General features: G+C 51.8%; 67 protein-coding genes and 2 tRNA genes. 61 read left to right on the forward strand and 8 right to left on the reverse strand.

Annotated features, from left to right (window positions below; genetic code table 11):
• Positions 1-163 precede the first annotated feature (163 nt).
• Positions 164-970 (forward strand): DUF1559 family PulG-like putative transporter, encoded by an 807-nt coding sequence (locus tag KOR42_RS02655; RefSeq protein WP_197440798.1) that lies wholly within the window; start codon positions 164-166, stop codon positions 968-970.
• A gap of 253 nt (positions 971-1,223) precedes the next feature.
• Positions 1,224-1,673, forward strand: a complete 450-nt coding sequence (locus tag KOR42_RS02660; protein ID WP_146507066.1) for a hypothetical protein — start codon at positions 1,224-1,226, stop codon at positions 1,671-1,673.
• A 285-nt stretch (positions 1,674-1,958) separates the two neighbouring features.
• Here the strand turns inward: KOR42_RS02660 and KOR42_RS26395 are convergent.
• Positions 1,959-2,035, reverse strand: a tRNA-Ser gene (locus KOR42_RS26395).
• 316 nt (positions 2,036-2,351) lie between these two features.
• Here KOR42_RS26395 and KOR42_RS02665 point away from each other — a divergent pair.
• The 52 genes from KOR42_RS02665 to KOR42_RS02920 all read left to right on the forward strand — a co-directional run bounded on the left by KOR42_RS02665 (position 2,352) and on the right by KOR42_RS02920 (position 42,409).
• Complete coding sequence (locus KOR42_RS02665; RefSeq protein WP_146509968.1) at positions 2,352-2,555, forward strand: excisionase family DNA-binding protein; 204 nt, start codon at positions 2,352-2,354, stop codon at positions 2,553-2,555.
• 315 nt (positions 2,556-2,870) lie between these two features.
• Entirely contained in the window at positions 2,871-3,203 is a 333-nt protein-coding gene (locus tag KOR42_RS02670; protein ID WP_146507067.1) for a hypothetical protein, read from the forward strand.
• Between the two features lie 662 nt (positions 3,204-3,865).
• A complete protein-coding gene (locus KOR42_RS28135; protein ID WP_231740605.1) occupies positions 3,866-4,930 on the forward strand; it encodes a DUF6745 domain-containing protein in 1,065 nt (354 codons plus the stop codon).
• A gap of 35 nt (positions 4,931-4,965) precedes the next feature.
• Entirely contained in the window at positions 4,966-5,424 is a 459-nt protein-coding gene (locus tag KOR42_RS02685) for a hypothetical protein (RefSeq protein ID WP_146507070.1), read from the forward strand.
• 470 nt (positions 5,425-5,894) lie between these two features.
• Complete coding sequence (locus tag KOR42_RS02690) at positions 5,895-6,452, forward strand: hypothetical protein (RefSeq protein ID WP_146507071.1); 558 nt, start codon at positions 5,895-5,897, stop codon at positions 6,450-6,452.
• A 107-nt stretch (positions 6,453-6,559) separates the two neighbouring features.
• Positions 6,560-7,198, forward strand: a complete 639-nt coding sequence (locus tag KOR42_RS02695; RefSeq protein ID WP_146507072.1) for a hypothetical protein — start codon at positions 6,560-6,562, stop codon at positions 7,196-7,198.
• Between the two features lie 188 nt (positions 7,199-7,386).
• Entirely contained in the window at positions 7,387-8,529 is a 1,143-nt protein-coding gene (locus KOR42_RS02700) for a DNA polymerase III subunit beta (protein ID WP_146507073.1), read from the forward strand.
• Between the two features lie 66 nt (positions 8,530-8,595).
• Complete coding sequence (locus KOR42_RS02705) at positions 8,596-9,513, forward strand: hypothetical protein (RefSeq protein ID WP_146507074.1); 918 nt, start codon at positions 8,596-8,598, stop codon at positions 9,511-9,513.
• Between the two features lie 62 nt (positions 9,514-9,575).
• Entirely contained in the window at positions 9,576-10,004 is a 429-nt protein-coding gene (locus KOR42_RS02710; protein WP_146507075.1) for a hypothetical protein, read from the forward strand.
• Positions 10,001-10,252, forward strand: coding sequence for a hypothetical protein (locus KOR42_RS02715; protein ID WP_146507076.1), 252 nt, complete (start codon positions 10,001-10,003; stop codon positions 10,250-10,252). The genes KOR42_RS02710 and KOR42_RS02715 overlap by 4 nt, the downstream gene beginning before the upstream one ends.
• A gap of 131 nt (positions 10,253-10,383) precedes the next feature.
• A complete protein-coding gene (locus KOR42_RS02720) occupies positions 10,384-10,653 on the forward strand; it encodes a hypothetical protein (protein WP_146507077.1) in 270 nt (89 codons plus the stop codon).
• Entirely contained in the window at positions 10,650-11,468 is an 819-nt protein-coding gene (locus KOR42_RS02725; RefSeq protein WP_146507078.1) for a DNA adenine methylase, read from the forward strand. The genes KOR42_RS02720 and KOR42_RS02725 overlap by 4 nt, the downstream gene beginning before the upstream one ends.
• A 184-nt stretch (positions 11,469-11,652) precedes the next feature.
• The gene (locus tag KOR42_RS26405) at positions 11,653-11,826 is read left to right on the forward strand and encodes a hypothetical protein (RefSeq protein WP_197440803.1); all 174 of its coding nucleotides are present in this window, start codon (positions 11,653-11,655) and stop codon (positions 11,824-11,826) included.
• Complete coding sequence (locus KOR42_RS02730) at positions 11,823-12,149, forward strand: hypothetical protein (protein ID WP_146507079.1); 327 nt, start codon at positions 11,823-11,825, stop codon at positions 12,147-12,149. Before KOR42_RS26405 ends, KOR42_RS02730 begins: the two co-directional genes overlap by 4 nt.
• Complete coding sequence (locus KOR42_RS02735) at positions 12,146-12,994, forward strand: PD-(D/E)XK nuclease-like domain-containing protein (protein ID WP_146507080.1); 849 nt, start codon at positions 12,146-12,148, stop codon at positions 12,992-12,994. The genes KOR42_RS02730 and KOR42_RS02735 overlap by 4 nt, the downstream gene beginning before the upstream one ends.
• The gene (locus KOR42_RS02740; RefSeq protein ID WP_146507081.1) at positions 12,991-13,317 is read left to right on the forward strand and encodes a hypothetical protein; all 327 of its coding nucleotides are present in this window, start codon (positions 12,991-12,993) and stop codon (positions 13,315-13,317) included. The genes KOR42_RS02735 and KOR42_RS02740 overlap by 4 nt, the downstream gene beginning before the upstream one ends.
• A complete protein-coding gene (locus KOR42_RS02745; protein ID WP_146507082.1) occupies positions 13,314-13,610 on the forward strand; it encodes a hypothetical protein in 297 nt (98 codons plus the stop codon). Before KOR42_RS02740 ends, KOR42_RS02745 begins: the two co-directional genes overlap by 4 nt.
• A 20-nt stretch (positions 13,611-13,630) precedes the next feature.
• Positions 13,631-14,422, forward strand: coding sequence for a hypothetical protein (locus KOR42_RS02750; RefSeq protein ID WP_146507083.1), 792 nt, complete (start codon positions 13,631-13,633; stop codon positions 14,420-14,422).
• An 11-nt stretch (positions 14,423-14,433) separates the two neighbouring features.
• The gene (locus KOR42_RS02755) at positions 14,434-16,242 is read left to right on the forward strand and encodes a DEAD/DEAH box helicase (RefSeq protein WP_231740872.1); all 1,809 of its coding nucleotides are present in this window, start codon (positions 14,434-14,436) and stop codon (positions 16,240-16,242) included.
• Positions 16,242-16,478, forward strand: a complete 237-nt coding sequence (locus KOR42_RS02760; protein ID WP_146507085.1) for a hypothetical protein — start codon at positions 16,242-16,244, stop codon at positions 16,476-16,478. Before KOR42_RS02755 ends, KOR42_RS02760 begins: the two co-directional genes overlap by 1 nt.
• 46 nt (positions 16,479-16,524) lie before the next feature.
• Complete coding sequence (locus KOR42_RS02765; RefSeq protein WP_146507086.1) at positions 16,525-17,661, forward strand: Spo0J and IME4 domain-containing protein; 1,137 nt, start codon at positions 16,525-16,527, stop codon at positions 17,659-17,661.
• Positions 17,662-18,186: 525 nt separating this feature from the next.
• Positions 18,187-18,606, forward strand: a complete 420-nt coding sequence (gene ssb / locus KOR42_RS02770; protein ID WP_146507087.1) for a single-stranded DNA-binding protein — start codon at positions 18,187-18,189, stop codon at positions 18,604-18,606.
• Positions 18,607-18,929: 323 nt separating this feature from the next.
• The gene (locus KOR42_RS02775; RefSeq protein WP_146507088.1) at positions 18,930-19,358 is read left to right on the forward strand and encodes a hypothetical protein; all 429 of its coding nucleotides are present in this window, start codon (positions 18,930-18,932) and stop codon (positions 19,356-19,358) included.
• A gap of 93 nt (positions 19,359-19,451) precedes the next feature.
• Positions 19,452-19,658, forward strand: a complete 207-nt coding sequence (locus KOR42_RS02780; protein WP_146507089.1) for a hypothetical protein — start codon at positions 19,452-19,454, stop codon at positions 19,656-19,658.
• Positions 19,658-19,876, forward strand: coding sequence for a hypothetical protein (locus KOR42_RS02785; protein WP_146507090.1), 219 nt, complete (start codon positions 19,658-19,660; stop codon positions 19,874-19,876). The genes KOR42_RS02780 and KOR42_RS02785 overlap by 1 nt, the downstream gene beginning before the upstream one ends.
• Positions 19,877-20,517: 641 nt before the next feature.
• Positions 20,518-20,841, forward strand: a complete 324-nt coding sequence (locus KOR42_RS02790) for a hypothetical protein (RefSeq protein WP_146507091.1) — start codon at positions 20,518-20,520, stop codon at positions 20,839-20,841.
• Positions 20,838-21,155 (forward strand): hypothetical protein, encoded by a 318-nt coding sequence (locus KOR42_RS02795; protein WP_146507092.1) that lies wholly within the window; start codon positions 20,838-20,840, stop codon positions 21,153-21,155. Before KOR42_RS02790 ends, KOR42_RS02795 begins: the two co-directional genes overlap by 4 nt.
• The gene (locus tag KOR42_RS02800; protein WP_146507093.1) at positions 21,152-22,006 is read left to right on the forward strand and encodes a C1 family peptidase; all 855 of its coding nucleotides are present in this window, start codon (positions 21,152-21,154) and stop codon (positions 22,004-22,006) included. Before KOR42_RS02795 ends, KOR42_RS02800 begins: the two co-directional genes overlap by 4 nt.
• A complete protein-coding gene (locus KOR42_RS02805; RefSeq protein ID WP_197440804.1) occupies positions 22,003-22,533 on the forward strand; it encodes a thioredoxin family protein in 531 nt (176 codons plus the stop codon). Before KOR42_RS02800 ends, KOR42_RS02805 begins: the two co-directional genes overlap by 4 nt.
• 253 nt (positions 22,534-22,786) lie before the next feature.
• Positions 22,787-23,086 carry a hypothetical protein gene (locus tag KOR42_RS02810; RefSeq protein ID WP_146507095.1) on the forward strand — a complete coding sequence of 100 codons (300 nt, stop codon included), beginning with the start codon at positions 22,787-22,789 and terminating at the stop codon, positions 23,084-23,086.
• Positions 23,087-23,235: 149 nt separating this feature from the next.
• Positions 23,236-23,580, forward strand: coding sequence for a hypothetical protein (locus KOR42_RS02815; RefSeq protein WP_146507096.1), 345 nt, complete (start codon positions 23,236-23,238; stop codon positions 23,578-23,580).
• Between the two features lies 1 nt (position 23,581).
• A complete protein-coding gene (locus tag KOR42_RS02820) occupies positions 23,582-26,704 on the forward strand; it encodes a hypothetical protein (RefSeq protein ID WP_146507097.1) in 3,123 nt (1,040 codons plus the stop codon).
• On the forward strand, positions 26,701-27,123 hold the full coding sequence (locus KOR42_RS02825) for a hypothetical protein (protein WP_146507098.1): 423 nt from the start codon (positions 26,701-26,703) through the stop codon (positions 27,121-27,123). Before KOR42_RS02820 ends, KOR42_RS02825 begins: the two co-directional genes overlap by 4 nt.
• 230 nt (positions 27,124-27,353) lie before the next feature.
• On the forward strand, positions 27,354-27,677 hold the full coding sequence (locus tag KOR42_RS02830) for a hypothetical protein (RefSeq protein ID WP_146507099.1): 324 nt from the start codon (positions 27,354-27,356) through the stop codon (positions 27,675-27,677).
• The gene (locus KOR42_RS02835) at positions 27,652-29,688 is read left to right on the forward strand and encodes a terminase gpA endonuclease subunit (protein WP_146507100.1); all 2,037 of its coding nucleotides are present in this window, start codon (positions 27,652-27,654) and stop codon (positions 29,686-29,688) included. The genes KOR42_RS02830 and KOR42_RS02835 overlap by 26 nt, the downstream gene beginning before the upstream one ends.
• 264 nt (positions 29,689-29,952) lie before the next feature.
• Complete coding sequence (locus KOR42_RS02840; protein ID WP_146507101.1) at positions 29,953-30,198, forward strand: hypothetical protein; 246 nt, start codon at positions 29,953-29,955, stop codon at positions 30,196-30,198.
• Positions 30,195-31,805, forward strand: coding sequence for a phage portal protein (locus tag KOR42_RS02845; protein WP_146507102.1), 1,611 nt, complete (start codon positions 30,195-30,197; stop codon positions 31,803-31,805). The genes KOR42_RS02840 and KOR42_RS02845 overlap by 4 nt, the downstream gene beginning before the upstream one ends.
• Positions 31,798-32,952 carry a head maturation protease, ClpP-related gene (locus KOR42_RS02850; protein ID WP_146507103.1) on the forward strand — a complete coding sequence of 385 codons (1,155 nt, stop codon included), beginning with the start codon at positions 31,798-31,800 and terminating at the stop codon, positions 32,950-32,952. Before KOR42_RS02845 ends, KOR42_RS02850 begins: the two co-directional genes overlap by 8 nt.
• Before the next feature lie 53 nt (positions 32,953-33,005).
• Positions 33,006-33,425, forward strand: coding sequence for a hypothetical protein (locus KOR42_RS02855; RefSeq protein ID WP_146507104.1), 420 nt, complete (start codon positions 33,006-33,008; stop codon positions 33,423-33,425).
• 62 nt (positions 33,426-33,487) lie between these two features.
• On the forward strand, positions 33,488-34,411 hold the full coding sequence (locus KOR42_RS02860) for a Mu-like prophage major head subunit gpT family protein (protein ID WP_146507105.1): 924 nt from the start codon (positions 33,488-33,490) through the stop codon (positions 34,409-34,411).
• Between the two features lie 76 nt (positions 34,412-34,487).
• On the forward strand, positions 34,488-34,718 hold the full coding sequence (locus KOR42_RS02865; RefSeq protein ID WP_146507106.1) for a hypothetical protein: 231 nt from the start codon (positions 34,488-34,490) through the stop codon (positions 34,716-34,718).
• Complete coding sequence (locus KOR42_RS02870; RefSeq protein WP_146507107.1) at positions 34,715-35,098, forward strand: hypothetical protein; 384 nt, start codon at positions 34,715-34,717, stop codon at positions 35,096-35,098. The genes KOR42_RS02865 and KOR42_RS02870 overlap by 4 nt, the downstream gene beginning before the upstream one ends.
• Positions 35,091-35,426, forward strand: coding sequence for a hypothetical protein (locus KOR42_RS02875; RefSeq protein ID WP_146507108.1), 336 nt, complete (start codon positions 35,091-35,093; stop codon positions 35,424-35,426). Before KOR42_RS02870 ends, KOR42_RS02875 begins: the two co-directional genes overlap by 8 nt.
• Positions 35,423-35,833 (forward strand): phage tail protein, encoded by a 411-nt coding sequence (locus KOR42_RS02880; protein ID WP_146507109.1) that lies wholly within the window; start codon positions 35,423-35,425, stop codon positions 35,831-35,833. Before KOR42_RS02875 ends, KOR42_RS02880 begins: the two co-directional genes overlap by 4 nt.
• A gap of 53 nt (positions 35,834-35,886) precedes the next feature.
• The gene (locus tag KOR42_RS02885; protein ID WP_146507110.1) at positions 35,887-36,318 is read left to right on the forward strand and encodes a hypothetical protein; all 432 of its coding nucleotides are present in this window, start codon (positions 35,887-35,889) and stop codon (positions 36,316-36,318) included.
• Between the two features lie 58 nt (positions 36,319-36,376).
• Entirely contained in the window at positions 36,377-36,742 is a 366-nt protein-coding gene (locus KOR42_RS02890) for a hypothetical protein (RefSeq protein ID WP_146507111.1), read from the forward strand.
• A 56-nt stretch (positions 36,743-36,798) separates the two neighbouring features.
• Positions 36,799-37,056: a phage tail assembly protein T gene (locus KOR42_RS02895; RefSeq protein WP_146507112.1), complete on the forward strand. Its 258-nt coding sequence runs from the start codon at positions 36,799-36,801 to the stop codon at positions 37,054-37,056.
• Entirely contained in the window at positions 37,050-39,521 is a 2,472-nt protein-coding gene (locus KOR42_RS02900) for a tape measure protein (RefSeq protein WP_146507113.1), read from the forward strand. Before KOR42_RS02895 ends, KOR42_RS02900 begins: the two co-directional genes overlap by 7 nt.
• Position 39,522: 1 nt before the next feature.
• A complete protein-coding gene (locus tag KOR42_RS02905) occupies positions 39,523-40,362 on the forward strand; it encodes a hypothetical protein (protein ID WP_146507114.1) in 840 nt (279 codons plus the stop codon).
• Entirely contained in the window at positions 40,359-40,811 is a 453-nt protein-coding gene (locus KOR42_RS02910) for a hypothetical protein (RefSeq protein WP_146507115.1), read from the forward strand. Before KOR42_RS02905 ends, KOR42_RS02910 begins: the two co-directional genes overlap by 4 nt.
• Positions 40,812-42,008 carry a hypothetical protein gene (locus KOR42_RS02915; protein WP_146507116.1) on the forward strand — a complete coding sequence of 399 codons (1,197 nt, stop codon included), beginning with the start codon at positions 40,812-40,814 and terminating at the stop codon, positions 42,006-42,008.
• 23 nt (positions 42,009-42,031) lie between these two features.
• On the forward strand, positions 42,032-42,409 hold the full coding sequence (locus KOR42_RS02920) for a hypothetical protein (protein WP_146507117.1): 378 nt from the start codon (positions 42,032-42,034) through the stop codon (positions 42,407-42,409).
• Positions 42,410-42,450: 41 nt separating this feature from the next.
• On the opposite strand, the gene KOR42_RS02925 is transcribed toward KOR42_RS02920, so the two are convergent.
• The 4 genes from KOR42_RS02925 to KOR42_RS02940 form a co-directional block, all read right to left on the reverse strand.
• Positions 42,451-42,741 (reverse strand): helix-turn-helix domain-containing protein, encoded by a 291-nt coding sequence (locus KOR42_RS02925; protein ID WP_146507118.1) that lies wholly within the window; start codon positions 42,739-42,741, stop codon positions 42,451-42,453.
• Between the two features lie 225 nt (positions 42,742-42,966).
• On the reverse strand, positions 42,967-43,692 hold the full coding sequence (locus KOR42_RS02930; protein ID WP_146507119.1) for a PEP-CTERM sorting domain-containing protein: 726 nt from the start codon (positions 43,690-43,692) through the stop codon (positions 42,967-42,969).
• A 378-nt stretch (positions 43,693-44,070) separates the two neighbouring features.
• Complete coding sequence (locus KOR42_RS02935) at positions 44,071-44,607, reverse strand: hypothetical protein (RefSeq protein WP_146507120.1); 537 nt, start codon at positions 44,605-44,607, stop codon at positions 44,071-44,073.
• A gap of 10 nt (positions 44,608-44,617) precedes the next feature.
• The gene (locus KOR42_RS02940) at positions 44,618-44,833 is read right to left on the reverse strand and encodes a hypothetical protein (RefSeq protein WP_146507121.1); all 216 of its coding nucleotides are present in this window, start codon (positions 44,831-44,833) and stop codon (positions 44,618-44,620) included.
• 465 nt (positions 44,834-45,298) lie between these two features.
• Between KOR42_RS02940 and KOR42_RS02945 the strand changes: the two genes are divergently transcribed.
• Together KOR42_RS02945 and KOR42_RS02950 are read left to right on the forward strand one after the other, a co-directional pair.
• A complete protein-coding gene (locus KOR42_RS02945; protein WP_146507122.1) occupies positions 45,299-45,583 on the forward strand; it encodes a hypothetical protein in 285 nt (94 codons plus the stop codon).
• Positions 45,580-46,749, forward strand: coding sequence for a tyrosine-type recombinase/integrase (locus KOR42_RS02950; RefSeq protein ID WP_146507123.1), 1,170 nt, complete (start codon positions 45,580-45,582; stop codon positions 46,747-46,749). The genes KOR42_RS02945 and KOR42_RS02950 overlap by 4 nt, the downstream gene beginning before the upstream one ends.
• Before the next feature lie 36 nt (positions 46,750-46,785).
• Here the strand turns inward: KOR42_RS02950 and KOR42_RS02955 are convergent.
• Positions 46,786-46,859 (reverse strand) — tRNA-Arg (locus KOR42_RS02955).
• 335 nt (positions 46,860-47,194) lie between these two features.
• Here KOR42_RS02955 and KOR42_RS02960 point away from each other — a divergent pair.
• On the forward strand, positions 47,195-48,745 hold the full coding sequence (locus tag KOR42_RS02960; RefSeq protein ID WP_197440805.1) for a sulfatase family protein: 1,551 nt from the start codon (positions 47,195-47,197) through the stop codon (positions 48,743-48,745).
• A 273-nt stretch (positions 48,746-49,018) separates the two neighbouring features.
• On the forward strand, positions 49,019-52,009 hold the full coding sequence (locus tag KOR42_RS02965) for an exo-alpha-sialidase (RefSeq protein ID WP_231740606.1): 2,991 nt from the start codon (positions 49,019-49,021) through the stop codon (positions 52,007-52,009).
• 374 nt (positions 52,010-52,383) lie between these two features.
• Here the strand turns inward: KOR42_RS02965 and KOR42_RS02970 are convergent, their stop codons facing one another.
• Together KOR42_RS02970 and KOR42_RS02975 are read right to left on the reverse strand one after the other, a co-directional pair.
• The gene (locus KOR42_RS02970) at positions 52,384-52,911 is read right to left on the reverse strand and encodes a hypothetical protein (RefSeq protein WP_146507125.1); all 528 of its coding nucleotides are present in this window, start codon (positions 52,909-52,911) and stop codon (positions 52,384-52,386) included.
• Between the two features lie 297 nt (positions 52,912-53,208).
• Positions 53,209-53,637 (reverse strand): RrF2 family transcriptional regulator, encoded by a 429-nt coding sequence (locus KOR42_RS02975; protein WP_146507126.1) that lies wholly within the window; start codon positions 53,635-53,637, stop codon positions 53,209-53,211.
• A gap of 503 nt (positions 53,638-54,140) precedes the next feature.
• On the opposite strand from KOR42_RS02975, the gene KOR42_RS02980 reads away from it, so the two are divergent.
• From KOR42_RS02980 to KOR42_RS02990, 3 genes are all read left to right on the forward strand, one after another.
• The gene (locus KOR42_RS02980) at positions 54,141-54,719 is read left to right on the forward strand and encodes a c-type heme family protein (RefSeq protein WP_146507127.1); all 579 of its coding nucleotides are present in this window, start codon (positions 54,141-54,143) and stop codon (positions 54,717-54,719) included.
• Between the two features lie 106 nt (positions 54,720-54,825).
• A complete protein-coding gene (locus KOR42_RS02985) occupies positions 54,826-55,437 on the forward strand; it encodes a c-type heme family protein (RefSeq protein WP_146507128.1) in 612 nt (203 codons plus the stop codon).
• The gene (locus KOR42_RS02990; RefSeq protein WP_261342039.1) at positions 55,434-55,847 is read left to right on the forward strand and encodes a DinB family protein; all 414 of its coding nucleotides are present in this window, start codon (positions 55,434-55,436) and stop codon (positions 55,845-55,847) included. The genes KOR42_RS02985 and KOR42_RS02990 overlap by 4 nt, the downstream gene beginning before the upstream one ends.
• Positions 55,848-55,880 lie beyond the last annotated feature (33 nt).

Genomic DNA, 55,880 nt, shown 5'->3' on the forward strand with positions numbered 1-55,880 from the left:
CAAATCGAGGGAAGCCATGATCTATGTGGCTTCCATTGGTCGCATGCTCCGCCGCTTAGCTCCTTCACCCAACCAAGCTCCGTTCAAATACCGACTTACAGCATGAAGAGGATTCCGGATAGGCTCTCAGTGCAAGAACAACTTAAAGCAATTGGGTCTGGCGTTGCATAATTACCACGACACTTTCAATACGTTTCCGCCTGGAAACATGTTCAACCTGCAAGACCCCACAAACTGGCCTCGAGACACGAGCCCGAACAATCAGATTATGGGAAGCTTCGGCTGGTCCGCCTACATTCTGCCCTACCTGGACGCATCTCCACTTTACAATCTGATTGATTTTAGCCTGCCAGCTTATGTTGAGGAGATTGAAGACTACAACAGCACGACGATTCCACAAGCTGTTTCACTGCGTGGACAGCTCGGGAATGTTGCGAATAAGGAAGCGGCAGACAATGCACCTTCAGCGTTTCACTGTCCTTCCAATCACAGCACGACTTACCCCATTACCCGCTTTAAGGATTACTCAATGAACGGCGGCACGGCGAGTGGGTGTTGTACTGAGAGGAATCAGCGGAGTTCAGATGGGATTGGCTATATTAACAGCAAAGTCGGGATTCGGGACATTACCGACGGGGCGTCCAACACGTTTATGCTTCTGGAAAAACCTCACTGGGCTCCTCAGTCCTGGTGTAATATCGAACATGGATGTAATCCGTTCTTCTTCGTGCATCATCAGTCGCAAGGTTATGTCTGTCCACAGGTTCCCGGAAGTCCTCCGCGACCCACTCCTCCGAACGACGCGTTTATCTTTAATACGCGGGGAGCTTACAGCGAACATCCAGGTGGTGTTCAAGCTGCGATGGCTGACGGGTCCGTCAGGTTTATTTCCGAAAATGTCGACTTTGAATCTTACAAAGCAACCTTCAGTCGCGCAGGTGGTGAAGTCGACACGGTGATTAGAGACTAGCTCTCTCAGAATTCTGCGAAAATGCGTACTGAAGTGGTTCAACACTCAATGGACGTTTCGATTTCTCATCGAACCCTCTGAGTTGAGTCAATTCAGGCGTGTCCTCGTTAAGAGGAGGAGTTCGGTGAGTGATGAATTGATGTTTCCAGAATTCGTTCGAATTCAGCAATGAGCACGTTCGCCAGTCGCTTCTTTCAGCAATTTTTTCGGCGGCGAACTTTATGGCAAAGATGGGAGTTGTGAAGGAATGGTCATGCAAGAGGCTCAGAGACAACGTGGTTTGTGGCAATGGTGTCTGGTCGGTTGTTTGTTCGCCGTCGGTTGTGGTGGACAAAGTGATCGCCCGGAAATGGCGACAGTGAGCGGCAAATTAACACTCGATGGGAAACCGCTGCCTGGGTATATCGTGACATTTCAACCGTCGACAGGGCGTCCAAGTGTCAGCAACATGCCGACCAACGCCGAAGGCCAGTTTGAATTGTGGTACACCTACAAGGACAAAGGCGCGAAAGTCGACAAGCATAAAGTGACTTTGGCCTACTCTCCCACAAGTGACGACGAAGCCATGGCAGCCCAGTCGGGAAATGTGACCGGAAATCCGAAGGCGATTGCCGAGAAATACGGAACAGTCGCAGTGACCCCGCTGGAGTTCGAGGTCAGTGACAATACGACCGAAGCGAACATCGATATTTCACTCAACTAAAGCATGTTGTTCTTTTCGGTGCACTCGCTTGAACTTTTTCATCAGGTAATAGGCTGAGTCTGCTCGTGCAAGTGAGTGAAAACCAGAACAGAAAATGCTCTAACACTTCGCATTGTTCTTCTGAACGCGTTTCGTTCGGCGATCGTGGCGTTCGCGTGCGCGGATCGTTCATCCGATCAGAATCGGTGCGAACGTAGGATCGGTGTGCGGGCAGAGTCTCGGGAATTGCCTGCGCACTCGCTGCCCGGACTTCGACGTCGCGACGCGTTCAGAAGTGAAGAAAAATACCCCCGGCGGGATTCGAACCCACGACCTTTGGTTTAGGAAACCAGAGTTAGTAGACCACTCGTGTTTATGGGTGTTCACCGGTGGCAGTTTTTATGCGGTCCCCATTCTCTGAAAATTGGGTTTGACCACAACGGGCATCAAATCGGGCGGAATTTGCTAACACTTTTGCTAACACTTGGCGTTTTCGCGATCTCTCTGCGCACTCACAAGAATTATTTTCGAATGTCGCTATTCCACTCTCAGGCATTCTACTGACCACTCACAGGCAGTCAGACGTATTTCACCGCATAAACCATCATGTTAATCCGTCGTGGAACGTCTAGACACAGCCGATTCTAAAGTTATTGTCCACTCATGTTCATGGCAATTCACAAGAGGTCACGGGGAGACATGGAGACGAGAACGAAACAAACCGGACTGGCAACAGTAACAGAGGCGGGAGCGTATCTTAGCGTTTCGCGAGCAACTGTCTACACATGGATTCGCGATCGAACACTTCCGGTTGTCATGGTCGGAACCCACAAACGGATTCCCTGGACTGCCGTCTACAAGCTTGCTGGTGAAACAATCGAGAACAAAGGGGCGGAACTATGAGTAAGACAACGATCGATCGTTCGACGTGGCGATGTAGTGAGTATGCAATTTCTGAAGGCAGTTCACCGTTGAAGGTTAACTGATCATCTCATTTTGATCCCAACAACAAAGGCCGAACAGTGACACGTAAACAATACAAGCAACATCTCATTGAGTGTCAATCAAAGGTGCTCGCCTATCACGCGACGAGGGGAGACTGGCGGGCTGTTAATCGTACCAAGCGGCTGATTGCAGAGACAGCAACGGCATGGATGTATCGAACGAACTTTCGAACTTTGTAAACGAAGCTGCTCGGTCTAACGAACTGGTCAATCAGTGAGCACTAACAACACAGACTGTGACTACGAACTGACGCGAACAGAACAACTCTTCGAGCAGTACGACAACGAACCCGACATGAGAGGCCGAATTATGATCCTTGAAGCAATTAACGACATCGACGGAGAGATGGTTGTGACTCTCCCATTCAATTGGATCAAATCGACTCATGACAGACTAACAATTGACGAAAAGCGAGACCAAATTATTCATGACTTGTATCACGAAGGTATCCCGATTGATGGGATTCTTGAAACCTTTTCAATTAGTCGAGGATCGATGCACTGTGCAATCCAGCGGCACACCAATAGATGCTTTAACGAGAAGTGACACGAAATGAATTCGTGTGGCAAGACGCCAACAGCGGCATGATGCCGCACCTTTTTTGAAGTCACGGTCATAATAATCGGAGGGCAAAAAATGTGTTTCAATCACGATGAATGCGAATGGATTGCAGACGAAGCAGATGATTCCATTACCGAGGTAGATGCAAGCTGTTGTTGCTGGGATTGTGGAGTCCGAATCCCAGAAGGGTGTGATTACCGCAGAATCCACCTAACGAAGTGTTGCGTTGAGTGCGGGGAAATGGAACCAACGGAAGAATGCTTAGAGGAAGGTGGCCACGAGTCATATGAGGATACAGTTCAGATCTGTCTGATATGTAACGACCTTCGGTCAGCGGTAATCGAAGTCGAAGAGTCAGAGGGGTGCAGGGGGAACGAGGTAGAACCGTCTTATGGTGCGCTGGAAGATGCGTTTGTGAAGTATTGGAATGAGCCAATCCAATATGCCGACGCCGTTGTGAAGAAGTTTCCCCACTTAAGACATCATCCGTGGATCAATGACGATTCATTCGATCCAATCGAGCTTGGAATTTAAGAACCTTCCCACGCCACGGAGTTAGCCCACTCTGTGGTGTTCCTCCGGCGAGTTGAGTCGGCCCGCTCCTCGTCGGGGGGTTGTTTAGAACATTTAGAATAAGCGAGACGATCATGATCACCAAATTAACACCCGAGCAAGTGGCCCGGTTTCCAGAGTTCGTCGACAAGTGGACGAAGATCGGACTTTCGACGGCACCTTTGAATTTCAACGCTGCGAAAGCGGCAGCAATTAAGTGTTACAAATTGGCGAATCTCCCTACTCCGGAACACTTCGTTGTGTGTGACAGTCCGTTGAGTGGAGTAATCGTAGCAGCAATATTAAGGAACAGTGTTGGGGACAGTGTTGGGAACAGTGTTGGGAACAGTGTCTGGGACAGTGTTAGGGACAGTGTCTGGGACAGTGTTAGGGACAGTGTTAGGGACAGTGTTAGGGACAGTGTCTGGGACAGTGTCTGGGACAGTGTTGGGGGCAGTGTCTGGGATAGTGTTAGGGGCAGTGTCTGGGATAGTGTTAGGGGCAGTGTTAGGGGCAGTGTCTGGGATAGTGTTGAGGGCAGTGTTGGGGACAGTGTCTGGGGCAATCATGAAGCGGGTTGGTTGTCGTTTTATGACTTCTTTCGAACTGTGTGCGATCTCAGGAAAGAGACCGACAAACTAATAGGGCTTATCGAGTTGTCGCAACACTGTGGCTGGTGGATTCCTTACAAGCATGTGTGCATCCTCCAGCACAGACACTCGGAACTGCACCTTAACAGTGAAGGACGTCTACACAACGAATCCGGGATGGCGTTCGCCTATCCCGACGGCTGGGGGGGGTGGTTTATCGATGGCATTAGAGTGGACGAAAAGATTGTCATGCACCCAGAGACACAGACAATCGAAGAGATTGAGACAGAAGGGAACAATGACGTCAAGTCAATTAGAGTCGAGCGTTTTGGGTGGTATCAATACCTAAAGGAGTCAGGCGCCGAACTCGTTGACTCCCGATCGAATAACATCGAGAACACCAAAGAGGCTCTTTTTGAGTTAAGAGACGGGGCACGTCGGTATGTTGCGACCTGCCCAAGCGGCAAGCGTGTTTGCCTGGGAGTCCCGAAAGAGATTGCCACTTGCGAACAGTCTCAAAGCTGGATGGCTGGCGCGTTTGGCGATCGCCAATCGATTGGACGGACGTAATTTACCTTAACCACTTACGTTTTAGGAGATTGAGAATGAGTACTGCTACAAAGGATGCTGCATCTGTAATTAACGAACAAGAATCACACTTGGAGTCAATCGAACACGGGAAACCAGAACGACTCAGCGAAGCAGCAACCGAGAAGGATTACTTCCCTCAAGGTGATGTGTACTTCGGGGTTGTGAACTCAAAGCCTACTGGATACGAGCCAGGTAAACCCGTCTCGCAACTGGCAGTCGGAAACACACAAGGTCAGCGGCACTGTCTCGATTGCGTCGAAGGTGTTGAAATGTATTTCCCTGGAGGAGTTAAGAACTGGCAGCGGGGTCGTTCCGGTCTTTTAGGTCCTGTTTTTCGTTGCCCAACCCGCGATGTGACCGTCGTTCATCCCACACACGGAGACTTGACGATTCCAAAGGGGATGATGATTCAAACTGTGTATCAACGCAATTGGGACGAGCAACTCAAAGCTGAGGCTCGCGCCCGAGACTAACCGCCATTGCGCGGGCTTAAGGCAGTGAAAGAAGAACGTGTTTTTTGATGTTTTTTACAAGGAGAGTTTCGATGTAAACACTAACAAAGAAGACTAAAGGATAGGAAAAACTAACGCGATTTAGGTTTGTTGGTCCTCAACGTCAGAGGGAGCCGGATACCACGAAACTCCGGCAAACTGACACCGTGGCGGAACTGGTAGACGCTAGATTAGCGAGAAGAATCAGGTGCGGGATATCACAACGCTTGTCCGCGTAGGCATCTAACCCCCTGAATGCAGGTTCGAACCCTGCCGGTGTCTTTTAAAGCAACGATCCTTCTGCGTGAAAGGTACGCGCTAATGCAAGACCTCATCTCCAGCCCATACGCATCACAGCTCGTGATGTGCATTGTCTCGCTGTCAATCACGATCGCTCTCACGTTGTGGGCGTGTTTTGTGGGCGGCATGAGTGATGAGTAGGAGGGGTAGATATGCAACTCGAAAGATGGCTCGAACACAAGAACAAGGAACAGGAACCGATGGGCGATATTCATCCTGAAGATAGGAGCGATAAGCTTAGCGTTAAAACAATCTGTGCTTTGGACATGATTCGCAAAGTTGAGCAAGACGACATCAAGCCGTGGATCAATGAGATCCACCTCGTAGACGGTTACGCATGGTCAACTGATAAATATCAACTATTGGTCATTGAGGTTTCTGACGAGCAGCAAAGCCAGACGTCAAGTGATCACGTTTTTGATCGCAAGACAGACACTTACATCCCGTTTAATTCAAAGACGAATCCAGAGTTTCGATGGCAATCTACGCTTCCAGATGACATGGATTCGGCACCAGCGTTCCGCGTTGACCTGGAGAAGTTGTCCACTGTTGTCGACGCATTGAAGTTAATCGCCGTCGGAGATGACTGCGGGAGATTGGTATGCAAATTCACTGTCAGCAAGCACGGTCGATTAGTGATGGAGATGGACACTGTTGATGGACCAGCAACGGGCGTCTTAATGCGAATAGGAGAAGTCAAGGACTCTTAAACAAACACGTCCGCAGCGTCAGTTCTAGACGCTGTCCCCCTGGCGTCGACTGTCGGCGGATCTGTCGGCGTCGGGGTTTTTATGACAACTAACATGTGAGGTGAGTGATGAGTCGTGAGTTTAAGGTTGGGGATAAAGTGCGGGTTGTTCGGAGGGTTAATGACTATTCAGCTTGGTATGACGAGAGTGTGAACAGGTTTGGCGACGCGAGTACAGGTCGCGAAGTCATCCGAGTTTATAAATCCGGTAACGTACTTGTCGATTGCGATGGAGAACCGCATCTATTCCCCGCATCACACCTCGAACCCGTCACCGAAGAGCAGCAGCCAGAACCAGAAGAGATTGACCCTATAAACAAGGAGTACCAGACTCGGAAGCATGGGTATCGGTACGTCCATTATTCGAGCAATGGGAAGGAGCCTCGAATATACATTGGTGCGTACATCGAGGATGGAATCGAGTATCCAATTCGACACACCAGATCCGGGAACCGTTTTGATGATGATGCAACAAACATGTTCGACCTCGTCGAAGTGAAGCCGCGTGTTAAGCGTACTGTGTACTTGAATGTCCTCAAGGATGAAGTAGAGGACTATGACTCTGTGTTTTGCTATGAATCGCGAGAGGCTGCGGATTACTCGTCCAGTACTGACCGCGTCCTCTGCATCAAACTCAATATCGACCTCCCGCACGGCTACGGACTCAACGGAGACGCCAAAGAATTCACCATCACGGAACCGAATTAGCATGGTCGGTTGCGTGTTCCTTGTAGGGCGATACGAAAGGTCAGTTATTAAATGCAAAACGATAAACAAGCAAAGGTTAATCAACGGGGCGCCGCGATAGAAGAGAAGGTTGAGCACTTTGAGAGAGTGATTGAAAGGCGGGGGCTTCGAAGAACTCGCGACTGGATGCTCGATCACCTGGAAGACACATGGCACTTAGACCAGAAAGCACTCGGAAGATGAAGGTAAAGATTAACACAAATGCAATCACTAAAGCACTTGCGAAGTGCTTTTCAGTGACTCCAGCAAGGACACCGAAAGACGTCCTGAAGTACGTTCGCCTGGCAGCAACAGAGGGTTGTGTCTCTGTCCACGCGACCGACACTGAGGTGTCGCTGACAATCGACATTACACCTGATGACTGCTATCCAGTTGAATGCCCAAGTCCAGGGACAGTCCTCCTTCCTGTTAAGGTTCATCAAATCTGCCGAGAGCTGACTGGTGAGTATGTTGAAATCATCGATGGTGATGGCAACATTACCATTCTCGGTGATGGCAATAGGTGGGAAATCCAAACAGTTGACATTGCCGACTTTCCAGAAGCGCAATCGTGCGACGAAGGAGCATTAACAGTCGATGGCGGGAAACTCCTGAGTTCAATTCAGTGGGTGTCACAGGCCGTTGATAAAAAGCAGATTGAAGTTCGATTTTCATTTGGTGGGGTGCTATTCGAGTTTTCTGACAACAGGCTAACACTCGCTGGTTGCGACAGGAACCGGATGTCAGTGTCTAGTATTAACGACACATCAGGAGGCATCGAACTGCCAAGTCGAGAGTGTGTTGTCCCGTACAAGTCGCTTAAATCGATTGAAGGCATTTGCGAAGGGCAGGTTACTGTTTCTCGTAGTGGAAGCGCAATCCAGTTTTCCTCTCCTTGTGGGAAAGTGTGGGCAAGATTCCTTGGGGGGAGATTTGCCCAGTGGCAGCAAATCGTTGATGTTCCAGACGTCTACAGTTTTTCGATTACGGTAGGTCCACTATCTAAGTCTTTGCGTCAAGCTGCAATCGTACTAAATGAAGATAGCTCCGGATGCCAATTCTCGTTCAAGGATGACAACTTGACGATCAGCGGGTCAGGGAGTGACGTCGGAACATCGGAAGTTTCAATCCCTGTCGTCATTAACCGTGGTGGCGAGTTCACTGTCAATCTTGACCCACGGTTTCTGTCAGAGCAGTTAAGGACGATCGATGCTGCATCCACAATTGAGTGGATTGCAGGTAGTGCTGACGCCGCACAGTTAATCAAGAGCGAAAGTGACGTCTGCGCTGTTATGCCGCTGGTTCGCGATTGAGTCTCGCCCGCTTATCTGTGGGGCGGGCGGGGTTAGTTTCTTCTTAAACTAAGAATTGGGAGCGTGATGAATTTTCCAGATTTAGACAAGATGCAGGCGTCGCATCCTCGGTGGGAAGTCCCGTCGAACTGGGTTGTATGCCTCAATTTGTCAGGTGGAACGCAATCAAGCTTCCTCTTCTTGGCGATGCGTCTAGGGCTGCTGAAACCAGTGTCTCCAAACGGGGATTGGGCGACAGTTGTCTGTATTATCGCAGATCCCGGTAACGAGAACCCGGAAACATACAACTATCTAGATTGGCTGAAAGAGAACACAACCGACCGACTTCCCGTGTTAGTAGCTGACGGCCCGAATATTACTGATGACTTGCTTGATAACAGGAATCGGTCGCGGCTCGACAACCCTCCGTTCTTCGTTGACAAAGGCGATCTTGGTGCTGGGCAACTCGTGCACAAATGCACCAGCCACTACAAGATTCAGCCAATACGTCGGGCGTTCCGAAAGTGGTGTCGCGACAAATTCAAGATCGACCCTGCGACAAGTAGTCATCGGTTCACGGTAGATTGCTGGATCGGGTTCACGTCTGACGAAGTGCGACGGGTTAACAGATTTGATCACAGTTCGCAGCCGCAATACATGCCTGTCCGGTTCCCTCTGAATGAACTCAACATTGATAAACAACAGGTGTCTGAGTTCTATGAGGAGTTCGGAATTCCAATGCCTTCTCGATCGATGTGTGAGATCTGCTTCGCGCACGGATTGTCGAGCCGAAAAAAACAAGCGGAAGAACGGCCAGGGCAGTTCGAGTTGGCCTGCAAGGTCGATGACGAGATTCGGGACTTGAGGCACTGCGGGGTGACTTATCCAGTGTACGTGTCAAACACGCTGATCCCGCTTCGTAAGCTAAAGGAAAATGGATTCTCGACGGGGAATCGAATGAAAGACGCTGAGAGTGAATGCAATTCTGGCGTGTGTTTTTTGTAGCGGGGCGGGCGGGGTTAGTTTTTCATTTTGGGAATTGGGTTTAAGGTTGAGGTGGAATTGCAATGAATCGGAGTGGTTACGTTGAAGATCTTTGTAGCGATGACCCTTTAGTTTATGGCCGATGGAGAGCGCAAGTTAAAAGTGCGATTCGCGGAAAGCGTGGTCAAGCATTTTTGAAAGAGCTTGCGGAAGCAATGGACGCGATGCCCGAGAAGGTGCTCATCTCTAGTGAACTTATTAACAGTGACGGCGACTGTTGCACAATCGGAGTTGTCTGCAAAGCGAGGGGCGTTGACGTCAGCAAAATCAACTACGAAGACCCTGAGCAAGTCGGTGAATCAGTGAACATCGCCCATCAACTCGCAGCGGAGATCGAATGGGAAAACGACGAAAACTGGTATGGCAAACCTGAGTCTCCCGAAGATCGCTGGAAACGCATGCGGAAGTGGGTAGACAGTCAAATCATTAAAGACAAAGCGAGTGAGAAATGACTGAAACTACAGCAATTGAGCAACGATTCCCGCAACGGTTTCGGTACCGAAAACATGGAGGCGACCGATGGTATTTCGGTGTTGCGGTTGCGAGTTCACTTATACCGGATTCATGGCGAATCGAGTGCCTGGAGCAGCGTGGCTTCGGCGGGTTTGATTCTGACCCTTGGGAACTCTTGGGACACATCATTGGCGACGTCGAAGCGTTCGAGTGGATTGACAATGACTATAGATGGAGATCGTTATGACTGAAAATACAGCAATTGACGATTACTGCGATCACGTTTTCAACCATTGGTCAGTGAAGGGTGATTTACGTGTTGTCGGCACCCGAGTAGGACCGGCACTGGACCAAGTGCAAGATTGAAGGGGAGGCGGAATGAGTGATAACCCACCACAAAGAACGTTCACTAGTCGACCATCAACAGACGTCAATATGTGGCTCGTGGTTAACTGCCAGATTTACAACGTCGCTCGGTCAGGTCCGGGGTACATGATCATTGTTGCGGATGAGTTCAATGAGACAGGAATCGCGTCATCTTGCGTGTCTGTGGACTACCGAAAGTACATTAAACGTCGCGAGATTAAGTCTGTGACACGTGAGTCTGCAATGCACTGGCGCGTTGATTTTTATGAGGAGTCGAAGTGAAGACTGTACTAAAATGGCATGGCGGAAAAGCGTATCTCGCTAAGAAGATCATCGAACTGTTACCTCCGCGCGACACTTGGCATCTGTGGCGAGAACCGTACTTTGGCGGCGGGTCCGTGACATTCGCGTTAGACCCGGAAGGGATTAGCGAGGCCGTAAATGACGTGAATGCTGAGTTGTTTAACTTCTGGAAGGTTCTCCAAGATCCAATCACTGCCATGATTCTTCAGTGGGGATTAGAGAATACACCACTTAGCGAAAAGAGATTCCGTGAAGCTCTTTATAGCGAGCATGTCCAGGAAGCTGGGATCGATACCGATGGTGCAATCAATTTCTTCATCCGAAATCGTCAATCCCGCCAAGGTCTCGGCAGGGATTTCGCAACACCAACAACGCGAGTCCGACGGGGGATGAACGAGAACGTCTCGGCCTGGTTAAGTGCGATCGACGGACTACCAGAGTTTCACAAGCGATTGCGACGTATTGAAATCCGCAACATGGACGCACTCGACTTTATTAAGAAGTACGACCATCCGAAAGCGGTTTTTTATTGTGACCCGCCTTACCTTCATGAGACGCGAACCTCAACAGGCGAGTACAGAGAACACGAGATGACTCAGGGTCAGCATGAGGAACTGCTAAACATTCTCTCGTCAATTAAGGGGCGGTTCTTGCTGAGTGGGTATCCGTCGGCAATGTATCAATGCTTCGCTGATGAGAGTGATTGGCGTCGTGTCGATTTTGAGATCGACAACAAGGCCAGTGGAGGCAAGACGAAACCGAAGAAAGTCGAATGTGTTTGGATGAACTATTAAAGGAGCACGAAAGGAATCCCAATGATTGAATGCTCTCGATGTGGTTCACAGTTAAACGACGAAGGGGATGTGCATGTCTGCGATGTGGTCGATATTAACGGTTGGCGGCCTGTGCATCGGTGGGGGTCACTTAATCCAAGTGAGGAGGATGTAAACAGTGAGCGATTTGGAGCTGAGAATACTGGTGAGACGAGCGATTTACCAGACGGACCTTCTGTGTGACATTCTCGCTGAGTGTGTCACGGAGATCAAGAACTTCGAGCCTAACAGCATCGTCGCTAAACGGTCCGGCAAAGAGATTAAGAAGGCGACGGAAGAATCTGAGGCAATCCGCAAAGAACTGGAGGCGAACGCATGACGAACGGAAACCAGAAAGGCAAAGCCGGTGAGCGGGAATTGTCCAAAGAGCTGAACAGCCTTCTTGGAACGGAATGCCGACGCGGCCAACAATACAACGGCGTGGATGGTCACGACGTTGTAGGCATTGAAGGCGTTCACGTTGAGTGCAAGCGAGTGGAGCGGTTGAACGTCGGTGATGCGATCGAACAGGCAGAACGTGACGCCGACGAAGGCGAGATCCCGTCTGTATTCCATCGCAAGAATCGTAAGCCGTGGCTCGTGACAATTCGACTCTGCGACCTGATTAAGTTCTGCCGGGTGATCTTGGGGGTGGTGAAATGAAAGAAATCTTAAGCGGCACAATTGAGGCGGTGATCGAAGATGACTCTTGGGAGAGTTATGAAAGCCGCGTCGGGTTACGGCCTTCGACGATTAAGAAACGTCAACGGTCTGCAATGGACGCGAAAGATGCTTACGACAACAGGCGGCCTCCAACATCAGCGATGGAGTTCGGGACGCTGTGTCACTGTCTATTACTTGAAGGGGAAACCTTTGACGATCGGTATGCAATTTATGATGGCGTGAAGAAAGGGAAGAAGTACGAAGCCTTTCGTGATGAGCATCCCGGAAAGACGCTCGTGAAAACCAAGGATGCCAAAAACGCGACAACTCTTGCAATGGAGACAGTTAAAAAACCGTTTGTGAACAAGTTGCTCTCCGAGTGTATCCCAGAAGTGACCCTATTAGCTGTCGAGGGTGGGGTGCAGTGCAAGACGCGAATTGATGCGGTCAGCACTGTTGACGGCAAAGGTGTTCTTCTCGATGCCAAGTTCACCAACGATGTCAGCTCGCGAAAGTTCGGAATGTCTTCATGTGGGTTCGGATATCACATCGACATGGGTTGCCGTAAGAAATGGTTCGAACGAGCGACCGGGAAGAAGATTGAAGAAGTCTACTTAATCGCGGCCCAGACAACAGGCGTCCCCGATGTCGTTTGTTATCGCATGGACGAGACGCTCCTGGATCACGGGTTCGATCTTGCCTGTGAGTTGATTGAGCAGATTAAGGAGGACATCGCGAAAGACTTATTCCCTGGCGTCGATGGTGGCAATGAGTCGCTTGACATCGAGTGGCCTGTGTGGGGAATGCCGGATGACATCGCTCTTGATTGGGAGGACGCGACATGACTGTGGATCACTGGGAAGCCTTGTTTGATTCAACTTATCTCCGTTGGTTCGACATCGAAGGCAAAGGGGATATCAAAGTTGAGATCGGAAGTGTAAGCCGTGAGGAATTAACCCTTCGTGGAGGTGCCAAGAAAGTCGCCCCTGTCTTGAAGTTCAAGCGGGCCAAGAAACCGCTCGTCCTCAATAAGACGAACTGTGATTCCGTCGCCAAGGCGTGTGGGAATAAGCCGAGTCAGTGGCCCGGCAAGTCGATCACGCTGTATGTCACAACGACAAAGCTCAGCGGGAAAACTGTGAACTGTATTCGGGTGAGGGATAAATGAAAGCACTGACAATCTTACAGCCGAAGTTGGCGGCGAAGTTTACCGAGCAGTCTGAAGTCTCGTTCCCAGCGACTATCGGAACATTGTACCGAGGCCCAATTGCAGTCAGCACTGCAACACACATTATCGCGACGGCATTGGTAGCAGATTGTGTGACAAGAGATGACGGTCGATTCCTGTGGAACATCACTGATATTCGGTCGATCCCGGAACCCTTCCCATGCGGACAACAGCCCAACTTGTGGGAGTTTGACACATCTTCACCTGAAGCAATTGACGCATTGGCATTTTAACTTTGAGCAAGGAAACGAAATTGACGACTGCACTCACGACATCTGAAAAGCGAACACTGGAAGCCTGCGAACTCGACATCGAGAAAGGCGCCTCGATGGTTGGCCGGGCGATGCAAACAATTCGCGACGACCGTCTCTACCGGGCGACTCACAAGACGTTCGAAGCATACTGCCAAGAGCGGTGGAAGATCTCACGGCAGCATGCGCACAACAAGATTGCTCACACTGAAGTCGTGGCTGCAATCACCGATCAGCTTCCAGAAATGTCAACCATGGTTGACAAAATCCCAGAGCGGGCGACGCGTCAAATTCGCGACCTGGAGCCCGAACAACAGGCGAAAGTTATCGAGGTTGCCAGCAAGCAGGGAACGCAAGTCCCGACATCCAAAGCGGTTGCGTCGGCAAAGGAGCAACTTGAAGACTTCCTTGAGGGCGATGACGAGGAAGAAACGGAAGAGGCACCGTCACCGTCGATCATTCTCGATGACTGCAATCGATCGGTTCCGGACCACCTGTCTGCCCACTACGAACTTGGTGCTCGGATTGCCAGTTGTGCGAGAACCTTAGACGCAACCCTTCGCGAATTGAATGAACTCGGCAAGCTTCCCGGCTCGGAATTCCTTCACGTTGCTGATCTGGAAACGCGACTGCGAGCGGCGAAGAAGGAGATTCGTGACAGTCGCTATTGGACTGCCTGCCCTCGGTGTGATGGATCTGGCAAGTGTGACCTGTGCGGCTTCCGGCGATTCATTCCGGTCTCGTCGAAGGGTCTGCTCACTCAGCCAGAAAAGGATGTCTTGAAGTGCAATTGAATCAACGGTTGATGTTTGAAACTCCCAACGTCAAGGTAGCCGACATCCCAGCAGAGGATAATGTTGTTCTCAGGTGCTACCAAGAAGATTCAAAGGTTGCGATTTTTCGTGAGTTTGATTCTGGTGTTCAGACAACACTGCTTGTCCTTCCGACTGGAACCGGGAAGAGCGTTGTGTTTAGCGCAGTAATTGAAGAAGAGGCTAATTCTGGCGGTAGAATCCTCGTCTTAGCGCACCGGAGAGAGTTGATTGATCAGGCAATTGGTCACGCTAAGGCGGTCGGTCACTTTGCCGGGAAAGAGATGGGGACAAGCTACGCTAATCGCCAACGGGTAATCTGTTCTTCCGTTCAGACATTAAATGGGAAAAGAGATTGTAGATGTTGCGATGGCAAGGAGTGCGAGCGGTGCGGCGGTCGTGGGAAAATATGGAGAATGGAACGGTTTGACCCTTTCGAGTTCAGCCTGCTTATCATCGACGAAGCTCATCACGCGACGGCAACAACATATAGGAGAGTAATACAGCACTTCACGAAGAATCCAAACTGTAAAGTGCTCGGTGTCACAGCAACACCGAGGCGGGCCGATAAAGTTGGGATGCACAATGTATTTGAGTCATGTGCGTACCAGATGGATCTAAAGACGGCGATAGATCAAGGGTGGCTTTGCCCGATCAGGCAGACGTTTGTTCAAGTCGCCGGATTGTCTCTCGAGAACGTGAAGACGAAAGCCGGTGGCGATCTTTCTGATAGTGGCGTTGAAAGGGCATTCCTCGGTGACACTGACGAAGAACAGGAAGAGCGGTTGCATGCTGTCGCTGGTCCGTTGGTGGAAATCGCACAGGGTCGGCAAACGATCTTGTTTGCGTCGGGTATCATTCACGCGATCAATCTAACGGCAGCCCTGAACGCTTATGACAAAGTGACAGCAGAATGTGTTATAGAGTCGACAGATAATGATGAGCGCAAGGCGATTGTTGACCGCTACAATTCCAAGGAAACACAAATCCTTGTCGGTTGCGAAGTGTTTACGGAAGGCTTCGACGCACCGGGAACTGAGATCGTTGCGAATGCCAGGCCGACGAAGAGTGAGTCCAGGTATCTACAGAGAATCGGTCGAGGGACGCGAACCCTTCCCGGTGTTGTTGACGGACTGGACACAGCAGAAGAACGAAGGGCGGCGATTGCAGCATCTGCGAAACCTTACGCGCTCGTGATCGATTTCGTGGGCGATTCCGGGCGGCATAAGATCATCAGCACTGGTGATGTTCTTTCCGGTGAAGATGTCTTTGAGGAGGATTTACTTGCGGCGATCGAGTACGCAAAAGAATCCAAATCTGCGGAAGACATGGAAGAGCTCATTGAGAAGATGAAGCAAGCTCGCGAAGAAAGGGAGAAGCGAAAAGAGGAAGCTCGACAGAAACGATTGAGCACCAAAACGAAGGCTAAAGACCTTGATTACGACTCAACTGACATCGATCTGTTTGGTGGGGAAGGGTTCGATCCGTTCAAGGATTACGAACCGCAATGGGATCAGGCGACGCAGAAGCAGGTTGACTTCCTGATGAAACTGGGAGTGAGTCCGGAAACCGCAACCGGATATAGCAGGTCACAAGCGGGGGCAGTGATTACTCAACTGAAAAACGCAAAAGGGAAAGACTACCGGATTACATTCGGGAAGTATAAAGGCAAAAGACTTGGCCAACTTCCCGCATGGTACATCAGTTGGATCAAAAGCAAAAACATCGGTGGTGATCGGATGGCAGAGCAAATTCGAATCATGGAGGTCGAGAAATCCGCGAATCAACAGGTGATCTTTTGATGATGTATTCTGTCGAATTAACTGTTGAGGAGTGGCGGGAAATCTGGAAAGCCTGCGATCGGGGCGATGAGATGGACACCCTGTTACGAACGACGATCGTGGCGGCTGTGGAGATCGGACAACTCAATCAAAGTTTTCCTGAAAATGCCTGGAAAAGGTTAATCCAAGTCTCCCAACGGCATACGTCAAAAGAGGCAATGAATCGGTCCTGGTCGGCACAAATTTTTAACACATAACTTCACTTGATCCACTACACTATCTGTTCTTGAAAGGTATTAGCGCATGGCTCAGGGTTTTAAGACTCCGTACAAAGACTTGGCAGCAACACTGTCGGGTGACGAGAGAAGGTCTCTCGAAGACGACATCGCAATTCATGGCGTGCTTCAACCGATCCTGGTTGACGAAGAGGACAATATCCTCGATGGTCATAATCGGTATTCAGTTTGCAAGGATGTCCCATATCGCGTCGTGGAGGGTTTGACGACGGACGCACATAAAAGAGCGTTTGTTCTTTCACACAATCTGAAGCGACTGCATCTAACACCAGAGCGTAAAGCTGAAATTCGCCAGCGAATGCAGGATGTTGCCAGGAAGCTTCGCGAGGAAGATCCCAAAAAATGGACGCAAGAACAACTTGGGAGGTTGTTCGGGGTGAGCCATCAAGCGGTTGAAAAATGGCTGGATATTAACAATGCAACTGGTTGCAAAGCTAATAAACCAGACGCGCGACTAAGCATTCCTCGTGAAGCAAAACAGGAAATCTTCCAGCGGGTTGACAAAGGCCACAAACAATCGGACATCGCTGCAGATTTCGGCATAAGTCAAGGTAGAGTGAGTCAGATTGCACGCCAAGTGAAGGCGAAGAAAGAGGCGAAAAGGAAAATCGAGGAGATCACCGCAAACGAGGTTAAACAAAGCTTCGGCAAGCTTTACGATGTGATCGTAATTGATCCTCCTTGGCCAATGGAGAAGATCGATCGGGAGGTTGCACCAGATCAAGGCGGGTTCGATTACCCCACGATGAGCGAAGAGGAATTGTCTGGGATGGTCATGCCAGCGAGGGCAGATTGCCACCTGTGGCTCTGGACGACCCAAAGGTTCCTTCCAATGTCGCTAAGGTTGCTTGGGGAGTGGGGGTTCAAGTATGTCTGCGCGTTCGTCTGGCATAAACCGGGAGGTTTTCAACCAATCGGCCTTCCACAATACAACTGTGAATTTGCGATCTACGCGAGAAAGGGGGCGCCAAGGTTTGTTGATACAAAAGCTTTCAACTCATGCTTTACCGCTCCTCGAGGCAGGCATAGTGAAAAGCCAGAAGAATTCTATGATGTCGTGCGGCGTGTTACCGATGGTGATCGAATTGACATTTTTAATCGGCGTTCCATTGACGGATTTGATGTATGGGGGAACGAGGCATGAGCAAGTTTCCCACAAATAAGCAATGGTCCGACCAGTTCATTCCCCACATCAAGATGTGTCTTGGTTTCTGTTTGTCGTCTATTGCAGATTGGGAAGAAGACGCGAAGCGAAACACCGACCTTTTCGTGATGCGAGCGGCAGATGTTCGCGTCGGGTGTCGTGTTCGTAGGATGAAGTATATTAGCCGAAATTCGGAGTTTACGGTTCGCTTCCGTGCGTCCAATGGAGGTAAGTCTGAATTTGGAAAGATTCTCGAGGGGTGGGGTGAGCACCTTTTCTACGGGTTTGGAAGTGATGAAACTCAACTGGTTGAGCAGTGGTCGCTTATCGACCTGTCAGTGTTTCGCGGACATGTCACGAGGCACATGAGCACGCATGGTGGTGAAATCCCAGGGAAGTTGATCGCAAACAGAGGAAGCACGCCAACGCAATTCCGTGCATTTCGGTTTTGCGATTTCCCAAGCGACTTAGTTACCCAGTCGTCACACAACCTACCATTTGAAATTCAGAGTAAGGTATTAGCACATGGCTTCATTTAACAAAGTGATTCTTGTCGGCAACCTCACCCGCGATCCACAGGTGAAATACACAACCGGCGGTTCGGCGGTTGCGGAAATTGGATTGGCTGTGAATCGGACGTGGTTCGACAAGAAGACCGATCAGAAGAAAGAGGATGTCACTTTCGTTGATGTCACCCTGTGGGGCCGGCAGGCGGAAGTTGCTGGCGAATACCTCGGAAAAGGACGTTCTCTACTGATTGAAGGCCGATTACAGCTTGATCAGTGGGAGGACAAGGAGACGGGCAAGAAACGATCCAAGCTGCGAGTCATCGGCGAAAACATGACGATGCTTGGCAGCAAAGGTGGGTCAGGCGGGGGGGCAAGCAATCAAGAGGGTGCGTATCCCGCAAACTCAGCGGCTACTGATGAGGAAGTCCCATTTTAAGCGTCGGTACAATTGTACCGAACCACTGAATTTGTTCGTGCGGCGTCGGCACATTCTCGCCCTGAGGGGCACGACGCTTATCTGCTCACGATAATAGAGGTGAGACATCACAGCTCTCAGGCGGTGTTCGACGTCCGGTCTGAGGTGAGCTGGTATCAGCAGTGTGACGCGGCGTAGGGGTTCTTCGAGTCTGACCGCGTGAAAAATAACGAGACTTGACGGTGCAATGCCTGAAGCGAAAGCGGCGGACAAGCATTCGACTCTGCCTTTCCGGTGGGGTCGTTGCGCCTTCGCTCAGCAACAGACAAGCGGGACGAATGCAAATGAATAAGCAAAGAACAGTTCAACTGCTGCAACTGGGAATGATGCTAGCAAACCCGTCATTGGGAGCCGACGTTGAAGCGCAATGGATCACGGAAACCGACATCGCGGAAGTGGTCGATGCTGTGAAACAGATTCATGCTGACACCAACAACGGGGCAATGCGCGAGCGACTTAGATCGTGGCTTAACAGGTTCGCCGGTGTCTTAGCGTTGAACGATGACGAGAAGGTGCAAGCTGCGATCTTCCGGACGGTGCGACAGAACGGATTCCGCAAGACTGTCGAAGCGAAGTTGCGGACGATCCAGACGGGTTCTGGAAAAAGTGAATTGTCGCTCGATTTTCTAAAGTCTGTTCATAAAGACGTTTCCGCATTATGTAGCCTGTTGAGCAGTGAATTACAGAAATCTGATATTGATCCCAAATCCTGATTTAGCTACAATTCACCGAACTAATTCTTTTCCCCTTCTTGGGTGGTCGGAACCGCCGACCCAGCCTCCCAGACAATGGTTGAGGCTGGAGTAATGAATAAGAGTGTTCTCCAATGGGGCTTGAGCTACATTATCCCCATGCTTATCGCCCAAATGGATGTTGAGACATCCCGTAAATTCGTCGATGACTTGATCGATGTTCTTGAGCGATACACCGACAAGACGGCTCTTGAGGCGGCTGTCGATCATGTTCGCGAAGTGATTGGCATCCCGGACGACATCGGCGGGGATGAAGACTAATGTCTTACGTCGCCATCTTTCTCTTGGTTTCTGGACTGACTGTTGTTGCGTATCCGTATGTCTCGGCATGGATGTCGGGGCTGCGGACGCAGACGACTACGAAAGGTCGCGTTACTGTGGTTCCAGGAACGATTAAGTTCCCGGCGATGACATTAACCCGTGGTGAGGCGTGTGAGTTCCGGGACGAGCTTGACGACATCTTGAAGCGGGGTGAGTGACATGTTTGTGGTGCTTCTGTTTTTTGTGCTGTGATTCACGCTCTTTTAGCCGTTGGGTTCCTCTTGAGGTTTGAGTATGCAGATTGCTTTTGGGGTGTCTTCTTTTGTGCCTGCTGTGTCACAGGGGGGTGTGGCTGCCCACATGGCGAGTGAACAAGAACAGTCACAACCCCAAGCCGTCGCGGTGTCTGCGATTCGGGGTGTTGAGTTCGGGGAGGCTCGGTGATGCTAGCTTCATTGATCATCGTTTCTGTCAGTGCATGTATCTTGGCTGTTATTGCGATTCGCACAGCTTGTGAACTTGGAGTGGTAAAGGCAGACCGGGACCATTGGAGGAAATCCGCGAACGGCTGGGAGTCTCACTTTAATTTTGTGAGCGTTGACCAGAAAGACACACAACTAAAATTGCGAAAGCAGATTGCGGAACTGAAAACCGAGAAAGATGACTGCGGGAACCACATTGTGGAGCTTGAAGGCGAGATTGAATCGCTAAGTCGAAAGCTCTCAGGATCCGAAAGGGAATGTGGGTGGTGGCGGTCACGGTTTGAGGTATGCATGAATTTCGCCAGTACCACCATTTTTGAGTACCATAAATTGCAGGAAGAACTATCGAAGCTAGGTAAATTCGAAGAGGCATCCGAATGACCTCCCGAACAATCGGCCTATCTCTGATCGCAGCATCTGCCCTTCTGTGGGCATCGTCAACGTTCGATCTGCCTGAGATCTCTCTGCCATCATTCACAACGCAATCCGTATTTGAGCAGTCTCTGAGAAAGAAGCTTGTGATTATCGCTGATGACGTGCCTGAACTCTCAGCGGTTCAATTATCGACGCGGATTCGTCAGGCGTACGAGGCGAGTGCAGCGGAAGATTATCAGGCGACATTGTCCGGTGAACTTGGCGAGTTGAATGACGATGACTTCGACGGGATTGCTGGTGTTCTGAATGGGAGGGCTAGTCGATGATGTGGCTTATGTGCAGTGTCTCAGACGGTCAATTATCAGACGAGAAGGCTGTTAGCTATATGGATTGTAACGGGACGATGTTTGACGGTTTTGCAAAATCATCAGATATTCGCCAGATCCAATGTTTGCCGGATTGCCATGTCGTTCGCGTGGAAGTCTTGAAAGACGCTGGTGATCAAAGTTTAGTTCGATTGGTAATGGATAATCTTCGGGACGCAAAGTTTGCGATTGCGTCAAAAGATGATCTCTTCACGGATGACGAGGTTTCGGGAAGCGCTCCTGTAAGATTGCAGAAACAGGAGGCCAATCGATGATCCACACGAACGGTTGGCGTTACGATCTTGAAGACAAGGCCTTTCTCGCACAGGCAACAGCGGAACCGATCCCGCGATCATTCTCTGCGGCTGCTCTACCTGATGAGGTTCGACCGGATATTGGACCGGATCCGCATCGGTTGGAAAATCAATCTTCGATGGGGAGTTGTCAGGGTCATGACATCGCATCATGCATTGAGGACTTAATGTGGGTTGCGGGTGGCGGGAATAGAATCCAGCTCTCGAATATCTTTGCTTATCTGGCAACTCAGAAGATTGACGGGCTCCTCGGTAGTGACCGTGGTTCGACGATCTCAGGCGGCGTGAAGCTTGCTCAGAATCATGGTGTTTGCTCTCTTGAGTATGCCCCTTATCCGAACCCAGTGAGGTATCCCGACGATCGCGAGATTGCTCGCATCTTGAGTCCTGAGAATTACGAAGCGGCCAAACCCTATCGGATCAAGAAGACCTACGGAATTCGCAGTTATGACGATGCTGTGAAATGGATTGGCGGCGGTGGTGCGATCAGTCTGGGAATCTCTTGGCCTCCCATATTCGCAGTGAATCCTGAAGGTCGCAAGGTCGCCAGACGGGCAGCGGGGAGCGGTGGCGGTCATGCGATTGCTGTGATTGGTTATCGAAAGACGGGGAATCTGATCGTCGCGAACTCACACAACTATTGGTTCGAGATTCCTGCCGACGTGTTCAATTCGATGTTGAGGCAGCGGTATACAGTCGCGATCGGCGTGAGCGATATGGCAGAACCAGCACCACGCAAGGTGAGTCAGGTTAAGGAGTCATTGGATCAATGGGCAGACGATGCCGTTGATGGATGGGAATCGGAATCATGAATACAAACCAAATCGGAATCACCCTCTGCCTCCTAGCCTGCACAGCATGGGGATACACGCTCAAGCAACACTCCGATCAGCAGGAGGCAGCTCGCGAACTTGACGAGTTGAGTGAAGCAACCTTGTCCGACGTTATCAACCAGGAACCCGGAGAGGAGGTGGTCGAAGAATCTATTCCCAGTGTAACGCCATTCGCTGAGGAATTTCGTGAACCAGTCGCAGTGCAAAGTCGAACCTTCTCAAGCCTTCAAGATTACCTGGAGGATTCTGACTCGCCTCGGCTGGTTATTTTCACAGCTTCGTGGTGTGGGCCTTGCAAGGTATACAAAGCTCAACTTGGTGACATGAGAGACGCGCCGCAAATCGAATTTATCGACATTGACGAGAACCCGGATATGTGGCGATTGGGTCAGCGAGCAACAGGGAAGAATGCCGTTCCGTTGACGTGTTGGATGCAGAATAGGCGTGTTGTTCATTCGCATTTGTTGTATTCGAAACAGCAGTTGATTGAGAGGGCTGGTGAATGAGTGAAAAGCCTGTGACTGTCGATGATGTTGTCCTCGAGTTAAGAGAGCATCCCGGAATGACTTGCACTGAACTTGGCGAACGTCTTTGGAGAGCAAAGGGTCGGCGTCGCAATGTAAACAGGCAGAGCTACGCAAGGCCAGCCGGTAAGCTTGTCAAAAAAGCCATTGAGATGGGTCTTGTTACTGAATCTTTAACGACTCCCGTTCATGGTGATATTTCTCGAAGAGTATTCTTTGCGAAAAAGGCATCCAAATGAACAATCCAGTCGCCTATCTGTCAGCAGTCGAGGAGCTTGACGAATGGCTCGAGAGTCCGATTGCTGGTCGATATGGCTCACCAACACCCCAGACCATTGCGATTGAATTACGCGGCCTGTATCGAGCGATTATCGACGCAGGTGGCAATGCTCCGTCTCTGTTCAAGCTCCGCCGACAGCTTGGGCGGAAGGCGGAACTTGTTGGCATCTCGGTCACTCAAGTCTTCTTCCTGATTCGATTGGCATTTGAGATTTGGAAGTTTTTAAGGGCGTATAAGAGGGGTAGGAAGAAATGAGCATTGGGTCGTTTGCGGTGTAATTATAGATTGCAGAACTGCGAGAACGGGTAAAGGGCATAGAAGAGAGGATGGGTGCAAAGAATGAACAAGACAACCGGAATCACAATTGATCACACAGGTAGGATTACAACTAAGAGTAAAAAGAAATGAACGAGGCATTGAAGAAACTAACCGGCCAAGACTTCTGGACAAAGTTTGCAGCGTGGCTGTTCAATCAAGGACTGGCAACGATCCTGCTTTTCGGGATCTTGTACACGATTTACAGCTATGGCCCGGCGTTCAACAACATTGAAGAGCAGCAGCACACAAAGCAGATGGAATCGATCGCGAACAGTGTTGAATCTGTGGTTGAAGAATTCCGAGCCGATCAGGAGCGCGACGCAGACCTCTTAGACCGCATCTTACTGAGGGCGGAAGTTGCTGTTGACGACGAGGAGAAGCCTGTTGTTTACACGTCGAAAAAGAATGAGTCAATCAGAGCGGCGAATTAACATGAGTCGATTTGCGTTTGTGTTTGCGGTGTTGTGCCTCACGGGTAGTTTCGTGCAGGCGCAAACGACGTTGTATAGCGATTCGTTTACGAACGATGGTTCGGCTGTCAATCTGCCATCGTGGGACACTGTTGAGAATGGCGGTGTTTGGTGGAACGATGGAAGTGATTCCACGCCGTGGGTCACATGGAGCGGTACAGATTCGGTTGCGCATCATTCGCTTGATGCGATTGTTCCAGGCTCCGAGCATTCGGGAATTGATTTTGGTGCGGCAGATGTCGACATCACATTTGAATTCAATTATGGGACCGGAACAACGGCTTCATACGACAGTATCTTTTGGATTCGGGCGAACTCAGATCGATCAGAGGCGTTGGGGATTTATCACAGTGTCGTGGACGACGAGTTCACACTTGTTGATGAAGACGAGGTGGATTTAGGTGAAACTCCGGTCGCGTCTGGTCTCACGACTGCGAACACTTACTATACAATTCGCATTTTGTTGTCTGGAAGCAAAATTAGCTTGTGGGTTGATGATGTCCTAAAAATTGACGAGTGGGATAACTCCACCTACCAGACGAACACTTACTTTGGATTTCACGCAATCAGTGGTGGTCGACTGGATGATTTCTCAGTTACGGATGTCGTCACTTCTGGCATCTCCATCGAAGTCCACGGCGATGAGATCGTGGATGCAGGCACAGAAGACACTGGTTCAGTCCCACAGGGATCTTGGGTGACGGTTCCGATCGAAATGATTGGTGTTTCAGCCTCGACGGTCACAGTCAATAACTTCGCAGTGTCCGGCGATCTACTCTTTGATGATTCGGACGATTTCTCGTCGTTCACGCTCGACCAGGATGAGACGAATAAGATTCGCGTGAGGCTCTCAGCAGCGACAGCGGGTAGTAAAACGGGGACCGTGACTGTCACGTATAACACCACGGAAAACTACACGATTAACGTCGACTGGACCGTCGTAGCCAAGACGCCTGCGAGTGACGTGGCCTTAACGAAAGGCGGTGGCGGGAGTGCCCCGACCGACCCAACGCGGACATCTTACAAGCCGGGCGGGATGTGGACACAAGTTCCATTTGCTCAAACCGTATGGGCGGATGAAACGACCTATATCGGCGTGATTGCCATGCAGGAAGGTGGGATTGAAAGCGTTGATTTTTGGTGGAACGGCAACTCGGTCACCGTCAACACGATGACGACTCACGATGGGATCTCAGCATATTACTGCGCCATTTCTCCGAACGCTGCGAGCGGCAACGAACAGATTTACGCGACAATCAACGCGGCCGATCCGTATGCCCAAGAAAAGGTTTTAGACGATCCTTTCTATTTCACGATCTTCGATTCTGCGACTGTGAACGAAGTCCATGTAGGCCGGGGTGATGCCAGCGCAGGATCGGGAACCGAAGGCGACCCGTACTTGTCGCTGCAGTCAGCGATTAACGATTTATCACTCACCGATGGTGGGATCGTGACTATCCATGAAGGGACTGTTGATTGGCCTTACACCGCAACTCCCAAGGCGAATAGCGGCGTCTTCTGGCTTCGAATGGCAGAGGGTGAAGATCGCTACAATGTTGTGAAGAACTTCACGGGAACAGCGTCTACGAGTATCCGGCTGAGTGTTGAACGTCTTAAAGTCTCTGGTATTGAGTGGGATACAGCGAACGCGGCGGTTTTCTACAATCGAGGGGTATCAGGATATTATACGGTATGGGATGACATTCATGTCGGAAATTCGGATGGGCGATTCACACTTGTGAACGGGAATCACTTGAACACTGGTTCGATCGGTCGGGCAGCGGGAACGACTGACAAAGACGGATTTCAGAATTGTCGTTTTGTGGACACGTACCAGGGGACCACTGGATTCTATTCAATTAACGATTACGTTGAACGGGTTCTGCGAGACCATTCGACGTGCTGGAGCGTCGCGAACATGGTGAGTCGCCGCGGGGATTACGACTACCTGCGAGACAATCTTGCAGCACTCACAATCACTTACAGTGGCGGGGCCACAGCAACCTATAACTTGACGTCCACCAACGCGGGGAGTTCTCGTGATTTAGTGCTCCTGGAAGATGCTTCACCTGTCTTGACAATCAATCTAAAAACCAGCAGCTCGGCTGTCGTAGACACCGACGACGCTGATGGCGAGATTGACGCTCATACGATCGCGCAGGTCGTTTCTGCGATCAATGCCACTACGGACTGGTCTGCCTCAATTGACACGGACTACACCAGTGCAGCCGCAGACCGACAGCTTGATGCCACTTACCTCAAAATTGACGCACACTTCTCAGCAGTCACGGGTGGGGCGATTCCTGTTGATTTGTATGTGGCAGCGGACCTACATGTAGACGGAATTCAATCAAGCTACGGGACAGGGGTTGCATACAACCGCTTCTATTACAACTGCGATTTCGACAACAACCCGGCAGACATGGTCGCGACATATGGCAACAACGAATCGGACATGCAGGGACTGTTTATCGTCGGCACAAATGGCGGTCATACGGACGGTGGCGCGTATTTCATGCACTATAAAAACGTAGATGCGGACAATGCTTCGCAGTTCATCGGGGAGATGGACAATTTCAATATGATGTTCTGCACGTTCGAAGGTCCACAAATTATGTCACCCCGAACAGACAAAGTCGGCAATCAAGAGTACATCCCCACCAATGTCGTCTTTAGGGGGAATGCGTTTTTACATCTCGACAACTGGGAAGATCAGTTCGGCGGGGAGTTGTATTTCGCCAACAATTCACAAGTCACTGACGACTGGTCAGCGATTGGGTACAGCAACACGCAATCAGCCAACGTCGCAGCTTGGGATCTCAATACTGACGGGACAGTTGGCGATTCATCGACATTGTTGGACCGCTCACTGAACGGCACTGCGTATCAAACGCTGTGGCCGAATGGTGATTCGATGGCCTCTGATGGAAGCGATCCAATTGGAGCGTGGCCGCCTGAAGGGGGGGTGACGCCAACGCCTAACGGAGACGATGACGGAGAAGAGAGCCTGTTGTTGCGGTTTGCCCAGAGAACCTGGCGTCCACAGTGGCGTAGAGATATGTCTTTACTCAGGAGTCAACAATGAAGCGGAATGTGTTATCGATAATGTTAGTTGCTGTGCTGTGCTGTGCATGGTTAACGGCGGATGTGCCCGACCCTCGTAAGCCCGGGGGGAACGTGGGACGGTCCACATTTAAGGTAATCTGGCTATATGAGGACGATGACTATGAGATCGACTTCAGCGGGAATAACAGTTCACCCATCACGGCGGGGCGGTCGACCGCGATTATGAACACAGGTGAGAGTGGAGTGACGATCGCCAATGTGCAGGCTCTGGCGCCTAATGATGAGTGGGTCACGATTGAAGATTGGAACGATGGCAGCACGATGGTGATCGCGGCGAACTCATCGAAGCGTCTCGGTTTAGCCACGTACCCCTACGATCAGATTCGGATTGTAGTGACCGGTGGGGCGAGTGGTCTCTATGGAATGGGTGCGGATTGATCGCGGGTCCTCCGGTGGAGGGGGTACTCCCAAGGGTGAAGCCATCGCCGCAGATATTTTCACGGACAGGACTTTGAATTCTGACATCACCACCACAAAAGGCTCTTTCGAGCTTCTCTGCGAAGAACCAGTCCGAGGCAGCAAGGTTCTTTGGTGTCAACCGACGAACCATCATTGAATGGATACAGGAAGGATGTCCGGGGTCGCGGGGTGATTATCCACTCGACGCGATGACGAAATGGGTCCGTCAATACAAACCGCTCAGGGGTGCTGTTGCTGACCCAATGCTCGACGACCCGGGTGATTCGGACAACCTGGAGAGGTATCGAGGAGCACGAGCAGATCTTGCAGAACTTGACCTACTGGAAAGGCGCGGGGAACTGGTCGATGTCGCGAAAATCAACGAAGCCTGGAGTGCTCGCATCGGTCGATTGGCAGCTCTGGCGGAATGGTTAGATCGACGGTTTGGAGTCGACGCGGGGGATATGGCTCGAGAGGTGTTTGAGGATCTGAGTACGGAGGTGATCGATGAACTCGGTGGCGACGCTGAATAGTGAGCAGCGATTCATGGCGCAACTGTTCCGTGCGTCTCGTCCTCGGAGGCTTCGACCGTTTTCTCAATGGGCAGAGTCGGAGATTCGTCTTCCTTCTGGATTACATGAGGGGAAACGCTATTCAACAGACAGATTGCCGTTCACAAAGATGCTTCTGGAAGAATTGGGGAAGTGGAAAAACCATGTGATTGTTGGTCCGGTACAGTCAGGAAAGTCTCTTCATGGGTTTATCCTTCCATCTCTCTACTTCTTGTTCGAGCGTCAGGAGAACGTGATCCTTGGTCTTCCTGACCTCAATATGGCGGGACACAAATGGGACAAGGATATTCGTCCTGTGATTCAGGCAAGTCGATACAAACGATTCCTACCTGAGTCGGGGCAAGGTTCAAAACAGGGTTCAAAGGTGACTTCGATCACCTTCGGAAATGGTGCGGAACTCACCTTCATGGGTGGTGGCGGTGGTGACGGGCAACGGGCCGGGGCCACGACCAGAATACTCATTGTCACCGAGACAGAGAAACTCGATGAAGTTGGGGCAAAGTCAAAGGAGGGGCAAACAAAAATCGATCAGCTGATTGCGAGAACTCAGGGATTTGGGGACGAGGGACAGTCATTCTTTGAGTGTACGGTGACGACAGAAGACGGGTTCATCTGGGATGAATACTGCAACGGAACACGTTCCAGGTTATTCCATCTCTGCAAAGCCTGTGGTGAGTGGGTGTCTCCGGAGAAGGAACATTTGATTGGTTGGGAAGACGCAGAGAACGAGATCGACGCTCATGAAAATTCTCGATTCTGTTGCCCCAATGAGAACTGCGGAATTCTCTATACCGATGAAGATCGTAGGCAGATGAATCAGGATGTTCGTCTTGTTCATCGTGGTCAATCCATTAATTCCAAGGGGGAAATTGTTGGAGACCCTCCAAGAACGAACACCTTGGGGTTTCGCTGGAGTGGCTTTCAGAACGGTCTTGTGAGTCAAGGCTTCTTGGGACGTAAACTGTGGCTGGCCATGCAATCCGACGACGCCGATATCAAGATGCGAGCCCGAGATCAACAAGACTGGGCCATCCCTTCTCCGGACCCCAATGTTGAAAAGGTGGATCTTGATATCGCTGTAGTGCGGGGCTCGCACCCCAATTTTCTGAAGCGCTGCAACGGGATTCCTCAAGGGGAACTCCCGAAGGACTGTAAGCACATCACTGCGGGAATCGATGTCAGTCGACGACTGCTTCAGTGGGGGGTGGAGTGTCAGAACGGACAAACGATTCATTGTCCGGATTACGGGTTTCATCAGAATCCGAATCTGGATCTTGTCGCTGATGAAATTGCCATCGAAGACGGTTTGCGAGAGTTGACTTCCGCCCTGCTCGAGAAGTATCCAAAACTGTCTCGTGGTCTCATCGACGTGGGAAACTGGATGGAAGACCTCTTGAAGATCATTCCGACGCTGCCGGGTAACGTCGGAAAGCCGGAAGACTTCTGGACGTGGCGACCATCTCATGGACTTCCTAAGTACATTCATCCACTGAAAAGTGAACACGACAAAACAAAGATCCCCAAGGATGGAACCCGTCACTGGTATCAATCGAAATATCAGGCGAAAAGTCGACGGCTTTGGGTGTTTAACTTTAACGCCAACTTCATCAAGGGGCGTGTTCATCGCGGTTTTCTCATCAAGCCCTTCGACGATGAAGGAAATCCGTCTCCCGGTTCGGTCACGCTGTTTGGAACCAATCCAGAGATTCACACTCAGTTTGCCCGGCAGATTACAGCGGAAGAGTATCGAGTCGAGTTCAAACGCGGACGTGGGAACGATCCCAAGTGGTTCAAGAAGCGACGCGACAATCATATGTTCGATGTGGCGGTTCTGAACAATTTGGCACGTTCGATTGTCAAGTATGAACTGGAGAGAAACCCACCGCCTCCAGCCAATCCGACTCAAGTCGCTCCTGCGAGCAGCTTTGTCCGGTCGAAGCCAGGAGGATTCGTCAGGAGGCGACGGTCATGAAGATCACCCGATTAAACATTGAACGTCGACGAAGCTACACGTCCACCAGTCAACTTCTGATGCTCGGTTGTAGCCCCCAGTGCCCGCGTTGTGGCTCTATGTCGGAAATTACCGGGAGTCACCTTGTCGATGAGGAAAGAATCCGTGTTCAACAGAGAAGATGCCGGGCGTGTCACCACACGTTCCAGCTGAATTTTCCTGAAGACTCCAATTGATTGGAGTCGTGATCTGAATCGGATCGGTCCGCGTGGCGATACTGTCCACATGCCACGATCGAACTCCGAACGACTGACTCTTCTCCTGACGACTCGCGACGCGATCGATGATGCCCTTGCTGCATCCTCCTCGAGTGCCGATGTCGTTCGATACCGGATTGGGGACCGCGAAGTTCAGAGAAGCCGATCGGAAGCATTGTTGGAACTGGAACGACTTGAAGACCAGATTGCTGATCTACAGCTTCGAATTCATGGACGCATGCGGAACAACGTCAATTTACGGAGGTCGACATGATCTCCAACCTGATTGACCGATTCGCCAAAGCTGTCTCTCCGAAATGGGCATCGGGACGCGAACTTGATCGACGGCGCGGTAAGTTCCAGATGGAGATGCTGGAACAAGCCGAAGTCCGGATGAAACGAACCTGGGACGGGGCCGATACCGATCGTGTCCGTGGTTCCAGTTGGATGACTCGCAATCTGTCGACTGTCTCGGCTCTTGAAGAAGATCTTCAAAGCCTGCGAGACCGATCAGAAGACCTGTTTCACAACGACGCCTACGTTGCTTCGGCGGTGAATGCCCGCGTTGATAACGTGATCGGTCGGGGAATCCGGTTTCAGTCGCGAATCAAGCCGTTTGGCGACGTGATTTCCGAGAATGATTCCGATGCCCTCAATCGTCATATCGAACAAATGATGATGGAATGGGCGCGGGCGGAAAACTTCAACAGCAAACAACGGGAACTCGAACGGTCGATCGCCATTTACGGTGAAGCGATCGCGATTCTTTCACACACATCACGCATGGGCATCACTCGCACACTGACGGTGATGTCTCCCAAGCGACTGCAGACACCACACACATTGATTCACGATCCGCTTGTCCGTTTGGGGATTCGCTTCTCGGATGAATCCTACACCACTCCAGTCGAATACTACTTTCGCAGAGTGGACGAGCATGACACTCACCTCGTTTCAGAGCAGTTCTTCGCTGTTCCTGCCGAGCGGGTGCTCCATGTCTTTGAAAAGTTGACACCGGGACAAATTCGGGGGGTTCCCTGGGTGAGCCCGGTTCTAAACAGCCTCAAGGACATCAAGGATCTTAAAGAGGCGAAGTTAATCGCCGAACAGGTGGCATGTTGCACTGTCGCGTTCATTCACACCGAAAACCCCTATGAGCGGGCGTTGGGCGCTGCCAGTTCCACGAACTCAGCAGGCCAGCGAATCGAAGAGCTTTACCCTGCACATGTCGAGTACCTGAAGTCTGACGAAAAAGTGACGTTCGTTGATCCGAATCGTCCGGGTTCCGGGATGGAAGCCTACATCGACGGAGAACTTCGCGGCGTGGCAGGAGCGTTGCGGATTCCGTTTGAACTGCTGACTAAGAAATTCTCCAACTCATTCGCGGGTGGCCGATTGGCGCTCGCAGATGGCAAGTTGTCGTTTCAGTGGTGGCAGAAACAGATCATTGATGGACTGCTCACACCGCTCTACCTGGCGATGCTCGATGACATGGTGATGTTTCAACAGGTGGGCATTCACCCATCTGCGTGGCGAGTCTGGAAAGAACGCTATCGGCAACATGCCTGGATTCCTCCGGGATGGCCATACGCGGTGAATCCGCAACAGGAAAACAACGCCGATCAGATCGCGATTGATGGTGGGTTTGGAACACTGACCAAGGCACTTTCCGATCGGGGCGAAGACGTCGAAGAGACGATGGACACCCGTAAGCGGGAACGTCTCTATCAACTGGAGTGCGATGCCGCTGTTGAAGAACGACGGCAACAACTCGCCACGAAACTCCAAGACCCCGCGTTCGGTTCACCCGATTCTGTGAGTCCTGAAACAGAGACAGAAGAGGTTGAAGAGGAACTGGAAGAAGAGGTGATCGATGGCTGATGTGGAAGTCCGAATCACCAGTCAGGCTGCAATCGGGGAAGATCCGAACACGCTCGAGTATCTGGTTCAACAACTCCGTCAGGCTCCCAGGTTTGATCGGATTGTTGTACGGATCAATAACGCGGGCGGGAACCCTCAAGAAGCGGTCGCGATGTTCCACGAGCTTCGGCGGCACGGAGTCAAAGTCACGACCATTGTGGAAGGGATGGCATTCTCAGCGGCGTCACTGTTGTTCATGGCGGGCGATGAACGCCTCATGAATCGTGGTGCAATGCTCATGATCCATCAGCCTTCAATTGCGATCCGGGGAACAGCGTCGGAACTCAATCAGGCAGCGAGACAGCTTCGCAAGATCCGGGGGGAAGTCTCCGGGATTTACGCCAGTCATTCGAAGAACTCTGAAAAGTCCGTTCGTCGGATGTTGTCCACAGATTCCTACATGACCGCTGACGAAGCGGTTTCCAACGGGTTCGCGACGGGAGTTCTCGAAGCTCCTGCGATCGCAGCCTGTGTTGATTTGAGTCAGTTTCGGGATGTTCCCGAGGCCGCGTTGTCGCTGGTGTCAGCGGCGGAATCAAAAGAAGAGAGGCCAGTCATGGCAAATTCAAACACACCGGAGACACCAGTCGTGAACCCGGAATCGGGAACGACTCCCGAAGTCACTCAGCCAGTGACCAGCGCTGTTGAGAAGCCGGAAGCACCAACGCACGTCACGATGACAATCGAAGAATATGAAGCGTTCAAATCGAAGAACGTCGCGCCGGAACCAACGCCTGTTGTCCCGGAAGTTTCTCCAGCGATGTCGAGTGATGATCGCCTCATTGATGTTCGCCTGGCTGAACGTAGCCGCGTCTCAGCAATCACCACGATTTGCCAGATGGCCCGCGTTCCAGATGCTCAGGTTCAGCAGTACATCGACGGAGACAAGACCGTCTCGGAAGTCTCGATGGAACTTCGCTCGCAAGCGGTTCAGAACACTCCACCGGTCCCCAACGCACCGGGAACCGAACAGGATGAGAACGAAAAGTACCGCAAAGAATACCGGGATGCAGTCTCTTCGGGCGTGCGAATGTCGACCGATGAAGATTCGTTCATTCAGTCTCGTCGAGTGAGTGACGGCAAGGAACTTTTGGGCGTTCTCGGATAACCGTTTGAGCGAGTCAAGATTCATTCACAGCAGCCTTTGAAAGGAACAATCCAATGGCCGCAGTTACAGAAAACAAAATCATTGTCGCGAGTCGACACCACGGTTCTCGCGTGGGCTACAAGGCCGCTGCAGAATACCTGTATGCGGGAACCCTCGCGTTTTTGGATGCGACAACAGGGTTCCTGACCGGTAACGACAACGCTGGCGCTAATAAGTTGGCCGGAGTCGTGGCCGAAGAATGCGATAACTCCGGAGGCTCAGCGGGAGATCTCTCGTGTGAGGTCTACACCCGAGGTGAATTCGAGCTTGTGGGTTCCTCATTCGCTCAAGGCAGTGTGGGCGACAAGGTCTACGGAATCGACAACTACACGATTCAGGCTTCCAGTTCGTCTGCCACGTTGGTCGGTCACGTCACTGAATTCATTTCCGCCACGAACGTCATGGTCGATATCGCCGCTGGCGTGCTGGCCTAGTTTTTCCACTTGATTCCGGGGCGTTCGTTCGCTGGCCGGTTTGACTCTGAAAGGCAAGTCTTATGGCTCTCAATCTCGCGGCGGCAACAGCGATCGTTAACAACCTGACCGCCACATTCGATGCGTCGGCCCGTGCGGCCAATCCATTCTATCCAGAGATCTCATTCACCCGTCCTTCAACTCGCAATGAGGAGAAGTATGGATGGGTGGGAGACTTTCCCGGAATGCGGGAATGGCTGGGAGAACGAAAGTTCAACGAACTCCGCGCAGCCACGTACACACTGGAGAACAAGCACTGGGAAAGCTCCATGTCGATTAAAAAGACCGACATGGAAGATGACAATATGGGGTTGTATCCCGGCATCATGCAGAACCTTGGTGCCGAGGCGACCCATCACCCGGATGAACTGTTCGTCACAGCTCTTGAGAACGGGGAAACCGATCTTGGTTTCGATGGTCAAGCGTTCTTTGACACGGATCATTCGTGGGGAAGTTCCGGGACACAATCGAACGACCTGACCTACAACGCTTCCGACCCTGACGCGGTGACCGATACGGAATTCCTCGCAGCCTATCACCAGGCCCGAACGGCATTGCTCGGATTCAAAGGTGACAATGGCAAGACGTTCGTTCGTCCTGTTGTGCGTGGACTGGGGAATCTGATGATTCTGGTCCCACTGGAACTCGAAGTGGTCGCACACAAAGCGATCCAAAGTGCGTTGCGTGGCGGTGGAGACACCAACATCGTTTTGGATCAGCCGCAGATTGTGGCAATTCCTGGGCTGACCAGTGGCCGCAAGTTCTACCTGTCTCACAACGACTCTGGAATCATGCGTCCGTTCGTGTTCCAGCCTCGTCAGCCACTCAGCCGACAGGTCAAGGGGCTCGATGACATCGAATTCAAGGAAGCCAAGTTCATGACCGAAGCCCGATACAACATCGGGTATCTGTTCTGGTTCAAAATGACTTTGACAACCTTCACATAATCCAGTCCACGGTGAGTCCGGAGCGGGTTCGCTCGCTCCGGCTCCCGTTTCCAGAACTCAACAGGGAGTGATCCAGATGATTGTGACAGCAGGCCCACGGGCCGGGAAGAACGGGTTCAGCTTTCGGGTTTCAAAGGATTTGAAAGTGAAAGCCCCCAACGGAAAACAGGTTGTACTTCCAGAGAAAACAGATGAAGACAAAGCTGTTTGTGAACTCGCAAAGCGGTATGTCTCCGCAAATTTTCTGACGGAGGTGACCAAAGAGTCACGATCCAGTCAGAAGTCAGAATCCAAGAGTGAATCATGAGCCTCGAAGATCTGATCGCTGCCGACGCTGAGAGTCTGTTCATTCAGGATGCAGACTTCGGGGAAAGCGTCACATTCGCCGGAAATGATGCCGCGGATGTGACGTTGACGGCAGTGGTCGTGATCGATCGAGCGTTGCGTGATGCGTCAGGAACGACGCCGACTCTCTGGACGGGGGAGATCATCCTCAAAGCGAGTCAACGGGATTCGATCGTCGTGGATGATGGTCCTTTGTTGCTGGTGACTGTTCGGGGTGATTCCTGGCGAGTCACAGATGTCGGAGAGCCTGACAACGGACTCGTTCGCGTGGGGATTCAACGGGAGCTTCCGGAGCATTCGAACGCGATCGATTTGCAGGGAGTGCAACATCATTATGGGTAAGACGGTCACGGTCACGATCAACGTGGACTTCGATGGTCTTCTCGAGGACATCGAAGAGGCTGTCGAGGCCGGAATCGAAGCGGGAGTGGAACACGGTCGACGTGAACTCCTGCAACGGATTCCGGGAAATCGACAGCGGACCCGACGACACGTGATCGCCGAGTCCGACGCCACAGAAGGTGTCTTCGGGGTCCGTTTCCCTCCGGGGCGACGGTACGAGACACAGGGAACTGAGACCAAGCGGATTATCGATCAGGCGTGGAGCAGCATCGCAGCAAACACGCAAGACGTGATTGAGCAAACTATTCAACAGGAGATGCCACGATGACTGTCTATGCAGGAGTCGACTCAATTTTGCAGGTGACAATCGCAGCGTCACTCACCACGATCGCCGGTATTCGTGATATCGAATTCGATCCCGGTGAAGTCGAGTTAATGGAGATCGATGATCTCGCTTCGGATTACGTCGACCGGGCTCCGACCGGACGTGCGGGAGGTGGCACCGTGACCGCCGAATGTTTCTGGGACCCCGCCAACGCCCAGATGCAGGCCCTGCACACATTGTGGAACACGCCTGCGGAAGAAGACTTCTCGATCACCTGGTCGACAACAACCGAGTCGATCGCGTTTAAGGGGATCTTGACCAAGATTCCGATCAGTGCCACGCGGACCGATCCGATTACCACCGCTCTGGAAGTCGCTGTGTCGCAGCGACCAGTTCTGAACGAGTCGTAAGCCTCTCGAAATTGATTCACTTTTGATCCCTCGAATTCCCGGTTGAGAGTCCCATGAAAGCCAGATACATCCGTGAAGCCAAAGCCATCAACCCACTCTATGACGTGCGGGAACATCGACGCGCAAAGGCTGAAGGCCGTGACTACGACGTCGATCAGCTAATCACAATCCCGATCGGATTCGAAGAGGAAGGCCCTCAATGCTGGGCCCATTGTTGCCCCGGTTACAAGGGCGAACCTCCCGTTTGTGAACCTGCTGACGATGAGTGTCGTGCTCGCGTTCAGAAATGGATGGAAGTCGAACGACCAATGCAGCTGGATCGGATTCGTCAGGCCGCCCATCCCGCAAACCTGAAGAAGATGAAGCCGAAGGAACAGCAGCACATCCTGGATCTGTGCCGCGTCTACGGTCTCGAAATGCCATCGGCCAGCGATCCTGTTGTCACACCCAAACCAGAGCCCAGACCGGAGCCAGCGAAGTCGTAAACACCGCAACTGTTTCGGCACCCCTTCGGCACCTTTTCCAAAACCCTGACGAGAGCACATGCCCAACTACCTGAATCGCGACAACAAGAATCAGTTCGCCAAGTCCAAAATCAAGGAATACCCATTGCCGTTTGATCCGGGCACCCTGGTTCGCGTCAAGCAGCAATCGATCTCCCGCATGCACCGCTATTCCGAAGCCTCTCAAGCAGGTGGAACGCGCGCTAAGAAAGAGACGTTCTCTTTGATCGCTGACTCGATTGTCGATGAGACAGATCAACCTGTCTGGGAGTCGGGAGAAGTGGCGCAACTCGCTGAAGCCGACTGCCAGCTGGTGAATGCCCTGATCAAGATGATCGGACATGCCAACGGCGGAACCGAGGACGAGATTGAAGAAATGGTGGGAAACTTCAACGAGACAGAGTAAGGCAGTTCCTGTTCGAACTCTGTCTCTGCGTTGGCGTCATTCACCCTGACGAACTGTTGACTCAACTGACACGCAGGCAGCTGCATGAATGGTTGGCGTTTCACGCAATTTCGCCGATTGGCGAACGCCGGGCGGACACCCGCTCAGCCGTTCAAACCGCCTGGATTCGAAGAGCACTGGTGGAAGACGAAGACCACTCACCAGACACGTTCCGCCCACAACTGTCGATCTACGAAGACTATTCGACAGTCAGTGAGACACCGGAACAGATTGAGGCACGTGAGAGAAGGGAAGCGGATCAGTTTCGATGCTAGGCGACTTGACGATCAAGCTGAATGCTGACACCACCGGTGTAACGGCTCCGATCCAGATGGCCCGGACCGGTCTGGAGGCGATTTCCACAACGGCGGTCAACACGCAGTTCAACCTGGGTGCGGTCTCCCACTCGTTGCACGCCATCAAGACAGCGGCATTTGGTCTACAGGCAGCCAGTCAACAGTTTGGTGTTCTCGGTCGATCTGCTCAGTTTGCCGCTTCGGGAGTGGGCTATGTTTCGTCCACAATTTCTGTTGTCGGTGGACTCGCGTTCAATGCGTCTGTCGGTCTCGGTTTGATGCTCAAACCGCTCTACGGATTGGTCGTGGGCTCGAAGCTGGTCGCCTCCGCATTTGGGTTGATGTTCAAGGCGATCATCTTCCCGTTCAAGATTGCGTTGTCGGTGATGACCCTCTTCGCGAAAGGCTTGTGGACGCTGGCAAAGCCGGTATTCGCCCTCGCGAAGCTCTTCTTCATGGTCAAAGTCGCCATGATTTCGCTCTCGACACAGTTCAAGATTCTCGGAACGCTGATGGGGCTGTTGCCGCCGCAAATGCGTCTGGCGGTTGGTGGACTCGTCGCCTTGGGAGTCGCTGGCCGGGCTGGTTCGACAGCAATGGGATTGATGTCTGCGGCAATGCGTGTTGCGACAATCGCGACGCTGGCATTCACACAACCAGTTGCAGCCGTCAAGTTTGTCCTGATGACGGCTGTCATGGCTGTCGTGAAATTGACCGTTGCGGTTTATGGGTTGGCTCGAGCAATTGTTCGAACAACTTTCGTCACAGCGATCGCGGGAATCAAAGCTTTGGGGGTGGCTGCTGCTTCCGTGGCAACCACAATCGCCACAACGCTGGTTTCCACTTTGGTTGGTCTCGGGAAAATGCTGGGCTTCATCGGGATCATCGCGGCTGGCTGGGGCGTCAAGCTCGCCGCCGATGCCGAACAGGCTCAGATCGGGTTTCAGACGATGCTCAAGTCTGCCGATGCAGCCCGAGCGGTTCTGGGAGAACTCGAACAGTTCGCCGCATCCACTCCGTTCCAGTTGAACGATCTGCGCGACGGATCCAAGCAGCTGCTCAATGCTCAAGTTCCGACAGAGCAGTTGACTGCCAAGCTCCGCATGCTGGGTGACATCGCTGCGGGCACCGGCAAGCCGATTAACGATTTCGTGAGGATCTACGCCAAAGTCAAATCAACCGGAAAGACCTCGCTCGAAACCCTCAATCAGCTCGCAGAACGAGGAGTCCCGATCTACACCGCTCTCCAGAAAGAGCTGGGAGTCAGTCGGACCGAGATGTTGAAGATGATCAGTGCGGGCGAAGTTGGATTCACGGCACTCAATGCCGCTCTCGAATCGACAGCGACCGGAACCGGAGTCTTTGCGGGAGGCATGAAAGCCCAGTCCGAAACGATCTCGGGACTCTGGTCGACACTCAAGGACAATGTCGGTTTTGCCGTTCGCGAACTCGGAATTCAAGTTGCGAATGCGTTCGACTTCAAAGCGATGTTGGCTGGGGGTATCACCTTCTTTCAGGGGATCAAGGCCCGAATCGCCACGCTGGCTCCGGTCTTCACCGCCGTCGCCAACACCATGCGAGCGACATTCGCCGCGTTGTGGGAAGTGGCAAGCGTCACCTTCACAGCGATTGGGGCCGCATTCGGTGTCACTGGTGGAAACCTCATGACAACCATGATGGAAGCTCTGGCGATTGCCAAATGGGTCTTTCAATCATGGCCCGACATCGCCCAACTCGCGTTCACCAAAATGGCTCTCTTCGCGGTTCAGGGATTTGGACACATCACGCATTTCTTTACGGGGGTTCTGCCCAGTCTGTTCAGCTGGTTCCTCGACAACTGGAAAGAGGTCTTCATGACGGCGGCTTCGTTCGTCGGAAGCGTCTTCCAGAACATCGGGAGGAACATCGTTGCGGTGATGCGTTCGATCTGGGACTTCATCGCCAGTGGCGGAAAGGCTCCTCTGGAGATTGCCTGGAAACCCCTCACAGAAGGCTTCAAGAACACGATCAAGGAACTTCCTGATATTCCCCAACGGGCAATCAGCGACCTGGAAAAACAGCTGTCTGCCGATGCACAACGAATCGGGATGAACGTTGCCGGAGATCTTCAGAAAGAGATTGAAGCCAATATGGCGATTCTGGATGCGAGTCGCAAACCTGTCGAAGCGGACTCGTTTCAGGCGGGGCAACTCCCCGATCCCACCGTGGAACAAGAGGAAACGAGTTCCAGTCAGGACGAAGAAAAGCGAATCGGTGTTCTCGAGCGGGGATCGTCGGAAGCGTTCAAGGCGATCTTTGCCGGTCAGGACCGCGCCCAGTTGAACGAAACCAAAACGACAAACAAGAAGCTCGACAAGGTCAAGGACGCCATCGGAAAGTTGCCGAATGCGATCGCCGGAGCGATGGCGGGGACCATGAACTACCAGATGAGGGGACCTGTCTGATATGTCAGTTCTTGGTTTTTACGAGAAGGCTGCACGTCGGGGGCGTCTGGAAAACGGCATCCTGACGGCTCAACGAATCTTCCAACTCAAGACAAGTCTGGGCGACAAGGAGAACATCGCGGTTCAAGACTTCCGCCTGCCCAGCATCGGTTCTCTCCACGATGTCTATTCGGCATGCTGGTGCAACTCGATCGACTGGCAGCAGCAAGGCAACAGTGCTGAGTGGACTGTCACCTGCAACTATTCCAGCGAGCGCGAACTCAACGAAGACCCCACTGCGGAACCTGCGGAGATCACCTGGGATGGTGAGTCTTACACGGAAGTGGTGTTCGTCGATATCAACGGCGATGCGATCGTCAACAGTGCTGGCGATTACTTCGTCGATCCCACACCCACACGTGAAAAAACACATCTGATCGCGAAGATCAAAAAGAACGTCTCAGCCCTGCCCACGTGGGTCTTGAGCTACCGGGATGTCGTGAATTCCGGAGCGATCAACATCGACGGCCTGCCGATCGGGGCCAAGCTCGCCATGATTCGCCGTCCCCTGATCGGACCCTGGCAGGAGCGGAACGACATTCCGTTTCGCGAACTGACGATCGATGTGCACATTCATCCACGCGGTTGGAAGCTGGAACCGATGGACGTCGGGTTTCGCGAAAAGGACGGTTCGGACCGCATCCAGATCAAGGATGGTAATGACGACGAACCGACAACACCGGTCCCGTTGGATGGATCGGGCAACGTGCTCGCCAATCCCACACCCTCAAATGTCGTGTTCCTCGATTTTGAGGTCTGTGATCCTGTCGATTTCACCATCTTACCGGGGATCAGTTCATGAAAGGTGTGATTCTCAGTGTCGAAGCAGCAGACCAGATTCAAAAAGTGGTCCGAGAACAGCTGCGCAGAGAACGCGGCCTGCAACCGAGGCAGGCCCGCTGGCACAAGAAAGGGTCTGGAGGCGGCACCTGCGATGAACTCATTCGGTGGATCCTCGTTGGAAATCCGACATCCGGTTCAATGTCCGTCTCGTGGACCCTTCCAGACGGGTCCGACACGATCCTGATTCCGTACAACTCGACAGCCGGAGCAGTTAAGACGCTCATCGAAGCCCACGACGACTGGTCAGGCTCCTACACCGCGACAGTCACGGGAGGCCCGTTCCCCATCAATTCGATTTCCGTGCGAATCTCCGGTTTCAATCTGAATTCGTACCTTCCGACCGCATCCGCGGGAACCCTTGCCGGTGGTGCTCGATCGGGAGTGCGTCAAGAGATTGCGAGTGGATAAATGGGATGCACAATCACCAGAACGTATTCCCCCGCTCTCATCACGGCGACGAAGCTGCAGAAGAGTGATGGGGATCTTGTGTGGGAAGCGGGGCGAAACACACCCCCGTGGGCAATGTTTCTGGACGGATCAAACGTTGTTCAGGTCTACGGAGCAAGGGCGGGGTTCTGGACACAGCCATCGGGACTCATCACCGATTCCAGCTATTTCTCAAACAGTTCCGGAACTCTGGGTGACACTGTTTCTGCCGACATTGGATCAACACACGTGGTGATGGCAACTCCGAGGCTGGGGGGCGGATTCGGAAACTTTGGGCAGATCACCGCGATCGACCTGTCTGACGGGTCCATCGATCTCGACCTTGGAGAATCATTCAGTTCGTCCGTGTGGTACAACGCGATTTCGCACGCCCCGTCTTCCGACCTGTTTGACATTCTGTTCCCCACACAGATCGACCGCTATTCGATCTCCGGTGGTGGAACGACGGGAACGCAGAAGTTTTCACTCACCGGAAAATCGCAAGACAAACGTCGGAGGATTCTTTCAGATGGAACGCACTACTATCTCGGAATCTTCACGACTCGTGGACGTGTCGCGAAAACGCTGATCTCGGACCTCACAACAGCAAGCACTCTCGATGCAGGCAGTGACTTTTCCAATGACTACCGGATGGGCGATCGGGGCGCCATTGCCGGTGGCTATATCGCCTACGGGGAAGACCCCGGAAGTTATGTGACGGTCGTGTCCACAAGCTCCATGTCCGTGGCGTACCGTGTTGCATTTGCTTCCAACACCATCTTGAGTATGGACACGAAATCCGGGGCAACGGTTGTTTGCTCGGAACAGAATTCGAGTCCGGGAACCATCGATATCACACTTATTGATTCGGGAGGATCGGAAGATTGGACCGTCAGTTACTCTGGCACTGTTTTTGACGACATCTGGCACGATCCGAAACCGTACTTCTCCAGCGATGGCTCTTCGATTTATGTGACGGGCGATTTCACGATCAATGGCGTTTCCGTGCAGGTTCTCAAACTCGATGCGTCCGACGGTTCTCTCGAGTGGTGTTACACGATCGGAAGTGGTGTCAGTGGATCGGGATCAGCCCGGGCCACAAACACACCAACAGACCTCGTTGAAAGTGGATCGTACCTGTACATCAGTTGTCAGAACAACGCCCCGAATTATTTGTAAGTCACCACTCAGGAGCACTCGTCATGGCGAATGAAATCAAGATCAACCTCAACGGCACCGTTCAAAACGGCGTCCTGAAGGACACAATCACTCTCGGTGGGGAAGTCCTTTACGATCAGGCGACGCCCGGTGGGCCGAATCCGGGAAGTGTTTCGGTCGGAACATCCGAGCAAGATATCAGCTTCGCCGGTTTGACCTCCCCTGCGTTTGTGTTTTTGCGAAACACCGACGACACGAACTTCGTCAAATACGGCCCCAAGAACGGCAGCAACGTCATGGAAGAGTTGGGCAGACTTCGCCCCGGCGGCTTCGCATTCCTGGAACTCGCACCAAGTGTCACCCTTCGGATGGTCTCCGACACCGCCGTCTGCCTCGTCCTCGTCCAGGGTTACGAGCTGTAGAAAAACGTCGGAACTTTTCAACAACTACCGACGAAATCGAATCAACCCTGATAACCCTTCAATCCGCGTCGTCGAATTTCGTTGTTCACAGTGTTTCGAGAGCACCCCATTTCTTTCGCGATTTCATGGGCGGGAACCTTGCCTAGCTTCTTCACAATCCGCTTGGGCCATTCGAGCTTGTGAGGAATGTGCGGGGGAATTCCCTGACGTCGACGTTGTGTGTAGACACTCGACCGAGAGCGATTCAACTGCTGTGCAATCGCCTCATCAGTATCGGTGCCCAACAAATCGAGTTCCCAATGCTCCCACTGTTTGTGATTCGGATTTGGCATGTTCTAGATCCTGCTAGAAAAAGAAAAACGCCCGGTATTTTACTACCGGGCGTTGACAAGAATTCATGAATTCTTGTCTGCCCGCCCCCTTGGATTGTTTATCACTGTTGTCGACTACTGCCAACATGTGGACACAACATTTCCGAAAATAATTTCACGAAAAAACCCCACGAGACAGGGCCAGTCTCGCGGGGTGACATCTCTTCCAAAGAAGCGATGCGGGCATCAAGTTGTTTTGCGTCGTCGTGCCGCTCCGATCAGGCCGATCGCCCCCATTCCGAGCAACGCCATTGACGATGGCTCGGGAACTGGCGGAGCCGTGAGTGTCATCGTGTAGGTTCCCGTTCCGCTGATCGGTGAGGTGAATTCCGTTCCGCCGATGTCGATGAAGTAGATCTGATTTAAGATATCAAGTGTTAAGTCGTAGGACGTGTTCCCAAACAGGTTTCCAGAGGTACCGAAGTTCGTGGTCATTGCACTCGGCATATTGAAGATCTCTCGAAGTGGCTGGGCGCCATCTTCACGTTCAATAATCAGAATGGCTTGACCAACCCCACTGGCCTCTTCAGACAATCCGGTACTGGACCATGTCGAAGAAAAATCAATGTCATACTCCCAAGTACCGAATCCAGTCAGTTCGACGTTTATTGTGTGGAAGACTTCCTGCAGGTCCACTCCATTCGGTCGATCGAGAGAGAACGTCGACGAAATCACATAGTCGCGGCCAACTTGTTCAATCGTTGTGGTGATCTCAGCCGAACCGTCACCCACAGAATCACTGTTGACGAGTGGAGTCCCGTCGATATTGGGAGGCGCCAATGTGGTGACCTGTCCAGAATTAACGACAAACGTGGAACTTGCCCCCTGCTGAATCTCCGTGAACGTAATGTCCGCACGACCAACGGAACCCATCGACAGCAACACAGCGAACGCACAGAGTGAGCGAATCATCAGAGACCCTTTTCCAACAGAACGTATTGAACCCTCCCGCAGCGGTAATTCGTATTACTACCACCTGAATCAACGAGGAGCAAACGTTTTTTCGGATTGTGGCGAAGAGCGAAGATCGACCACAAGATCTAGAAACTTTCAGAACACCCTTGCATGTGCTCAAATGTTCAGTAGGCTTTACTTGATCAGAAGAGACTGATTGTTTTCGCAACAGGGATGTTTTGTTGCACTGGAGAAATGGGCGATGATTGCTCACACCACTAAACTGACTAGTCAAATCGACGATCGTTGGGTCACTGCAATTGACCCGCATCTCTGCTTTTCACTCGCACAGCTTCGCGAGTTAGCCGCCGCGTTTCTTGGGTGGCGACGATTACGTTAGTCCGAGACCTGCGAGTTTCTTAAAACCCACTCCCCTTCGGAAACCTCTTCGCCATACCAGTACCAAACGGTCTGGATGTCGAATTCAGGTCGATACGTGAACAGAGTCCATTCTCCGTGACGTTTTCCGGACTCAGAAAGTGGGCCGCGATTGTTCCAGCCATCTCCATTTAGGGAGATGTGAACTGGAACATCTGATCGGTTGATCCATCTGAGAATGTGAACGTCATCGACGTTGTCTGATTCACAATACGTGTCGATTTGCCATCTCCACACGCCGAGTGAGATACCAATCACGAGGCCAATCGATACAGCGATGAGTGCGTACCGCGTTCGTTGAAAGAATGACCACACCATCGCAGCGCATCCGATCGCGAACGCACAGAACTCAAGCAGCCAGAGCAAGAGGCTGGGTGAATATTCCTCGGAGACGCAAAGCACAAAGAACATCATAATGATGGAAATAAAGCAGACCACACCCGGCGTGAGTAGATCGCGAACTGTTTTCAACAGTTCCGTTTTTCGATCAGTCATAATCAAGGCCCTAAGATTTTGGTTTCGTTTTTTGCCCTTCGTTCAGTTGTGCTTCCGCAGCTGCGTTGAGCACGTCTCTGATCCAGTCCGAGAGAAAGTACTTGTTCATCTTCAATCCGTTCTCCCGACAGTAGGCCAAGCGGGCCTTCTTCCAGTCGTTGTGTTCTTTGATGAAACAACGAAAGTTGACAGTCTTGTCGAACGGCTTCTCTTCAGGTTCATCCATTGCCACATCGTACACAGGCGACACACATTGACAACATCATACACGCTGTGTATACAGCAACGTTACATCGTTCCCCACCGGTGCAATCAATCGAATCATCCAAGCTTTCCGCTTGGGCTTTTCCGCAGTTGACTATCGTGGGGATCGTCAACTGCGGATTTTTTATTGGGGGGGGGCGATGATGGACCCAACTCAATGATTGTAGTTGCTGGGACTTGGTACCTCTACAGAGATGATTCACTGAGCTTTGACGATGTTGTTCGCAAACTGGAGGAATGCCATGAGCCCATGACATAGTAATCAGCGCACGAAAAAACCCAGTGTTGGTACCACTGGGTTGAATCGAACGCAAATTATTTCGTGTTGATGGCCAGACGATTGGTACTCGTCTGACCATCGGTGTCAACGATTCATCCTCCGACCGTACAAATAAGGGGGAAATCACGTCAACGGGAAGTCAATCCTATGACGAACGTCAAAGGTATGTCAACGGAAATCGGCAACCAGACACAAAATTCTCCATCACCAGTTCTGCAACTGGGCCAATTATGGCGAAGATGCGAGTTGTTGCAGCAAATGGGGATCGGGGAGAATACGTTGAAGCGGTGGGAAATCGCCGGGCTCCCAGCACTCAAAGCCGGGACAAGGGAGAAGTATTATCTCTCAGATGACGTGATCCAGGTCATGAGGAAGTGTGCGACTGAAGGGGTTCCCAAGCTCGTCCCAGACTACAAAAGGCAACAGGAATGATCCGAGTTCGAGTCTTTCTGCGATCGGGGCGAAAGTTCTATGAATGCCAGTGGGAAGATCCCGCAACTGGACTCAAGAAAACACGATCGACGAAATCGACTCGACTTCGCGACGCTGAACGATTCGCAGCTCGTCTCGAACAAGACCTGAACAATCCCAGCGATGACATCGAACACGTCCGCTGGGACATCTTCCGTCAGGCATACGAAGCTTCCGAGTATCCGGGAAAGTCGATCAAGACGCAGAGAACGACTGCAGCAACGTTCAACCTGGTTGAAAAGGCGCTCTCTCCCGCGCGACCGACAGTTATTGACACTCGCAAGGTCGCCAAGCTCGCCCACTCTATCCGGGCGCGAAAGCGTGGCAATTCGGAATTCACCGTCAAGCGGCATCTAATCGAGCTTCGAAAGATTCTTCGATGGGCTCTCAGGAATCACTACATCCAGCACCTGCCGAACTTCGAGATGCCGAAGAAGCTCAAAGGGGCCAAGTCCCGCGCTGTTACGTCTGAGGAATTCGATCGAATCTTGAAAGTCATTCCAGACGTGATTGGCGAAGACCGGGCGGCATCGTGGGAATTCCTCATCACTGGCCTATGGTGGTCCGGCCTGAGAGTTGACGAAGCAATGTCTTTGCACTGGACCGATCCAAGCAATTTGATGGTCGACCTGTCTGGCAAGTATCCGATGTTTCAGATTCAGGCCCATGCTGAGAAGGGGCGGAAATTCCGACTCCTTCCGATGGCTCCTGAGTTTGCGGGCTTCCTCGAATCGGTCCCAAGGAAGAAACGCAGAGGACTCGTCTTTCGACCACAGGGCAGACACGGAACTGTACCGCTCACAGACTGGGTTTCAAAGACCATCTCAAAGTTCGGCCGAGCGGCAAGGGTCCAAGTCAGTCAACGTGAGGGGTCTGAGAAATGGGCATCTGCTCACGATCTCCGCCGTGCATTCGGAATCCGCTGGTCAAGTCGCGTCGACGCTAAGACGCTCATGGAAATGATGCGTCATGAATCGATCGTGACAACGCAGCAATTCTACCTTCTCCAGCAAGCGGAATTGACCGCAGCTCGGATCGCGGAAGCAATGCCACAAGACGAGGTGGCGGGATTTGCTAACACTTCTACTAACACTTCGGATTCGCTCCGAAAAGCGAAAACCAAGTGAATTCGTTTCACTGCGGTTTTTATACTCTCGAATCAGTACCCCCGGCGGGATTCGAACCCACGACCTTTGGTTTAGGAAACCAACGCTCTATCCTGCTGAGCTACGAGGGCAGGTGTGGAAAGATTACGTTCTCGCTGTCGTGTTGACAACTTTGGGCCGTTCCGATGTGGCTTGGCAGTTGTTTGAGCTTGCATCGTTCGATGGTTGCTGTGTTTGATCGCCCGGGTTCTTGACGATCGCTTCGTCGACTGCTGTGACGAGTCCCGCTTGCTGGGGGGATTCTGAGAAAAGATTCGAAGTTGAACTCCCTGAGTGGGTGTCCAACTTGCCCTCACGTGAACGCATCCGTCAAACTGGTGGGTGCGAAGTCGTCGTACCGAATTGCTGAATTGGTTCCTGAGAGATGTCTGGTTTCGAAGTGGTCTGGATCGGAAGAGTGTGTGAGATGGTCAAGCAGTCCAGAATTGCCGTCTTTGTGGCCCTTGTTGGGGTGATCTGTTTTGAACCGTTGGTTTTCGGTCAGGAATTTTCGAGACCGCCACGTCCGAACATAGTGTTCATTCTGACCGATGATCAGGCTCCCTGGGCGATGGGAACTGCCATTCGAAGAGGATTGTTTGAGGATGTGCCGACGGCAGCGACTCCGAATATGGATCGGCTTGCTGCGGAAGGAGCGATGTTTTCGAATTTCTTCTGTACGACACCTGTCTGCAGTCCTGCCCGAGTTGCGATTGCAACGGGACGCTATGCCAGTGAATTCGGGATCGACGATTTCATTCCGTCTCCGACGCACAAGTTGTTTGACCCCGAACAGCAGCAGTCTCTCGAACCGGAAGCGAGTACGACCTTTGCGGAGGTGTTTCAATCGCAAGGATATCGAACGGGATTGGTTGGCAAGTGGCATCTTGGAGACTGGTCTCTTCCCGGCAATGAACGCTTTCATCCGACTTCGTTCGGGTTCAATGAGTTCACCGGTTTGTTGTCCGGAGGGACGTCTCCTGAGAATCCGGAACTGGAAATTGACGGGCAGGTTCAAACTGTTCCCGGGCTAACAACGGATCTGCTTACCGACCATGCCCTCGATTTTATCGAGCGAGCATGCCTCGCGGGGAAACCGTTCCTGCTCTGTTTTCATACGCGAGCACCACATGGGCGATGGCTTCCCGTTGCGCCTGAGGACTGGTCACCGTATGCGGAACTCGATCCAGCGACGCCGAGCTATCCGGACCTCAATGTCGAGAAAGTCAAGAAAAGCATGCTAGAGTATCTGGCCAGTACGAGTGGAGTGGATCGGAATCTCGGCCGACTTCTCGACGAACTGGATCGGCTTCAGATCAGCAAGAACACGATTGTGGTTTTTTCGTCTGATCATGGTTACAACATGGGCCATAACGGGATTGTCCACAAAGGGAACGGCATCTGGGCGACACGTTCAAAACCTCCGGGAGAGTTTCATCACAAGACGCGAGTAATCTCGGACAAGTATCGTCCGAATCTGTATGATCTTTCTTTGAAGGTTCCGACGATCGTGAGATGGCCGGGGCGTACCAAACCGGGTTCCATGATTGATTACACTGCCACGAGTCTCGATTTCTTTCCGACTCTGCTTGCGATGGCAGACATTCCGATTCCGGCGAATCTGAATTTGCGGGGGCGAGACTTGACGCCCGTTCTTCGAGGCGAACTCTCTCCGTTGTGGAATCAGGATCTGTATGCGGAGTACAACATGATTCACTACGCGGTTGCGACGCTCCGGTGTTATCGGACCCCTGGTTTCAAGTTGATCCGTGACTTCCACAATGAAGGTCGGGATGAGTTCTACGATCTCGTTGAAGATCCTGAAGAATCTGTCAATCTGATTGATGATCCTGATCCGCGAATTCAGAAAACGATTCGCGAATTGCACGAGAAGTTGATAGCCCACATGGAGACGATTAACGATCCACTTTTGGAGACATTGAAACAAACATCAAACAATCCCAACTTCGAGCGTTGACACATCAAACTTTCCTGCTGACACTGGGCGTCCCCCAAACTTCCTCATTGACTCGCCACTCACTCGTCACGGTTTTCGAACAAATCACGGATTGAAGTGATCGAGAATGCTGACATCCCATCGATATTGTTGAGGCTGGTGATGAATCGTTTCAAATGGTTTGGACATCGCGACGGTCGTTGATCAAAGTTTGAAACTTGTGGAGCAGCGGAGTCTTTTCGAAATTGAGTGCCTTCCGGAGGATTGAAGGCTTCGACAAGCTGGAGCAAATACATGGTGCACAAACAGTGGATATCCGTCCTTTCGTGGCTCGCGCTTCTGATGCTGCAACCGTTGGTTATGGTTGGAGCCGATTCTGATTGGAAGTTGCAACCACTTCCGTTCAACAATCCGGGGCTGACTGTGGATCTGGGAGTCGGGCTGTGGGCCGAACCGCTTCCGATGGATTATGACAACGACGGAGATTTGGATCTTGTGGTTTCGTGTCCGGACAAACCATCTCGGGGAATTTACTTCTTTGAGAATCGATCCAACGATCCTTCCGTCGCGATGCCGGTCTTCAAGGCTGGCGTTCTGATCGCTCCGACAGATCGTTACATGATGTTGAGCATGGTCGATGATGAACCGGTTGTGATGCGTCCGGGAGTGATCTTCCGGCGAGATGCAGACTCCGGCAAGTTTGATTTCACTAAGCCCGAGCGAATTGCTGCTCCCAAGAATCCGCATCACCGTCGCGGTATTCGAAGTCGAGGAAACATGTGGCGTTCCGTCGACTACGATGACGATGGTGATCAGGATGTTCTCGTCGGGATCGGAGATTGGACCGAACTGGTCTGGGATCACGCTTACGACAACAACGGAGTCTGGAAAAACGGCCCGCTGCACGGATATGTCTATTTCGTTGAGAATACTGGAACGGATGCGGAGCCGGACTACTCGTCGGAACCAGAGCGTCTCCAAGCGAACGGTGGGGACCTTGATGTCTTTGGTTGGCCATGCCCCAACTTCGCTGACTTTGATGGAGATGGAGATCTTGATCTGATTTGCGGCGAATTTCTGGACGGGTTCACCTATTTCGAGAACATCGGAACACGTTCAGAACCTGTGTATTCCGTCGGCGAGAAGTTGGTTGATTCGTTGGGAGAGGAACTCCGGATGAATCTTCAGATGATCACTCCCAATGCAATTGACTGGGATGCTGACGGTGACTTGGATTTAATTGTTGGTGATGAGGATGGGCGTGTTGCGTTTGTTGAAAATACAGGTGAGCTTCGAGACGGGCGACCGGTTTTCCATGCTCCGAAATACTTTCAACAGGAAGCAGACACTCTGAAGTTCGGCGCGCTGGCGACTCCCTTTATCTACGATTGGGACAGCGACGGCGATGAGGACATTGTCTGCGGCAACACTGCCGGTGAGATTGCACTTTTCGAGAATCTCGGCGATGGCGAGGATGGTCTTCCGAAGTGGGAGGCACCGCGTTTGGTGAATGTCCGCAAATCCAATGGGGACGAAGTTCCGTTTCGAGTCATGGCTGGTCCGAACGGGTCCATTCAGGGACCATGTGAAGCCAAGTGGGGTTACACGACTCTCTCCGTTGCAGACTGGGACGGAGATGGTGACGGTGACATTATCTACAATTCAATTCTCGGTCGTATCGGTCTTTTGATTAACGATTCCGGAACGCTTGTCGAAGAAACGTTCGATACCGGGCTTCGTGAACTTCCGCCTGCCTGGGACTGGAAACAAATTCCATCGAGCACAGCCTTAACTCAGTGGCGAACAACTCCGCTGATCACAGACTTTGATGAAGATGGGACTCTGGATCTCGTCCATCTTGATCAGGAGGGGTACTTGGTTTTGCGACGTGACGCCGGTCCGGCTGAACGCATTTTCGTTGATGAAGATGGTTCCGTACTTCGCCTGAATGCGGGCTCGTGTGGTCGCTCAGGTCGGGTTAAACTGGCTCTGGTCGATTGGGATCAGGATGGGCGAACAGATTTGCTCGTCAATTCTGAAAACGCCACCTGGTACCGCAACTGTGAGACTCGAGGAGACAAGATTGTCCTCAAGAAAATCGGAAACCTGGCCAAGCGAAACGTGTCGGGACACACTTCGAGCCCGACTGTCAGTGACTTCAACAAAGATGGTGTTCCGGATCTGATCGTGGGAAGCGAGAACGGAAGGATCTATCACATTCTGCACGATGACTGTGAGACATTCCCGGAAGATGTTCTAGCTGCGAAGCCGCCTCAAGAAGCGAAGGAAGCCAGAATTCCTGGACTTGTGAAGGAAGAGTTCATCTACGCAGACGCTCCCTTCAAAGAGTGTCATGCTTCGACGATTTGCGAAACGTCGAGAGGTCTGGTTGCAGCATGGTTTGGCGGGACCAAAGAGGGAAGAGATGACGTCGCGATCTGGACAAGCTACCACGATGGCTTGAAGTGGTCGAATCCGACGATGGTCGCTGATGGTGTTCAGCACGATGGTCTGAGATATCCGTGTTGGAATCCCGTGTTGTACCAGCCTCCAGGGGATGCACCGACACTTCTGTTCTTCAAGGTCGGCCCGAATCCGCGTGAATGGTGGGGCGAAATGATGGTCAGCTACGATCGAGGAAGATCATTCGTTGAGCGTCGTCGTCTTCCAGAAGGCATTGACGGACCTGTGCGATGTAAGCCAATTCTTCTCGACGACGGAAAAACACTTCTCTGCGGATCTTCCACTGAATACGACGGGTGGCGAATTCACTTTGAGTCGATACAACTCGAAGATGGACAGCCTTCCGGAACATGGTCGCGCGTCGGACCTATCAACGATGCTTCGAAATATAATGCGATCCAGCCAACGTTCCTTCAACTGCCGGACGGTCAACTGGAGGTTCTTTGCCGCACCAAAGAAGGGGTGATTGTTTCCAGTTCTTCTTCTGATCAAGGCAAGAGCTGGTCGCCACTGGAGCCGATTGATTTACCCAATCCAAACTCCGGGATTGAATCGGTGACCCTTGCGAATGGAAAACACCTGTTGGTCTACAATCCGCTTAGTAGCGGGTCGACAGGCTGGGGGAAGAGGGGAGTGCTGAGTTTGGCCATTTCCGATAACGGGAAGGATTGGACGCCTGTCGCTGATCTCGAGCGAGAAGAGAAGTCGGAGTTCAGCTATCCCGCAGCGATTCAAAGTGCCGACGGAAAAGTTCATATTATCTATACATGGAAGCGTCGCCGACTGAAGTATCTTGTGATTGATCCGAGTGACTTCAAATAGAGCAAGTTGCTCTTGCCTGTGCACTCGCTTGAACTTCTTCAACAGGGAGAAGGCTGAGTTTGCTCGTGCGAGTGAGTGCACACCAAATCAGAAGATGCTCTTGAGTTCACCTCGGAGCAAGAACGTGCTGATCTTCAGGAAGTGAAGAGACCGGCAGAAAACGAGAGCGCGGCAATCCCGCGCTGAGTGAAGTCAGGGAGTTCAACGGTTGCAGTGTTCAATCGTTGAGCTCCCTTTTTCTTTTCGTCAGCGGTACGAGTCTCTCATCAGCGAGCCAGAGCTTCACATCGAATCCAAACGCCGCAAGCGAATCGAATTGGATGAAGCGTGCGGGTTCAACGAAGCGTGCGAGTGGGGCATTCGCGACAGTTGCGTCAATCTGCTTGAACAGGAATTTTCACTCGGTGAGGGAGTTCGCTCTCTCGAAACGCGACGCCTGTTGCTTCTTGATAGAAAATCCGAAGGCGATCGGCATGCGCTTTCGCGCGATCGACGAAGGCTTCCGAAAGTCTTCGCGTTTCTCCTCGAACGTCGAGTTCGACGAGCGTTTCCCACAGCAGGACTCTTGACTGGCTCGCCATCAGCATGGCTTCCAGTTCAACGACTCGACTTAAGTCTGAATACTTGGTCCATTCGCCATTCATTTTGAGCCGTCCCAGTTTTTCCATGACCCAACCTGCCATCTCTTTGGAGACGGGGCGATTTCCTCCCATGTCACTCAACAGGTCGAGCAGCGTCTGCTTCTGATTTTTGACTTCGGAAGCCAATTGTTCCAGGAATCGCGGGAGATCGGGAAGCGTGTCCCCCTCTTTGTTTGAATTCCTGCAGCGAGCGATCAGTTCCAGTTCGGCGGTCATGAGGGCTGCATGGTCACCGAGGTAGATTTTGAGATATTCAATCATCTGCGTGGCTCCTGTAGGAATGGCTTCAATGAGAAAGCGGGTTCAAGAGATCTTCTGCATATCTTATACCGGGACCGATGGGCAGAGGTAGTTCTTTGAGGAGGGAAGACCTTTTCCCGGAAGACTTTCAGGCAGAACACAGACGGGGACTGAGCAGCGAGCCGGTTTGGTGGTCGATTTTCGCTCAATGATCGTTCTTCGAGGATCAGTGCTGTGACTCGATTGTTCGTCGCTGGCGGAGTTGTGTTCAGTCAGAGAGAAGAGTTCCGGCGAATTCAGAGAGAGCGTGCTGATGGTCTAAGTGGACTGTTCAAGCGGCTTCAGTTGTTTTCGTGTTGGAATGACATCCTGAAGTGTCACACTTTTGAGGTATTCCTTCTGGATTCGCTCAGCCTCAGCGAGGACGCCTCTGAGCTTGCAGAATGAGTGAATCCGGCAGCTTTCATCAGATCCGACGCAGCTGAGAAGATGCAGATTGCCTTCGATGTGTTCGATGACGTCACCAATGCGGATCTGCTCTGGAGGAATGGCCAGTTCGATTCCTCCCCCGATTCCGCGCACGCTGCGAATGTACCCAAAGCGGCTGAGCAGATTGACGACCTTTGCCACGTGGTGAGCCGAGATTCCGAAGAGTGTCGCAACATCTGCGGCCTTGGAACGTTGTTCTCGCGTTGCCAGGTACATCAACGTGCGAAGAGCATAGTCGGTTTGGGTTGTGAGCTGCATGGGCTCTCTCTACCGGGCTGTGAGTTGATTTTTCTAGTTCGCTGACGGAACCCGCAGTCTTGGTCGGTGAGCAGCTTTTCCACGGACGTGCTCGTCGATCAATCGTTCGAAGATAGCGTATCAGAATTTTCTGTCGACGTTCTTCGTTTCGAAATCGCAGTTTCAAGTTTTCGCATCACGTCATCGATTTGGTGACCGTTCTGCAAGGCGACGTACCTCAAATACCTTCCACCGCAAGTGACGTCGAATCCAAGTTCTTCAAACACGGGCATTGTTTCGGGATGCTCCAGAATCCAGTCGGGAATGGAGTGATCTTCGTCGCAAACCATTGGCTTGTACTCTTGACCTGTGAGTGGGGGATCAACTAAAAGATGTACAACATGCACGAGTTATACATGTTTGTGGGTCCTGTGCCAACCGGCGGTTTTGTGAGTGGTGCGAAAACAGCCAGTGGTCAGGGCTCTGGCGTCCATCTGATTTCTCAGTTCCGGAGATGAGTTGTTATGAAAAACGTGATGCTTCCTGCGGTAGCTATGTTAGCCCTCGCTTTCGTTCTGTTCATCGGTTTACCAATGGGGACTACTGCGAATCTTCAGGCGGAAGAGGCCAAAGCGAGCAAAGAAAGTTCGCAGAGTGTTGAGGGAGTTGATCAAGCTGCGGTGAAACGTGCTCGGCAGAAAGTCGGGGAACTGGACAACATTTTTAAGCAGACAATCGTTCTGATTACCGACAAGTATGTTCATGGTGATGATGACTTCGCAGCTGGCAGTGCTGCGGTTTTGTTGTTTAAGAACATCTCAGATTCAGGAGAGACGAAAATTCGTCTCATCGATGCCACCGGCGATCCCTATGAACCTGAGAACGTTGCGAAGGACTCCTTCGAAAAGTCCGGGATCAAAAAACTGAAAAAAGGGGCCCAACAGCATGAACAAGTCGTCGTGAAGGATGACTCCTCCTATCTGCGAGTCATGACTCCTGTGCCTGTTGTGATGGAGAAGTGTGTGATGTGTCACGCGCACTATGCCGACGTCGCTGAAGGAGCACCGATCGGTGCAATTAGCTATACGTTTCCTATTGAATAGTTAAACCGTAATTCATTCGTGAAATGGATCTTGATAGGCACCGGATTCGGTCTATTGAGAATCATGCTTCGGTGATTTTGGACAAGCGAGCAAGTGAGCAGGTGCGATGGCGATTGAAAAGTTCTGTTGGGCAAGAACGATCTCGTTGTTTGCACTTGCTCACTTCTGTCTTGCTCAGCAGTGCGATCCGATGATTGCATCAAGTGCTCAAGCGGAAGATGTCGAACCGGCAAAGTCGGCAATTACTCACAAGGAAAGTGTTCACGAAGAAAATGTTGCCCACGCGAGGCGTCTTGCTTCGATTCTCTTTGAGTCAGTTCATGGCTCGCTGCAGGTGATGCACAGAGACCTTTTCCGGGAAGACGAAAGCTTGAGTATCCCGTCACGGTCCCTGGAGGATGTTTTCAGCGTCTTGAATCGAAAATACAACGTGGAATTGCGCTGGCTCGCTGTCGACACACCAGCAATGAATATCGATCACGAACCGTCCAGTGAATTTGAGAAGCAAGTGGTTCGTCATCTTCGGACTCAGGAAACGAGCTTCGAATCCATTGAGGGAAATCGTTTTCACTATGCCGGAAGAATCCGATTGTCGACTACGTGCCTGGGTTGCCATGTTCCTCGGCGATCGGACAATGATGATCGTTTCGCGGGGCTATTGATGACGTTCGATTTGCAGCGTGATGCAGAGAATGATGCAAGTGGAGAAGAAGAGTGAACGCTTATTCCCAACTCATTGATGATTACCTGCAAGGCTCGAAAACTCTGCGTCAGGCTGTGGAAGGAATGACGGCCAGTCAGCTCGACGCAACTCCGGTCAAAGGAACGTGGTCGTCACGTCAGGTTGTCTGTCACATCGCCGATTTTGATACGGTCTATGTCGATAGGATGAAGCGAGTGATCGCCGAAGACCGTCCGCCGCTACGTGGTGGCGATCCAGATGAGTTCGCTGCCCGACTCGCCTATCAGGAACGTGACGTTGAAGTGGATTGGCACTTCTGGATCTCAGAGGCTATCCGGAAACTGAGGTTTTTTGAAAGTCTGGTTTTGTTCACACTTTGCGGTTCATCAACGCAAAGGAGTGCACGGTGTCCGAGGCGATTCGAAAAGCGTACCCAAGTGACCTGACTGACCTTCAGTGGGAGATGATCGAAATGATTC

This window comes from Thalassoglobus neptunius (assembly GCF_007859735.1).
Classification (GTDB): Bacteria; Planctomycetota; Planctomycetia; order Planctomycetales; family Planctomycetaceae; genus Thalassoglobus; species Thalassoglobus neptunius.

Excerpts from the sequence above, each read along its gene's own strand:
- KOR42_RS02910 (WP_146507115.1), top strand. The coding sequence starts at position 40,359 with ATGAAAGGTGTGATTCTCAGTGTCGAAGCAGCAGACCAGATTCAAAAA.
- KOR42_RS02960 (WP_197440805.1), top strand. The coding sequence starts at position 47,195 with ATGGTCAAGCAGTCCAGAATTGCCGTCTTTGTGGCCCTTGTTGGGGTG.
- KOR42_RS02765 (WP_146507086.1), top strand. The coding sequence starts at position 16,525 with ATGGCTCAGGGTTTTAAGACTCCGTACAAAGACTTGGCAGCAACACTG.
- KOR42_RS02755 (WP_231740872.1), top strand. The coding sequence starts at position 14,434 with ATGTTTGAAACTCCCAACGTCAAGGTAGCCGACATCCCAGCAGAGGAT.
- KOR42_RS02700 (WP_146507073.1), top strand. The coding sequence starts at position 7,387 with ATGGCACTTAGACCAGAAAGCACTCGGAAGATGAAGGTAAAGATTAAC.
- KOR42_RS02850 (WP_146507103.1), top strand. The coding sequence starts at position 31,798 with ATGGCTGATGTGGAAGTCCGAATCACCAGTCAGGCTGCAATCGGGGAA.
- KOR42_RS02775 (WP_146507088.1), top strand. The coding sequence starts at position 18,930 with ATGAATAAGCAAAGAACAGTTCAACTGCTGCAACTGGGAATGATGCTA.
- KOR42_RS02935 (WP_146507120.1), bottom strand. The coding sequence starts at position 44,607 with ATGACTGATCGAAAAACGGAACTGTTGAAAACAGTTCGCGATCTACTC.
- KOR42_RS02740 (WP_146507081.1), top strand. The coding sequence starts at position 12,991 with ATGACTGTGGATCACTGGGAAGCCTTGTTTGATTCAACTTATCTCCGT.
- KOR42_RS02825 (WP_146507098.1), top strand. The coding sequence starts at position 26,701 with ATGAAGCGGAATGTGTTATCGATAATGTTAGTTGCTGTGCTGTGCTGT.
- KOR42_RS02745 (WP_146507082.1), top strand. The coding sequence starts at position 13,314 with ATGAAAGCACTGACAATCTTACAGCCGAAGTTGGCGGCGAAGTTTACC.
- KOR42_RS02890 (WP_146507111.1), top strand. The coding sequence starts at position 36,377 with ATGCCCAACTACCTGAATCGCGACAACAAGAATCAGTTCGCCAAGTCC.
- KOR42_RS02845 (WP_146507102.1), top strand. The coding sequence starts at position 30,195 with ATGATCTCCAACCTGATTGACCGATTCGCCAAAGCTGTCTCTCCGAAA.
- KOR42_RS02685 (WP_146507070.1), top strand. The coding sequence starts at position 4,966 with ATGAGTACTGCTACAAAGGATGCTGCATCTGTAATTAACGAACAAGAA.
- KOR42_RS02795 (WP_146507092.1), top strand. The coding sequence starts at position 20,838 with ATGATGTGGCTTATGTGCAGTGTCTCAGACGGTCAATTATCAGACGAG.
- KOR42_RS02875 (WP_146507108.1), top strand. The coding sequence starts at position 35,091 with ATGGGTAAGACGGTCACGGTCACGATCAACGTGGACTTCGATGGTCTT.
- KOR42_RS02715 (WP_146507076.1), top strand. The coding sequence starts at position 10,001 with ATGACTGAAACTACAGCAATTGAGCAACGATTCCCGCAACGGTTTCGG.
- KOR42_RS02975 (WP_146507126.1), bottom strand. The coding sequence starts at position 53,637 with ATGCAGCTCACAACCCAAACCGACTATGCTCTTCGCACGTTGATGTAC.
- KOR42_RS02915 (WP_146507116.1), top strand. The coding sequence starts at position 40,812 with ATGGGATGCACAATCACCAGAACGTATTCCCCCGCTCTCATCACGGCG.
- KOR42_RS02830 (WP_146507099.1), top strand. The coding sequence starts at position 27,354 with ATGACGAAATGGGTCCGTCAATACAAACCGCTCAGGGGTGCTGTTGCT.
- KOR42_RS02965 (WP_231740606.1), top strand. The coding sequence starts at position 49,019 with ATGGTGCACAAACAGTGGATATCCGTCCTTTCGTGGCTCGCGCTTCTG.
- KOR42_RS02780 (WP_146507089.1), top strand. The coding sequence starts at position 19,452 with ATGAATAAGAGTGTTCTCCAATGGGGCTTGAGCTACATTATCCCCATG.
- KOR42_RS02870 (WP_146507107.1), top strand. The coding sequence starts at position 34,715 with ATGAGCCTCGAAGATCTGATCGCTGCCGACGCTGAGAGTCTGTTCATT.
- KOR42_RS02855 (WP_146507104.1), top strand. The coding sequence starts at position 33,006 with ATGGCCGCAGTTACAGAAAACAAAATCATTGTCGCGAGTCGACACCAC.
- KOR42_RS02790 (WP_146507091.1), top strand. The coding sequence starts at position 20,518 with ATGACCTCCCGAACAATCGGCCTATCTCTGATCGCAGCATCTGCCCTT.
- KOR42_RS02840 (WP_146507101.1), top strand. The coding sequence starts at position 29,953 with ATGCCACGATCGAACTCCGAACGACTGACTCTTCTCCTGACGACTCGC.
- KOR42_RS02945 (WP_146507122.1), top strand. The coding sequence starts at position 45,299 with ATGACGAACGTCAAAGGTATGTCAACGGAAATCGGCAACCAGACACAA.
- KOR42_RS02980 (WP_146507127.1), top strand. The coding sequence starts at position 54,141 with ATGAAAAACGTGATGCTTCCTGCGGTAGCTATGTTAGCCCTCGCTTTC.
- KOR42_RS02810 (WP_146507095.1), top strand. The coding sequence starts at position 22,787 with ATGAACAATCCAGTCGCCTATCTGTCAGCAGTCGAGGAGCTTGACGAA.
- ssb (WP_146507087.1), top strand. The coding sequence starts at position 18,187 with ATGGCTTCATTTAACAAAGTGATTCTTGTCGGCAACCTCACCCGCGAT.
- KOR42_RS02730 (WP_146507079.1), top strand. The coding sequence starts at position 11,823 with ATGACGAACGGAAACCAGAAAGGCAAAGCCGGTGAGCGGGAATTGTCC.
- KOR42_RS02940 (WP_146507121.1), bottom strand. The coding sequence starts at position 44,833 with ATGGATGAACCTGAAGAGAAGCCGTTCGACAAGACTGTCAACTTTCGT.
- KOR42_RS02820 (WP_146507097.1), top strand. The coding sequence starts at position 23,582 with ATGAGTCGATTTGCGTTTGTGTTTGCGGTGTTGTGCCTCACGGGTAGT.
- KOR42_RS02720 (WP_146507077.1), top strand. The coding sequence starts at position 10,384 with ATGAGTGATAACCCACCACAAAGAACGTTCACTAGTCGACCATCAACA.
- KOR42_RS02815 (WP_146507096.1), top strand. The coding sequence starts at position 23,236 with ATGAACGAGGCATTGAAGAAACTAACCGGCCAAGACTTCTGGACAAAG.
- KOR42_RS02705 (WP_146507074.1), top strand. The coding sequence starts at position 8,596 with ATGAATTTTCCAGATTTAGACAAGATGCAGGCGTCGCATCCTCGGTGG.
- KOR42_RS02785 (WP_146507090.1), top strand. The coding sequence starts at position 19,658 with ATGTCTTACGTCGCCATCTTTCTCTTGGTTTCTGGACTGACTGTTGTT.
- KOR42_RS02900 (WP_146507113.1), top strand. The coding sequence starts at position 37,050 with ATGCTAGGCGACTTGACGATCAAGCTGAATGCTGACACCACCGGTGTA.
- KOR42_RS02905 (WP_146507114.1), top strand. The coding sequence starts at position 39,523 with ATGTCAGTTCTTGGTTTTTACGAGAAGGCTGCACGTCGGGGGCGTCTG.
- KOR42_RS02970 (WP_146507125.1), bottom strand. The coding sequence starts at position 52,911 with ATGATTGAATATCTCAAAATCTACCTCGGTGACCATGCAGCCCTCATG.
- KOR42_RS02665 (WP_146509968.1), top strand. The coding sequence starts at position 2,352 with ATGGAGACGAGAACGAAACAAACCGGACTGGCAACAGTAACAGAGGCG.
- KOR42_RS02985 (WP_146507128.1), top strand. The coding sequence starts at position 54,826 with ATGGCGATTGAAAAGTTCTGTTGGGCAAGAACGATCTCGTTGTTTGCA.
- KOR42_RS02735 (WP_146507080.1), top strand. The coding sequence starts at position 12,146 with ATGAAAGAAATCTTAAGCGGCACAATTGAGGCGGTGATCGAAGATGAC.
- KOR42_RS02835 (WP_146507100.1), top strand. The coding sequence starts at position 27,652 with ATGAACTCGGTGGCGACGCTGAATAGTGAGCAGCGATTCATGGCGCAA.
- KOR42_RS02880 (WP_146507109.1), top strand. The coding sequence starts at position 35,423 with ATGACTGTCTATGCAGGAGTCGACTCAATTTTGCAGGTGACAATCGCA.
- KOR42_RS02690 (WP_146507071.1), top strand. The coding sequence starts at position 5,895 with ATGCAACTCGAAAGATGGCTCGAACACAAGAACAAGGAACAGGAACCG.
- KOR42_RS28135 (WP_231740605.1), top strand. The coding sequence starts at position 3,866 with ATGATCACCAAATTAACACCCGAGCAAGTGGCCCGGTTTCCAGAGTTC.
- KOR42_RS02860 (WP_146507105.1), top strand. The coding sequence starts at position 33,488 with ATGGCTCTCAATCTCGCGGCGGCAACAGCGATCGTTAACAACCTGACC.
- KOR42_RS02800 (WP_146507093.1), top strand. The coding sequence starts at position 21,152 with ATGATCCACACGAACGGTTGGCGTTACGATCTTGAAGACAAGGCCTTT.
- KOR42_RS02805 (WP_197440804.1), top strand. The coding sequence starts at position 22,003 with ATGAATACAAACCAAATCGGAATCACCCTCTGCCTCCTAGCCTGCACA.
- KOR42_RS02950 (WP_146507123.1), top strand. The coding sequence starts at position 45,580 with ATGATCCGAGTTCGAGTCTTTCTGCGATCGGGGCGAAAGTTCTATGAA.
- KOR42_RS02930 (WP_146507119.1), bottom strand. The coding sequence starts at position 43,692 with ATGATTCGCTCACTCTGTGCGTTCGCTGTGTTGCTGTCGATGGGTTCC.
- KOR42_RS02925 (WP_146507118.1), bottom strand. The coding sequence starts at position 42,741 with ATGCCAAATCCGAATCACAAACAGTGGGAGCATTGGGAACTCGATTTG.
- KOR42_RS02885 (WP_146507110.1), top strand. The coding sequence starts at position 35,887 with ATGAAAGCCAGATACATCCGTGAAGCCAAAGCCATCAACCCACTCTAT.
- KOR42_RS02920 (WP_146507117.1), top strand. The coding sequence starts at position 42,032 with ATGGCGAATGAAATCAAGATCAACCTCAACGGCACCGTTCAAAACGGC.
- KOR42_RS02865 (WP_146507106.1), top strand. The coding sequence starts at position 34,488 with ATGATTGTGACAGCAGGCCCACGGGCCGGGAAGAACGGGTTCAGCTTT.
- KOR42_RS02760 (WP_146507085.1), top strand. The coding sequence starts at position 16,242 with ATGATGTATTCTGTCGAATTAACTGTTGAGGAGTGGCGGGAAATCTGG.
- KOR42_RS02660 (WP_146507066.1), top strand. The coding sequence starts at position 1,224 with ATGCAAGAGGCTCAGAGACAACGTGGTTTGTGGCAATGGTGTCTGGTC.
- KOR42_RS02695 (WP_146507072.1), top strand. The coding sequence starts at position 6,560 with ATGAGTCGTGAGTTTAAGGTTGGGGATAAAGTGCGGGTTGTTCGGAGG.
- KOR42_RS02710 (WP_146507075.1), top strand. The coding sequence starts at position 9,576 with ATGAATCGGAGTGGTTACGTTGAAGATCTTTGTAGCGATGACCCTTTA.